Source organism: Rhodospirillum centenum SW (genome assembly GCF_000016185.1).
Lineage (GTDB): Bacteria > Pseudomonadota > Alphaproteobacteria > Azospirillales > Azospirillaceae > Rhodocista > Rhodocista centena.
Map to the genome: position 1 here is coordinate 392,501 of NC_011420.2, position 57,671 is coordinate 450,171.

The window sequence follows — 57,671 nt, forward strand, 5'->3', positions numbered from 1 at the left end:
GGAGTCGAGGCTGTCGGCGCCGACGGCGAGGCGCAGCAGGTGGATGGTCATCGCAGGCCCTGTTCCGGAACGGAAATCCAAAGGCCGCTCGTTAGCCCGGCGGCCGTTCCGGGTCCAGTTCCCGGAAGGGATGGAGACTCAGGCGGCCGCCGCGTTGAGGGACCGGCAGGCCTCGCCGTAGCCGTCGGAGAGGAACTCCGGCCGCTTGAACAGGCCCTTCAGCCAGGCGGCGAGCATGCAGAGCTCTTCCAGCTTCACGACCTCGTCCAGCGTTCCCGCGGGGAAGCGGATGTCGAAGCTCTCGGCGATGATGTCCAGGACCTCCTCCACCTGTTCGATGGAAAGGCCGCAGTCGGTTTCCAGGATGGCGGTGCGGACCAGGATCTTCTCGTCCACGCCGTATTCGTCGCGGATCAGTTTCACGATCCAGCGGAACAGGTGCATCCAGTTGGCAACGCCCTCGACGGACCGGCTCACGGCATCCGCCTCCTTCGCCTCGCAGACCGTGCGGCCTTCCGACTCGCCCAAGCAGTTAAGCGAATTCGGGTTAAGCCGATAGCTCTGCGAAAGGTCAGGCCTGCCGTGCCATCCATGCATGGCCGGCCTTGCTGCCGTTCGGGCGTGTCAGCGCGGCCGATATCCATTCCCCCGTCCGGGCGACGGAATCGAGGTCGACGCCGGTCTCCAGCCCCAGCCCGTGCAGCAGGTAGAGCACGTCCTCCGTCGCCACGTTGCCGCTGGCCCCCCGGGCATAGGGGCACCCGCCCAGCCCCGCCACGGCGCTGTCCACCACCGTCACGCCCGTCTCCAGACAGGCAAGGATGTTGGCGACCGCCTGCCCCCAGGTGTCGTGGAAGTGCAGGGCCAGCCGCTCCACCGGCACCGCCCCGGCGACACGGCGGACCAGGGCGCGGGCACGGGCCGGCGTGCCGACGCCGATCGTGTCACCCAGACTGACCTCGTAGCAGCCGAGGTCGATCAGCCGCGCCGCCACCTCGGCCACGCGGCCGGGATCGACCTCGCCCTCGTAGGGGCAGCCGAGCACGCAGGAGACATAGCCCCGGACCCGGACCCCGGCCGCCAGGGCCTGCGCCGCGACCGGACGGAACCGCTCCAGGCTCTCCGCGATCGAGCAGTTGATGTTCCGCTGCGAGAACGATTCGGAGGCGGCGCCGAACACGGCGATCTCCTCCACCCCGGCGGCAAGCGCCGCCTCCAGCCCCTTCGCGTTCGGCACGAGCACGGGATAGGAGACGCCGGGCCGGCGCCGGAGGCGGGCCAGCAGCGCGGCCGTGTCCGCCATCTGCGGCACCCATTTCGGCGAGACGAAGGCCCCCGCCTCCACCGCCGGCAACCCGGCTCCGGCCAGTCGCTCGACCAGCTCGACCTTGGTGTCCAGCGGCACCGTCCGCGGCTCGTTCTGGAGCCCGTCACGCGGCCCGACCTCGACGATCCGGATTCGGGTCATGCGCTGCGTTCCCTTCCCCTGCGGCCTTCCCCTGCGGCAGTCCGACGGGGCGGAGTTTAGGGACGCCCCCGCCGCCTGACCAGGGGGCCGTCACAGGGTCCGGCCGATCAGCTCCTTCATGATCTCGTTGGTGCCGCCGTAGATCTTGCCGACGCGGGCATCGGCCCAGAGCCGGGCGATCGGGTATTCGTTCATGTAGCCGTAGCCGCCGTGGAGCTGCAGGCAGTCGTCGAGGATGGCGCACTGCCGCTCCGTCAGCCACAGCTTCGCCATGGCGGCCGTGGCCGCATCCAGCTCACCCTTCAGGTGGCGTTCCGTGCAGTCGTCGCAGAAGGCGCGGGCGACCCGCATCTCGGTCACCGCCTGGGCCAGGGTGAAGCGGGTGTTCTGGAAGTCGATGATGCGCTGGCCGAAGGCCTTGCGCTGCTTCACGTAGTCCAGCGTCGCGGCGATGCCCGCCTCGATCCCCGCCAGGGCCTCCAGCGCGATGATGAGCCGCTCCTGCGGCAACTGCTGCATGAGCTGGACGAACCCCAGGCCGGGCTGCGGCCCCAGCAGGCTGGAGGTGGGCACGCGCACGTCGTCGAAGAACAGCTCCGACGTGTCCTGGCCCTTGAGGCCGATCTTGTCCAGGTTCCGGCCGCGGCGGAAGCCGTCCACCGCGTCGGTCTCCACCACGATCAGGCTGGTCCCCTTGGCCCCCGCGGCCGGGTCGGTCTTGGCGACGACGATGATCAGGTTGGCGGTCTGGCCGTTGGTGATGAAGGTCTTGGAGCCGTTCAGCACATACTGGTTGCCGTCCAGCCGGGCCGAGGTGCGCACGCCCTGGAGATCGGAGCCGGTGCCCGGCTCCGTCATGGCGATGGCGCCGACCAGCTCGCCCGAGGCGAGGCGCGGCAGCCAGCGGCGCTTCTGCTCCTCCGATCCGTAATGCAGGATGTAGGGGGCGACGATGCCGTTGTGCAGCGAGATGCCGAAATGCCCGGCCCCGGCCTTCATGCGGGCGTCGATCAGCACGGCCTCGTGCGCGAAATCGCCACCCGCACCGCCATATTCCTCCGGCATGGAGGCGCAGAGCAGGCCGGCCTCTCCCGCCCTGGTCCAGACCTCGCGGTCCACCACGCCCTGCTCATCCCAGCGCTTCGCGTGCGGAGCGCACTCGCGCTCGAAGAACTTGAGCGCGGCATCATGGAAGATGCGCAGATCCTCCGTCATCCAGCGGGGATTGAAATCATGGCCCATGGCCGTCACCTTCCAGGTCCGTTTCCTCCCGGTGCGGACTGTCGTCCGGGGTTCGTCCCCGGTCCGCGGCGCACCGTTCCGGCCACACTGTAGGAGCAGGTCCGCCCGGCCCGCCAGGACATGGGGAGCCGGATGACCGCACGATCGCGGGAGCGCCCGCGCAGCGGTCGACGGCCGGGGCCGGGGTGCGGAAAGAGGAGGAGCGATGACCGCCGTTGCGGCTCTGCTGGCCGACCCTGTGCTCTGGAGTCTGTTCGGGGCCGCCTTCGCCGCAGCCACTCTCGTTCCCGCCCAGTCGGAGATCCTGCTGGTCACGCTGCTGCTGCAGTCGGACCGCGATCCCTGGCTGCTGGTGACGGTCGCCACCGTGGGCAACACACTGGGATCCTGCGTGAACTGGGCGCTGGGCCGCTTCCTGCGGCACATGGCCGACAAGCCGTGGTTCCCGGCGCCGCACAAGGCGCTGGCGCGGGCGGAACGGGTCTACAACCGCTGGGGGCTGCCGTCACTGCTGCTGGCCTGGGTCCCCGTCCTGGGCGATCCGCTGACGGTGGTGGCCGGCAGCCTGCGGGTGCCCTTCCTGCCCTTCGTGGTCCTGGTCGGCCTGGGTAAGGGCGCGCGCTACGGCGTGCTCGCGCTGGGCACGCTGGGCTGGTTCTGAAGGATGCGGGCAGCCTGCTGAGATGCGACGATGGCGGAAACGCCGGAGCGCCCCCGCCATCGCCGCATACCGGATGACACCCCGGGCCGGTCAGGCCGCGCGGACCGTCTCCAGGAAGCCGTCCACCTGCCGACGCAGCGTGTCCGCCTGGGAGGACAGCAGCCGCGCCGCATCCAGCAGGTCGGCGGAGGCGCGGCCGGTGCGGTCGGCGGCCGAGCGGACATCGCCGATGGAGCGGTCGATCTCCTCCGTGCCGCTGGCGGCCTGCTGAACGCTGCGGCTGATCTCGCCGGTGGCGGCGGCCTGCTGCTGCACGGCGGCGGCGATGCCGGCGGCGATCTCGTTCATCTCCGTGATCATGCCGGCGATCCCGCGGATGGCGCTGACGGTGCCGTGGCTCGCCTGCTGCATGCGGGCGATCTGGCGGCCGATATCCTCGGTCGCCCGGGCCGTCTGGCTGGCCAGCGACTTCACCTCTCCGGCCACGACGGCGAAGCCCTTGCCCGCTTCCCCGGCCCGCGCCGCCTCGATCGTCGCGTTCAAGGCCAGCAGGTTGGTCTGGGCCGCGATCTCCGAGATGAGCTGGACAACGGAACCGATGGCATCGGCCTGAGCGGCCAGCGCCTCGACCTGCTCGTTGGCCCCCTGGGCCATGCCGGTGGCAGCCTGTGCCCGCTCGGAGGAGCGCTGCACCTGGCGGCCGATCTCGGCGATGGAAGCGGACAGCTCCTCAGCCGAGGCGGCGACCGTCTGCACGTTGTTTGACGCCTGACCGCTGGCAGCCGCGACGACTTCCGCCTGGCTGGAGGTCTGGCGGGCAGCCGCCGACAGTTCGCCCGCATTGTCCTGGATATGGTGCGCCATCCCGGACACCTCGGTGACGACGCCGCGCACGCCAGCCTCGAAGGAATCGGCGAGCCGGGTCAGGGCGGCCTTGCGCTCCTCCTCCGCCCGCTGCTTGGCGCGGTCCTGTTCGATGCGCAGGCGCTGCCGCTCGATCAGCCCGTCGCGGAAGACGGCGACGGCGCGGCCCATCTCACCGATCTCGTCCTTGCGCTTCTGGCCGCTGATATCGACGTTGGTATCGCCGGTGGCCAGCCGGCGCATGGTCGCCGTCAGGCCCACGATGGGCGTCGAGATGATCCGGCCGAGCAGGAGGCCGAGCAGCGTGGAGAGGACGAGGCAGAGCACCGCCGCCGCGGCGATCATGGTGATGCCGCCCTCGATGGTGGACTCGGCCTTCGGATCGATGGCGGTCTGCTTCGCCACGACGGAACCGACGGCCGCGGCAAGGTCGCTGAGCACGGTGGCACCCAGCCGGTCCATACCGTCGGTGATGCGGCTGTCGCGCTCCTCCGTCGCCGTCACGAGAAGACGGAACTGTTCCCCCAGGCCGGCGAGCATGGCGAGCTGCCCCTGGGCGATGGCGCGGACCTTCTCAGGCGCCTCCGTTTCCTCGGCCAGCATGCCGAGCTGGCCCTCGACGGCCATCAGCTCGGTCAGCATGTTGTCGCGGCTCTTGGGCGACCCGTCGGCGAGGAAACGGCTGAGATAGATCTCACCCTGCATCAGCGAGAGGGCGGCGGCATTCGCCGTCTCCATCAGGCCGTTGCCGGCGTCGAAGGTCTCCATCACCAGGCCGTTCAGTCCGGCGGAGAGGGCCTCCGCCATGTTCAGGACCTCGGGCTCCAGCTCTTCGCGGCGGTTCTCGAACTCCACCGCCTGCTCGAAGGCAGCGATGTAGTCGGTCGTCGTCTTCCGTATCTGGGCGAGGCGCTGCCGCATCGCCGGGTCGGCGACGATCTCATCCGCCTTGCGCAGTCCGTCCAGCACCTCGTCGATGTTGAGGCGGACGACGGCTGCCTTTTCCGTGGTGGGGGTCCGGTGCCATTCGCGCGAGGCGAGCTGCGCCTCGAACATGTTGGACTGGATATCGGCGAACTGGAGGTTCTGCCGGGCGGCGATCCGATACTCGGTGAAGAGATCGCCCATGCGCAACGCGCCGACGATCGCGACACCGCCCAGGATGACCAGCAAAGCGGCCATCAGCCCGAAGCCGATGTTGATCCGTACCGCGATCCTCAGGTCGTCCAGCCACTTCAACATGACCGCTCCTCCAAAATCATCCGGGCATCGTGTCTGCCCGGCGGTCGACTCGGCCACGCTCAGGGGCCGGCACGACCGGCCCCTGCCATCCGTCCGGGCCGATCGCCCGGGCAGGTGCTGTGCGGGCCGGTTCTGATACACTGAACCGGCCATAGAGCCGGAACAGTGCGATATCTCACCCTGCCCCGCAGCGTGTCCGAGTGCCGCTTTAGCCCGCCGGCCCTTGCCACGCAAAGGAGATTCAAGCCCGGAATTGCAGAAACATACCCTTAAGATCTGACGCAGGGGGCTGAACACCATGAAGGCCAGAACACAATCCCTGCAAAACCCGCGTCACCACCTCTCAACGTCCCGATGTCAAAGGGACCTGAGCACGGAAACGGAACCGGGGCCACCTGTCATCCGAAGGCAGATGAATGGGGAAATATTAAAAACAACTTAAGGGATCCGTCGCCGGGATTGGAGACGATCGCCGGGCGGGTCAATGAATTGTATGAAATTGTATTCAATTTTGTCAGATAGAGGGCAGCACACTCCGGCATTTATTCATGGATGCGACCTTATGGCCCGCCGGACAGAACCCTGCCGACGGACCGGGGTTCAGGCCCCCTCCTCGAACTCCATCAGTTCCGTCCCTTCGGGGACCTGATCGCCGACGCGGAACCGGTGCCGGCGCACGGTGCCCGCCACCGGGGCTTTGAGGGTGTGCTCCATCTTCATGGCCTCCAGCACGACCAGCGGCTGGCCGGCAGCCACGGCCGCCCCCTCCTCGGCCAGAAGCGCGATCACCTTCCCCGGCATGGGGGCGGTCAGCCGGCCGCCGGTGCCGGACTCCGCCGCAGCGCTCGCCAGCGGCTCGACCAGATGGAAGCGCTGGGTGCCCCCGCGATGGAACAGGGTGATCCCGCCGTCGCGGCGCACCCAGGAAGCGATGCACCGGATACCGCCCAGTTCCGCCGTCAGCCGGCCATCCTCGGCCAGTTCGCCCCGGGCGGCGAGGTCCCCGCCCGACAGATGGAAGCGGTAGCCGTCCCGCCCGTAGGTCAGGCGCAGAACATGCTCGGGACCCGTTGCCCCGGGATCGCGGGGCGGTTCGCGCAGGGTGATGGTATCGTGCGCCTCGTCGTTCAGACGCCAGCCGTCCGCCCGGGCCCAGGGGCTCCGGGGATCGGCACCGGCCGCCGCCTGTCGCTCCGTGCGGGCGGCGCGGTCCAGCAGCAGGCCGAGAGCCGCCAGCACCTGCGCCTCCTCCGGCGCCGGGGCGGCGGCGGGCAGCAGGTCGGCCTGATGGCGCTCGATGAAGCGGGTATCGAGGTCGGCGGCCAGGAACGCCGGATGCGCCGCCAGCGTCGAGAGGAAGCCGACATTGGCGGTGAGACCCGCGATCTCCGTCTCCGCCAGGGCCGCGCGCAGCCGGCGCACGGCGGCGGGCCGGTCGCGGTCCCAGACGATCAGCTTGGCGATCATCGGATCGTAATGGATGGAGATGGCGTCTCCCGTCCGGACCCCCGCATCGACGCGGACATGCGGTCCCTCTGCCGGGAAACGCAGATGTTCCAGCGTGCCGGTCTGGGGCAGGAACCCGCGGGCGGGGTCCTCGGCATAGAGGCGCACCTCGATGGCATGCCCGTCGATGGCGAGATCATCCTGCGCCAGCGGCAGCCGCTCCCCGGCCGCGACACGCACCTGCCACTCCACCAGATCCTGCCCGGTGATCATCTCGGTGACGGGATGCTCCACCTGGAGCCGGGTGTTCATCTCCATGAAATAGAAGCGGCCGTCCTGGTCCAGCAGGAATTCGACCGTCCCCGCCCCGACATAGCCGATGGCGCGGGCGGCCGCGACCGCCGCCTCGCCCATCCGGCGGCGCAGCGCGGGATCAAGGCCGGGGGCCGGTGCCTCCTCCACCACCTTCTGGTGCCGTCGCTGGATGGAGCAGTCGCGCTCGAACAGGTAGACGCAGCCGCCATGGGCATCCGCGAAGACCTGGATCTCCACATGCCGGGGACGGGCGAGATACTTCTCGATCAGCACGCGGTCGTCGCCGAAGGCGGCCAGCGCCTCCCGTTTCGCCGAAGCGAGCTGGTCGGTGAAATCCTCCGGCCCGGTGGCGACCTTCATGCCCTTGCCGCCGCCTCCGGCGCTGGCCTTGATCAGCACGGGCCAGCCGATCCGCTCGGCCTCGGCCCGCAGCAGCGCCCCGTCCTGCGCCTCCCCATGATAGCCGGGGACGAGCGGCACGCCGGCCGCCGCCATCAGGGCCTTGGCCTCGCTCTTGCCGCCCATGGCGCGGATCGCCGCCGCCGGCGGGCCGACGAAGACCAGACCGGCGCCCGCGCAGGCCTCGGCGAAGGCCGCATTCTCGGACAGGAACCCATAGCCGGGATGCACGGCGTCGGCGCCGGTGCGGCGTGCAGCGTCCAGGATGGCGTCGATCCGGAGATAGCTGTCGCGCGCCGGGGCCGGGCCGATGCGGACGGCAGCATCGGCCAGGGCGACGTGCCGGGCGCCGGCATCGGCGTCGGAGTGGACGGCCACGGTGGCCAGCCCCAGGCGCCGCGCCGTGCGGATGATACGGCAGGCGATCTCGCCGCGGTTGGCGATCAACAGCGTGCGGAACATGGGGCTTTCCTCCGGGCCTCGTTCTTATCGGCCGCGGGCTTGTTCCGCCCCTCCGGCCGTCAGTCCGCGGTGGTACCCGATTCCCGGTGCCGCGTCACCAGTTCCTCGACAGCCTGGGTCGGCACCCCCAGCGCCTGGAGCGCCCCCTTCGCCAACGACAGGCTGGACTCGAAGGTCTCGGGCACCACGCCCTCGACGCCCAGCTTCGCCAGTTCCGCCGCCCGGGCGCGGTCGCGGGCGCGGGCGAAGACCTGCAGCTTCGGCCAGTGGTGGCGCACGGCCCCCACCGCGCGCTCGGTGGCCGCGGGCTGGTCCAGGGTGACGATGACCGCGGCAGCATTGTCCGCGCCCAGCTTCTGCAGCAGCTCCGGCCGGCTGCCGTCGCCGTAATGGATGGGATAGCCCTTCTCGCGCATGGCGCGGACCAGTTCGGGGTTCATGTCCAGCGCGACATAGGGCACCTGCTGCTCGGACAGCAGCGCCGCGACCGTCTGACCGACACGACCGAAGCCGTTCACGATCACATGCCCGCTCATCTCTGCCACGTCCGGCTCCGGCCCGGCAGGCTCCGCCTTCTGTGGACCGAGAACGCTCACGATGCGGTCGGCCAGCGTGGGCAGGAACGGGGTCAGCAGCATCGACAGGCCGACGACGGCGAACATGAACTGGCCGATCTCCGGCGGCAGCATGTGCGCGCTGAGCGCCGCACCGACCACCACGAAGGCGAACTCTCCGCCCTCGCCCAGCAGCAGGCCGCTGCGGATCGCCACGTCGCGCGGCGCCCCGAAGGCCAGGGCCAGTCCCGTCGTCAGGCCCGCCTTGATGGCGATGAGCCCGAACACGCTCACCAGGGCCCAGGCAACGTTCTCCATCACCAGGTCAAGGTCGATGCCCATGCCGACGGTGAGGAAGAACAGCCCCAGCAGCAGGCCCTTGAAGGGCTGGATGTCGCTCTCGATCTGGTGGCGGAATTCGCTGCCGGCCAGCACGAGGCCGGCGAGGAAGGCGCCCAGCGCGGCGGACAGGCCGCCCAGGCTGGTGGCCCAGCCCATGGCAAGGACGATCAGCAGCGCGGTGGCCGTGAATATCTCCGTGCTGCGCGTGGCCGCGACACGCCGCAGCAGCGGCCCCAGGGTGAAGCGGCCGATCACCAGGATCACCGTCACCGCCACGACGGCCTTCAGCAGCGACAGTCCCAGGGCCAGCAGCAGCGGCTGGTCGCCCGGATTGCTGAGCACGGACACCAGGACCAGCACGGGCACCACGGCCAGATCCTGGAACAGCAGCACGGCGAAGGTGACGCGGCCTGTGGCCGACGCGACCTCGCCGCGCTCCACCAGCAACTGGACGACCACGGCGGTGGAGGAAAGGGCGAGACAGGCGCCCAGGACCATGGAGGCTTCCGGGGAATTGCCCCAGAACCAGGCGATGCCGCCGATCAGTCCCGCCGTCAGCCCCACCTGCGCCGCCCCCAGCCCGAACACCCAGCGGCGCAGCGCCTGCAGGCGTTCGACCGACAGTTCCAGACCGATGATGAACAGCAGGAAGACGACGCCCAGTTCGGCGAAGGAGCGGATCTTGTCCACATCGCCGATCAGCGCCAGGCCGGAGGGGCCGATCAGGAGACCGGCCAGAAGATAGCCGAGCACCGGACTGATGCGCAGGCGCGACAGCACCAGCACGACGACGATCGATGCGGCAAGGAAAAGGATGGCTTCCTGAACGAACGGAAGCGCGTGCTCGGCGGCGTTGGGCATGAATCGGGATCTTCGGCTCCGGGACTACCCCTTTCTTAGCCGATGCCGGACCCCAGGCCGCAAGCTCAATATGCAAGGGGGACCGTGGTGCGCGCCGAATCTGCACCCGGTCCCCCGAAAGTGCCCCGGAATACCCCTGTCAGGCGGCGCGCACGCCCTTCAGAAACTGCTCGATCTCCCGTTGCAACAGGCCGCTCTGCTCCGCCAGGGTGCCGGCGGACTCCACCACGCGGGCGGCGGCGGTGCCGGTCCGGGTCGCCGCCTCGCTGACCATGGCGACGTTCTCGCTGACCTCCTGCGTGCCCTGGGCGGCGCGCTGCACGCTGCGGGTGATGTCGCCGGTGGTCGCGTTCTGCTCCTCGATGGCCGCGGCGATGGCCGCCGAGACCTCGCTGAGCGACGCGATGGTGCGCCCGATGCTCTGGATGGCGCCCACCGTATCGTGGGTGGCGGTCTGGATGCTGCCGATCTGCTGCGCGATCTCCTCGGTCGCCTTCGCGGTCTGGGTCGCCAGCGCCTTCACCTCACCGGCGACGACGGCGAAGCCCTTGCCCGCCTCCCCGGCCCGCGCCGCCTCGATCGTGGCATTGAGGGCGAGCAGGTTGGTCTGGCTGGCGATGGACTGGATCAGGTCCACGATCTCCCCGATCCGCTGCACGGCCTCGTTCAGCCCGTTGACGGTGGCGCCGGTCTGCCGGGCCTGGGCGACGGCCCCGGCGGTGAGCTGCGTGCTGCTGCTGACCTGCCGGCTGATCTCCTGGATCGAAGCGGCCATCTCCTCCGTCGCGGCGGCGACCGTCTGGACGTTGGCCGAGGTTTCCTCCGCGGCGGCGGCGGACGCCGTGGCCTGACCGTTCGTCTGGTCGGCCATCCGGGCCATCTCCTCGGCCGTGCCGCCCATCGCCTCGGCCGCCTGCGCCACGGTGCCCAGCACCCGGCTGGCGGTCGTGTCGAAGGTCTTCAGCAGTTCTTCCAGGGCGATGGCGCGGCGTTCCCGTTCCGCCCGCTCGGTGGCCTGCCGCTGCTCCAGCTCGCGGGCCTGCACCAGCCCGGTGCGGAAGACCTCCAGCGAGCGCGCCATCTCCCCGATCTCGTCCTTCTTGTCCTGCGACGGCACGGTGACGCCGAGATTGCCGCCGGCCATGGTCGCCATGCAGGCGGTGATGGAGCGGACGGGACCCGCGATCTCCTTGCGGGAGATCATCCAGGCGAGCGCCACACCCAGCCCGATGCCGGCCAGCGCGATGATGCCGATGGCCGTCAGGCCGAAGGTCAGGGCGGCATGCACCCGATCTGCCGACTGCTGCACGGCCTGCTGGTCGGCTTCGGCCAGCTTGGTGACCGCCTTGTTCAGATCCTGGCGGGACTTGCGGTTGGCGTCATTGTCGCCGAACTCGCGCGCGGCGGCGGGGCTCACCTCCCGGCCGAGCCGGATCAGCTCCAGGCGCTTGGCCCGGAAATCGGCGACACGGGCCAGCGCTTCCCCGAAGTCCCCGGCGGATTCGGGAGGCACCAGCGCCTTCCATTCCGCGACCAGGGCATCGAGGCGGTCGAGGGCCGCCGTCATGGGCTTGGCGAACTTCTCCACCTCTGCCCCGTCCCGGCTCATGTAGACGCCGCGGGAATCCATGACGACGGAGAGAATGGTGGCATTCACCCGTTCACCGATCTGCGCCCGGCTGGAGGTGGTCTGCATCTCCTGGACAGCCGTGTTGAACCCGATCAACTGGGTGGCGGCCGTGATCCCCAGGCCGAGGGCCGCAAGGGAGAGTATCGCAACGATACTGTAGACCTTGCCCGCGATCCTGAGCTTCGACACCAGTACCATGGCCCCCTCCAACTCCTTTCAGATATCCGCGCGGACGTTTACCTTCGATTTAACGAAGATACAGGCTGCCCCTTGGGAATTAACCTGTCCCGAAGGTTACCGGCGCCGGACAGGCCGGAGCATCCCCCCGGCTGCATGCACGGGTAGGCAGTCAAGGATCGGCATCGTCCCAGCGGCGCATGAAATCCAGGTAAAATCCGCCGCGGGGACATCAGGTCACAGCAGGGCCGGCGCCCCCGGACCGTTGCAGGGAGGGCCGCAGGAAACGCCGCAGGAAGCGCCCTGAAGGCCGGTCTCAGGGACGGTTCCGCCGCTGCTCACTGGAATAGGCGAAAATGGCGTTGAAGCCGAACAGCAGCAGCAATACGCCGCAGACCACTTCGACCGACACCAGGATGCGGATCAGGTCGCTGAACGGCAGCATGTCGCCGTAGCCAACCGTCGAGAGGGTGATGACAGAGAAATACAGGGCCTCCGCGAACTGGATGTCGCGGGCCTGGCCGTTGATGATGAACTGGGGCTGGACCGAGAAACGGTCGATGACCGTGTAGACGGACGCGAAGACGATCACCAGCAGCGAATAGAAGGTGAAGAAGGCCAGCGCCGGCTCCACCAGCCGCGCGATGCCCTCGAAGAACTCTTCGAACAGCAGCCCCGTATGCAGCAGCAGGATGGCGATGGCCCGGGCCGCGACCAGCACGACGCCGGCGATCAGCCCCATCGCCCCCAGATAGGCCAGGGTCAGGGCATCCGGGTCCATGCCGGACGGAATCAGGAAGGTGCCCACCCCGACCCCGGCAACCGGCAGCAGCCAGACGATCGCCCGGCCCAGCCGGTGGCGCAGCACCGGCCCCTCTTCCAGCACCACGGCCCGGATCGCCTCCCGCTGCCAGACGGCCCCGGCCAGGAAGGTCAGCAGCGGCAGGGTGAACCCCACCGACAGGGAGACCTGGGACACCAGGGTGAAGTGCAGTTCCACGAAGAAGAGGAAGATGCAGGCGTAGATGCCGATGAAGTTTGCCAGGGCGATCGTGAAGAAGCGGCTGCCCGGAAACAGATAGTGGAACGCCCCCACCACGGCGGATACCGACACCAGCACCCCCAGCGAGACCCAGCCGGCGACGGCGCTGACCGACAGCAGCATCAGCGACAGCAGCCCGACCGTGAAGCCGACCGCCACCACGGGATGCCGGGAGCGCGACGGGGTCGGATGCGCGAGGGTGCGCGGGGACGGGGTATCCTGGGGCATCTCGGACCAGCGTGGGGACCTTACCGGAAGCGGCAGGCGGCGCCCCCGGTGGCCGCCTTGACGTGGGTCAGTCGCAGCAGCGCCTCAGCCCGGCTTCCAGGCCGGGGGCCGCTTCTCCAGGAAGCCGGCGACACCCTCCCGGCCCTCCTCGCTGGCGCGGGCAGCGGCGATGCGTTCGGCCGTGTCGGCCATCAGGGCGTCGTCCACCGGCCGGCCGGCCACCTCACGGATCAGCCGCTTGCTCTCGGCCAGCGCCCGCGGCCCGCCCTCCAGCAGGCGGGAGACCAGCTTCTCCACGGCCGCGTCCAGGATGTGCGCCGGCACCACCTCATGCACCAGCCCCAGCCGGTGCGCCTCCAGCGCGCTGAACCGTTCGGCCGTCAGGAAGTAGCGGCGGCAGGCGCGCGCGCCCAGGGCGGCGATCACATAGGGGGCGATGGTGGCCGGGATCAGCCCCAGCCGCACTTCGGTCAGGGCGAACTGGACGCTGTCCGCCGCGAGTGCCACATCGCAGCAGGAGACGAGCCCGACGGCCCCGGCAAAGGCGTTGCCGTGGACGACGGCCACGGTGGGCTTCGGCAGTTCGTTCAGGGTGCGCAGCATCTCCGCCAGCGCCAGCGCGTCGCGGCGGTTCTCCTCCGGCCCGTAGCCGGCCATGCGGCGCATCCAGGCAAGGTCGCCCCCGGCGGAAAAGCTGGGGCCGTTGCCCCGCAGCAGCACCGCCCGCACGGCCGGATCGCCCCCCAGCCGCCGGAACACGGCCGTCAGCTCGCCGATCACCGCGTCGTTGAAGGCGTTGTGCACCTCCGGCCGGTTGAGCGTCACGGTGGCGACGCCGTCCGCGCGGGTATGGCTCAGCACGTCGGGCATGGGGGCTCCTCGGGGTCTGGGGGCACCCCTTCCTACACGTCCCGCGGTCTCCGGGAAAGTCGGGCGGGAAAGTCGGGCGGGGAAGCCCGTGGGGGAGCCGGGCGGCGCAACCGATCCGGGCGCCGGCTGTTCTCCGGGCAGCCGGTCCTGCACCGGCCCCCCCGATCCAGGAGCCCCCGATGCGCCCGCCGATCTCCAGCCACACCCACGGCCTCATCGACTACGCGGCGGCCGCCGCGTTCGCCGCCGTCCCCCGCCTGTTCGGCTGGGACCGGATGATGACGCGGACGATGGACGCGGCGGCGCTCGGCACCGTCGCCTACGCCCACCTGACGGACTACGAGGCCGGCGCCGTGCCCGTGCTCAGCATGCGCCAGCATCTGGCGGTGGATGCGCTGGAGGGCGCCACCTTCCTGGCCGCCGCCTGGATGCTGGACGAAGAACCGCCGGCGGTCCGCTGGACGCTGGCCGGCTTCGGCGCCTTCGCCCTGCTGGCCAGCGGCCTGACCCGGCGGCAGGCCGGCGGGCATCCGGGGGACTTCCTCTCCTCGCCGGGCGCCGCGCGGGGCGGCCACCGGACCCGGGCCGGCGCCTGGGTGATGGATGCGGACGGTGAGGACCGCACCATGCACCTGCCGTCCGGCCGCGGGCGGCGGCCCGAGACGGCGGGACGCCAGCCCCGCGGCCCCGAGTTCCGCCGCCACATCGCGGCGGACCGGGGCAGCGTCGGCCCGGCGGACCGCGACCCCTCCCTGGTCACCGGCCCCGGCCAGGGGATCTGACCGGCCGGGTCGCTCAGGGGGTGACGGTGCAGGACACGCCCTTGACGAGGGCGGAGGCGCCGGTCGCCCGCGTCGCCAGTTCGGTCCAGTTGGACAGGGGCGGCTTGGTCGCCTGGATCTGGAAGGTGCAGGAGCAGCCTGAGCCCGCCTGACCGGGATTGTAGGCGAAGGAGAAGACCTGGTCCTTCAAGGACACGGTCTTGGCAAGATCGCTGTTGTCGAAATAGATGGACGGAAGGTCGGACCAGATGACGGTGTTGCCGCTCATCTGGATGGTCTCCGACCCGTTCGGATCGCCGATGGCTGAGTAGTTGTCGGCGCCGTAGGAATCGACGGAGCTGGTCTGTGTCCCGACCTGCGGGTAGTTCTTCCGCCGGTCGTTATCCACATACCCGCTGTAGCTGACGCTCCCGTTGGAGATCGTATAGGTCGCCTTGGCAGGGGTCGTGTATCCGACCTTGCCGTTGGACAGCGTCGTCACCGTGGTCCCGGACTGCTCCGTCAGGGTGCGTTGCAGGCCCTGCCCGTGGGTGCACTGGCTGGCCGTGCCGCTGAGCGCCGCGTGGATCTCGAACCCGAAACCCATCCAGCTTCCGTTGGTATCGCTCCCGGTGGCGAGGCCCAGGGGGCACTGGATCTGCTTCTTGCCGGTGCCGCAGGCGGTCGTGCTGACCGTCGCGCACTCGCTGAAGGTGGATGCGCTGTTGACGCAGAAGCTGGTCGGGGTGCCCCCGACCTTCAGCGTCATGCCCGTGCAGGAACAGGCCGCAGCCACAGGACCCGCGGCGGCGAGGGTGAGGAGGAACAGAAGTCCGGCGATGCGCGGCATGGGTCGGCTCCTTGGTATCCCGGTCCAAGGCGGCCCCGGACAGGGAGCCGCCATGAAGGTGGGACGCGGCGGCGGGCCGGTTGTGACAGCCGGCGCGGGGAAGGCCGGCGCGGGAAAGACCGGCGCGGCAAGGCCCCTCAAGGGACGTGTCGGGGCGGATCAGGGCGGACCGGGGGGTGACGGACCGCCGGGGGACGGCCCCCCGGGTGAGGAATCACCGGACGGGTCCTTGCGGAGGGTCCGGCGGATCGTCTTCGCCCCTTCCCGCGTGTGGCGGGCCGCCTCCGCCGCCTTCGGCAGTGTCAGCAGAAGCTGCTGGATGCCGAACAGAAGCATGCCGTGCTCGCCCTGGAGGTCGGCGAGGTCCGTCACCAGGACCTCCTTCAGCTCCATCAGGGAGGCCAGCACCATGGCGGCGGCGACCAGGATGTGCGCCCAGGTATTGTCCGCCAGCCTGCCGATGCGGTGCAGAATCGCCATCCCCGTCCCCGTCCGCTTCCCCGCCCGCCGTCGGGCCGGGCGCCTGCGGGAATGACGGCCGGACGGCCGCGGCGTGAAGGGACACGACCGGCGATGCCCGCGTCAGGGGCGGACCGATGCGCGCAGGAACTCCCCCCGGCACCCGTGCGCAGCATCCAGGGCGACCGCCTTGCCACCCAAGGTCGGCCCTCGCATACTTCGGACGCCTGCCCTTCCGGAGTACCCCCGTGCCCGCCGCCCGCCCCATGCCGACCGACCTGCCGGAAAATGACCGCGCCCTGGTGGAGGCCGCGCAGCGCGGGGTGCCATGGGCGCCGGCGGGAGAGGGTCAGCCGAACTTCGACGGGGAGATGCCGACCGTCCAGGCCAGCACCATCCGCGCCCTGTGCCTTGGGCTGTGGGACGATGTGCGCCTGGACCCGCGCGGTATTCATATTGTCGGCGTCAGGATCGACGGGGACCTGGACCTGTCAGAGGGAACGTGTATCGGACCTTTGAAGCTTAGGGCCTGCCACCTGACAGCACCCCTCAGACTTTGGGGTGCGACGCTTCCGAGTCTGTACCTGTCCGCCAGCCGGCTGGATGCGGGCCTTCTCGCGGACAGCGTCCGTATCACAGGCGATCTGGTCTGCGATCACGGATTTCGGGCGACGGGCGACCTCCGTCTGCTTGGCGCTCGCGTTGGTGGCGACATGAGCTTTCGCACTGCCACCCTTGCTGGAGGCGCGATGGGGGCCCTCAGTGCCGACGGGGTAACGGTCGAAGGAAGCCTCTTCTGTGACGAGGGATTCAACGCCAGAGGAACCGTCCGCCTTCCCTTCGCCCAGATAGGCCGGGATGCTTATTTTAGAAAGGCAGTACTGAATGGTGGCGAAACAATAGCCCTCTTCGCCGATGGATCTGCAATCAAAGGAAACCTGTTCTGCGACCAGTCATTCATCACAATGGGAGCCGTTCGCATCGCAACTGCGCACGTCGGCGGCGGCGCCTTCTTCCATGGCGCAATCCTGAACGGTGGCGGGGAATCGGCCCTCATTGGAGACAGAGCAGAGATAAGAGGCAACCTTTTCTGTAAAGACGGCTTCACCGCCAGGGGGAGCATCAAAATCATTGCCGCCCGTATAGGTGGAAGCGCTGATTTCAATGGAGCACATCTGGACGGTGGCGGAAATGCAGCCCTGTTTGCCGACGGGGCGGACATCAGAGGCGAATTATCCTTTGGAAGTGGGTTCACTGCCAAGGGAACCGTTTGTCTTCCCTCCGCACACATAGGCGTAACCGTTTCATTCATTGACGCCGTGCTGGATGGCGGAAGCGGACAGGCCCTCAACGCCGAAAACCTGAAAGTTCAGGGAGGGCTGCTCTGCCGGGACAAAACCAGGATCAATGGCGGCGTCTCCGTCGCCGGCATTTCGATTCAGGGGCTTCTTGATTGGCGACCGGCATCCTGGACGGGGATGCTGGATTTATCCCATGCCCGGGCAGTTGTCTGGGCGGACAACTGGTCCGGGCGCAAATGGGACTGCGACGGGGCACCGCGCATAATCCTGCGTGACTTCAGGTTCGACAGCTTCCTGGTTGCCGACTTTGTGAAGTCAGACGCGGTGTCCCGCCTGAACTGGCTCAAGGCGGCGCTGGGCGATGACTTCGTGCCCGGTCCCTATGAGAATCTCGCCCGTGTGTTGCGGGCAGCCGGGGATGATGCCGGTGCGAAGCGGGTGGGGCTGGAGAAGGAGCGCGCCCGCACCCGGCATGAAGTGAAATCCTCCAATGGAAGGCTGCCGAGGTCGGCCCGCTGGCTCTGGGGCGCCTTCCTGGACCTCACCATCGGCTATGGCTATCAGTGGTGGCGTGGCGGCGCCTTTGGCCTGCTGTTCCTGCTGCTGGTCGGCTGGGGAGTGTTCAACTCGTCCGGGCCGCTGGACACCGGCGGGTCCGGCATCATCAAGCCGGCCCTGCCCGTGGCGTTCATCGAGGATCTGGGGCGGCGGATCGACGACAGGCCGCTCTGGCCGGGGGAGACCCCGTCCCACCACGGGATCGGGTACAGGCTGCCGCCGGAATATCCGCCGTTCAGCGGCTTCTGCTACTCGCTGGACACCCTGCTGCCCCTGATCGATCTCGGCCAGTCGGGGGCCTGGTCCCCCAGCCCGATCGCCCCGTCCTTCTGGGACGACAAGAGGGGCTGGGCCGTCACGTTCTATCTCTATTTCCACATCTTTGCCGGCTGGGGTCTATCCACGCTGATCGCCGTTGACCTGACGGGCGTGATCCAGCGGGGGACTGGCCGTCCGTCGGAGTAGCGCCGTCCCTCACATCCGGAACACGCCGAAGCGGGTGCGCTCGACGGGGGCGTTGAGGGCGGCGCTGAGGGAGAGGGCGACCACGGTGCGGGTTTCGGCCGGGTCGATGATGCCGTCGTCCCAGAGCCGGGCGCTGGCGTAGTAGGGGTGGCCCTGGCGTTCGTACTGCTCCCGGATCGGGGCCTTGAAGGCGTCCTCCTCTTCCGGGCTCCAGGTGCCGCCGCGGGCCTCGATGCCGTCGCGGCGGACGGTGGCCAGCACGGTGGCCGCCTGCTCCCCGCCCATGACGCTGATCCGGGCGTTCGGCCACATCCAGAGGAAGCGCGGGCTGTAGGCGCGGCCGCACATGCCGTAGTTGCCGGCCCCGAAGCTGCCGCCGATGATGACGGTGACCTTCGGCACGGACGCGCAGGCCACGGCCGTCACCAGCTTGGCACCGTCCTTGGCGATGCCCGCGTTCTCGTACTTCCGGCCGACCATGAAGCCGGTGATGTTCTGGAGGAACAGCAGCGGGATGCCCCGCTGGCAGCACAGCTCGATGAAATGGGCGCCCTTCAGCGCGCTCTCGCTGAACAGGATGCCGTTGTTGGCGATGATGCCCACGGGGCAGCCCCAGATGTGGGCGAAGCCGCAGACCAGCGTCGTGCCGTACAGCGCCTTGAACTCGTCGAACTCGCTGGCGTCCACGATGCGGGCGATCACCTCGCGCACGTCATAGGGCTTGCGCGTGTCGGTGGGGATGACGCCGTACAGTTCCTCCGCGGCGAAGCGCGGCTCCACGGGCGCGCGCAGGGCCACCTGCGGCTGCTTTCGCCTGTTCAGGTTGGCAACGATGCGCCGGGCGATGGCAAGGGCGTGGCGGTCGTCGGCGGCATGGTGGTCGGTGACGCCGCTGACGCGCGAATGCACGTCCGCCCCGCCCAGATCCTCGGCGCTGACCACCTCGCCCGTGGCGGCCTTCACCAGCGGCGGGCCGCCCAGGAAGATGGTTCCCTGCCCCTTCACGATGACGCTTTCGTCCGCCATGGCGGGAACATAGGCGCCGCCGGCCGTGCAGCTTCCCATCACCACGGCGATCTGCGGGATGCCGGCGGCGCTCATGGTGGCCTGGTTGTAGAAGATGCGGCCGAAATGGTCGCGGTCGGGGAAGACCTCGTCCTGGTTCGGCAGGTTGGCCCCGCCGCTGTCCACCAGATAGAGGCAGGGCAGGTTGTTCTGCGCCGCGATCTCCTGCGCCCGCAGGTGCTTCTTCACGGTCAGCGGATAATAGGTGCCGCCCTTCACCGTGGCGTCGTTGGCGACGATGACGCACTCCTGCCCCTCGACCCGGCCGATGCCGGTCAGGATGCCGGCGGCCGGCACGTCGTCGGCATAGACGCCATGGGCGGCAAGCTGGCTCAGTTCCAGATAGGGGCTGCCGGGGTCCAGCAGGTGGCGCACGCGGTCGCGTGGCAGCAGCTTGCCGCGGGACAGGTGCTTCTCCCGCGCCGCCTCCCCGCCGCCCAGCTTGATCCGCGCCACCGTGACCTTGAGGTCGGCGACCAGCGCGCGCATGGCCGCGTCGTTCTCGGCGAAGGCCGGGCTGCGGGTGTCGATGGTGCTGCTCAGCACGGGCATGGGCGTCCCTCCTGGCGCCGGCCCTGGGCTGGGATCAGCCGGCCGGTCTCTTGTCCGCCTGGGAATATCCGACCCTGCGGGAGCGGCGCAAGCGGCTCCCGCCGCCGGTGGCGGAACGGGGGCCGGGCGGATCGCGCCTGCGGATTGTTGGTCGGGCATGGCCACGCCGACGGAGACCCGATGACCGACCAGGACGCCCCCTTCCGCCGCGACCTCTATACCCGGGAGAACGCGGTTCCGGAGCCCGAGCCTTCCCCCCGCCTGCGCCAGACGGAGAAGAAGGACGTCCGCCGGATGTCCGCACCCCGTGCCGCCGTGATCCACGAGGCGATCCGCAAGGAGGGGGAGGAACAGCTCGGCCGCCCCACCTCGGCCCTTGTCTGGTCCGCGCTGGCCGCCGGCCTCTCCATGGGCTTCTCCATGGTGGGGCTGGGCGTGATGCGGGCCGGCATGCCCGACGGGGCGGAGTGGGCGGGGCTGGTGGCGAGCTTCGGTTACGCCTTCGGGTTCCTGATCGTGATCCTGGGGCGGCAGCAGCTTTTCACCGAGAACACGCTGACGGTGATGCTGCCGCTGCTGCACCATCGGTCGTGGCGGACGCTGCGGGCGCTGTTGCGCCTGTGGGGGATCGTCTTCGCCTTCAACGTGGTCGGCACCCTGGCCTTCGCCTTCGTCGCCCACCGGACGGCGATCTTCGAGCCGCCCCTGAAGGAGGCGTTCGTCGATCTCGGCACGCATGTCGCCGGGTTCCCCTGGTGGACGACCTTCGGCAAGGCGGTGGTGGCGGGGTGGCTGATCGCGTTGCTGGTCTGGCTGCAACCCCTGTCGGGCGCCGCCCGGCCCTTCGTCATCATCCTCATCACCTACCTGATCGCGCTCCTGGATCTGGCGCACGTCATCGCCGGATCGGCGGAGGTGTCCTATGCGGCGTTTGCCGGCGCCATCACCTGGTCCGACTATGCCGCGGGCTTCCTGCTGCCGACGCTGCTGGGCAACGTCACGGGCGGGGTGGTGCTGGTCGCCCTGGTCCACCATGCCCAGATCCGGGCGGAAATGTACGAGGATTAGGCCCGGCCGGACAGGACAAGGGGGCGGGACCCGTCCGGCCCCGCCCCCTTCCCGTTCGTGCCCGACCTTCCGGTCAGACGCGTTTCCGGCCAGCCACCCTTCCGGTCAGCCGGCGTTGCCGTTCCCGGCGAACACCTTGCGGAAGAACATGGCCTGGGCCATGCCGGCGTAGAACTGGTTGGTGCGCTTGCGGAAGCCGTGCCCTTCGTCCATCGCCAGCACGTACCAGACATCGCCGCCGTTCTTGCGGATCTGCGCCACCATCTGCTCGGACTCGCCGCGCGGCACGCGGGGGTCGTTCGCGCCCTGGATGATCAGCATGGGCTTGGTGATCTTCCCGGCGTTGGTCAGCGGCGAGATGGCGACCAGATGCTCCCGCATCCTGGCGTCACGCTCGTCGCCGTACTCGACGCGGCGCAGGTCCCGGCGGTAGTCGGCCGTGCTCTCCAGGAAGGTGACGAAGTTGGAGATGCCGACCGAGGAGGAGCCGCCGGCCAGCCGGTCGTTGAAGTGCGTCATGCTGGCAAGCGTCATGTAGCCGCCATAGGAGCCGCCGACCACGACGACCCGCTTGGGGTCCAGGTCCGGCTGGGTGGCGATCCAGTCCAGCAGCGCCCCGATGTCCTTGACGGAATCCTCACGCTTGAAGCCGTTGTCCAGGCCGACATAGGTCTTGCCGTAGCCGGTGGAGCCGCGGACGTTCGGCCGTACCACGGCCGCCCCCAGCTCGTTCACCCAGAACTGCACGCCGGAGCTGAAGCTGGGCCGGGTCTGGCCCTCCGGCCCGCCATGGATGTCGATGATGACCGGCAGCTTCCCGCTGGCGCCCTGCGGCTTGTAGACGAAGGCCGGGATCTGCCTCGGCTTGCCGTCCACCTTGTCGAAGGTCGGGTACTGGACCAGCGTCGCATCGGCGAAGCTGTCCGTGTTCAGCCCGCCGACCTCGCTCCGGGTCCACTGCGTCACCGTGCGGCCGGCGATGTCGACCACGAAGACATCCGACGGCGCCGTCGGGCGCGAGACGGAGACGGCGAGCCGGGTCCCGTCCGGGCTGAAGCGCAGCCCGCCGACGGTGCCCTTGGGCAGGTCCGCCGCCGGCAGCGGCTTCAGGCTGGTCATGTCCAGCAGGTGCAGAGTGGAATAGCCGGCCTCGTTGACCGTGTAGGCGAGCAGCCGGCCGTCATGGCTCAGCTCCGCCTCCTCCACGTCCCAGGGCTGCTCTTCCGAGATCCAGCGGGTCTTGCCGCCGGCAAGGTCGTAGATGCCCAGCCGCTTGAACTCACCCGCCTCGTCGGAGACGAGGACGACACCCTTCCCGTCCGGCGTGAAACCGACGCCGGAGAGGTGGACATCGTCCATCTCCGGCTTCACGCGGGTCTTCTCCCCGGTCTTCACGTCCACGACCCAGAGCTGCGACCGCGCCACGGAGATGGACTTGCCGACCAGCAGCCGGCCGTCGTCGGCCGACCAGGCGACCGGCCCCCAGCTCCCGGTCTCCGCCACCAGCGGCTGGACGGTCGCCGCCTGTTCCGGCGTGGCGACATAGACGTCGGTGTTCCTGCCGTCGCGGCGGGTGCTGGCGAAGGCGATGCGGTCCCCCTTGGACGACCACAGCAGGCCCTGGTTGCGCGACTTCCCGTCGGTCAGCATGGCGACCGCGCCGGTCTTCAGGTCCTGGCGGAAGAGCTGGAACTGCTCGCTGCCGCCGCGGTCCCAGCTGTAGATCAGATCCGCGCTCCCCGCCCGGGGGGAGAGCCGGCCGCTGGTGATCGGCTCCTCCTTGAAGGTGAGCTGCTGCCGCGCCCCCAGGGGCTGCATGACGAGGTGGAGCTGGTTCGTCTCCCCGAAGCGGGTGGAGATCAGCAGGCCCGCGCCGTCCGCCGTCCAGTCCAGCACGCCGGCGGAACGGGCGTTCAGATAGGCGCGGTAGCGCTCGGCCAGCGCCTCGTCCACCGCCGGCACGTCCTCCGTCACCAGCGTGCCGCGCTCGACCCGCTGCACGTCGCGCGCGTCCGCCGGCAGGGCGGCCAGGGCCAGCGGCAGCGCCGCCGTCAGGGCCAGAGCCAGGGTTCCGGCGCGCAGCCGCTTGTTCCACTCGATCGTCATCATGCCCCCTTGGAAGCGTCCCGGTTTCGGTCTTGCCGGGCGGGAGGATAGCAGGATCGGTCCCGGGCGCGAGGGGTGGCCCGGCCGCCCATGCCCGAATTGGCCCCTTCCCCGGCCACCCGTCCGGACTCAGGCGGCGGCCCGCGTCTGGAGCACAAGCGGGTCCATCACCCGGAACCAGAGCGGCGGCACCATCGCCAGCAGCGCCATGCCGGGATAGCCGAACGGCATCCGCATGGCGTCCAGATCGTCCACCAGTTCGGGGAAGGCCTTGCCGGGCCAGCGGTGGTGCTCGGCATGGAGGCCCAGGTTGAAGGTGGTCCAGTTGGTCAGGCGGTGGGCGGAATTCCAGCTGTGCCGGGCGCCGATCCGTTCCCAGCCGCCGCGCCCGTCGGGCCGGCGTTGCAGCCCGTAATGCTCGATATAGCCGGTGGTCATCAGGAGCTGCACCGCGATCCAGGCCTGGATCAGGAAGAACAGCAGCCCCGGCAGCCCGGTCCACAGGGTGACGCCGACCAGCAGCGCCCCCTGGATCACGGCATAGTGCAGGTTGCGGTTCCGCCAGTGCCAGGGCCCCATGCCGCGGCGGTGCAGCCGCTCCCGCTCCAGCCGCCAGCTCTCCCGCAGGCCGCCCAGCACGGAGCGGGGAATGTAGGCGTAGAGGCTCTCGCCCAGCCGCGCCGTCGTCGGATCGTCGGGCGTGCCCACGGTGCGGTGATGGCCGTGGACATGCTCGATGCGGAAGACGGCCCAGAGCACGAGAGAGGAAATGGCGACGCCCAGCCCCCGCTCCCACGCCCGCGGGCGGTGGATCAGCTCGTGCGCGGCGGTCAGCCCGACGCTGCCCTGCACCAGTCCCACCGCCAGGGCGGCGCCCAGGAACTCCCAGACCGTGAAGGCACCCGCCGCGACCAGATGCAGGGCGTAGACCAGCAGCCCGGCCAGGAGCGGGAACATGGCCCACACCACCCAGGCCCCGCCGGTGCCGCCCGGCGGCACACGGAAGCGGGTCTGCTCCGGCAGCAGCAGGTCCAGCAGCGCCGCCAGACCGGCGAACCAGATGACCGGCAGCAGCACCCACCAGCCGCCCAGTCCCAGACCCAGGGCGGCCAGAACGGGGACGACGAAGGCGCCGAAGGCGTGCCCGAGCCCGCCCATGCCCGGCCTCACCAGCCGCCGGTTTCGAGCCAGCGTTCGAGCTGCCCCATCCGGTCCGCCCCCCAGAAGGGCTCCCCGTCCACGATGAAGAAGGGGGAGCCGAAGACACCCTTGGCCACCGCCTCCTCGTTCACGGCACGCAGGCGGTCCTTCACCGCGGGGTCCTGGATGCCCTCGGCCAGTGCCGCCGGGTCGATGCCGAGGTCGGCCGCGACCTCCGCCACCGCCTCCGCCGGGCCGAGGTCGCGCCCCTCCCCCCAGTGCGCGCGGTAGACGGCCTGCGCCAGCAGCCGGGCAAGCTCCGGCCGGTCGGGCTGCAACCACCAGAAGGCGCGGCAGGCGGCCAGGGCGGCGATGGGCATCCGCTCCGGAATGGTCAGCTTCACGCCCAAGAGGCGGGCGAAGCGGGGAACGTCGTGCAGCAGGTAGTCGCCGGCGAGCGGCCGCTCCATCAGGGGACGCTGGCCGGTGACCTTGAAGACCGCCCCCAGCAGGATCGGCTTCCAGTCCACGGTGCGGCCGGCCCGCGCGCCCAGCGCATCAATCTGGGTCGCGGCCAGATAGCCGTAGGGCGAGGCGAAGTCGAAATAGAACTCGATCGGTGCGGCCACGGCGTCCTTCCTTCCCGTCGGTCCCGGTCTCTTCGGTCCGGGTTTCGTCGGTGGAAGCGTAACGCCCGGGCGGCGGCGGGCGCAACGGCGCCCGCACGGCCGTCCTCAGGACGGATCCGCCCCGGGGGACGTCACCAGGGCAGTTCCTCCCCGCGGTAGCTGTAGAAGCGGCCGCTGTGCCCGATGCCGACGCCGGCCAGCACGCGGCGCAGCCCGGCCACGCTTTCCGCCGGCTTCACCGGGGCCTGATCTCCCCCCATGTCGGTCTGCACCCAGCCGGGATGCAGCACGACCACGGCGATGTTGCGGTCGCGCAGGTCCAGCGACAGGTTCTTCATGCCCATGTTCACGGCCGCCTTGGACATGCGGTAGGCGTAGTAGCCGCCGCTGCTGTTGTCGGCCATGGAGCCCATCTGGCTGCTGACGGTCGCCACCACCGGCCTGAGCGCCCGGGTCAGGTTGGGGGTCAGGGCCAGGGTCACCAGCACCGGGCCCAGGGCATTGACCCGCAGCGTCTCCTCCCAGCCGGCCGTATCCAGCGTGACCTGACTCTGCTGATGCGGATGCGGCCCCATGATGCCGGCATTGTTGATGAGAAGGTCCACGACCTCCCCCTCCAGGCCGGCGGCGAAGGCTTCGATACCGGCGGGGTCGGCGACATCCAGACGGCGGATCTCGACCCCGGACACGGCACGCAGCGCATCGGCCTGATCCGGGTTGCGGACGCCGGCGATGACGCGCCAGCCGTCGGCAGCGTACTGGCGGGCGAACTCCAGCCCGATGCCCCGGCTGGCGCCGGTGACGACGAGTGTGGGCATGTCCTGCTCCTCTCCGGTTGCGGATTCCCGCGGATTGCAGGCAGGCTAACGCCCCCGTCAGCCGCTGTCATGCCCGCCGCAGGGGTTATGCCCCCACGGCGGGCCGGAGACAGACGCTCTCCAGGACATGGGGCACGGCGACCCGGCCGGGGCGCCGTGCGGGATCAGGCGACAGCGGCCGTGGGCGACAGGGCCGCAGCCAGCGTGGCGCCCCAGCTTCCGGTCGGGTCGCTGGCCGCCTGCCAGCCCATGACACCGCCGATGTAGCGGTAGGTGGAGACCAGCGGGGTCACGATCTGCCCGACGATGTCCGACACGGGCATCCAGCCGCTGCCGGCATCGTTCTGCCCCACCGGCTTGCCGATGACGATCTTGGTGGCCGGAATACCGGCCGCGATCATCCCGGCGACGGAACCGGCGGAGGTGCCGAGGATGAAGGAGGGCTCCTGGAAGCCGGGGTTGTTGTAGTACTGCAGATTGAGAAAATCGATCTGCGTTCCCACGGCCTCCATGATCCGGATATAGGCGCTGGACCAGGTCGGGAAGAAGTAGGGGGCCTGCGGCGCGTGCGAGATCAGACGGGCGCTGGCCGGCAGCGCCCCGTAGAGCGCCTGAGTCAGGTTGATCATGAACTGCGTGCCGTCGTAACCCGCGCTGCCGGTGAAGGCCGCGCTGTCCTCGAAATCGATGTCGATCCCGTCCAGGCCGTAGGTCTGGACCATCGCAGCGATCTGGGCGGCGGAGAACTGCACATTGCCCGCCATCTGCTGCCACTGGGCGGACGAACAGGCACCGCCGCCGATCGCCATCATCACCTTCTTGCCGGCGCTCTTGAGGGCCGGGATCTGGGCCATGACGGTGCTGGTGAGGTTGCCATCCAGCACCATGGTTCCGCTGGGGTCGGGCCGGGCGAAGGACAGGATGACGTGGGTGTAGTCGGAAGAGGCGAAACTGGAGAGCGGAATCAAGTTGCTGTTGTAATAGATCACCAGACGGTTGGCGTTGGGCGTGGCGTTGTCGAGCATGTCATCCTCCCATGGATAGGTCGCCATGGAGGTACTCTACCATCAGTTGGTACAGGTACCATGCTTTTTTCGCTGCTTGCCGGACAGGCCACCGCCATACCCTGGACGCCGGAACCCGCCGGGCCGTGAACGGCCCGCACGCAAAAAAGCCGCCGGTCCCGTCGTGGGGCCGGCGGCCTTGCCTTGCTTCCGGGCCGGAATGTGCGGGGATGTCAGAGCCGCTCGACCGCCATGGCCGTCGCCTCGCCGCCGCCGATGCAGAGGCTGGCGACGCCGCGCTTCAGCCCGTACTGCTCCAGCGCGTTCAGCAGGGTGACCAGGATGCGGGCACCCGAAGCGCCGATCGGGTGGCCCAGCGCGCAGGCACCGCCATGCACGTTGACCTTGTCGCGCGGCAGGTCGAACTCCCGCATCGCCGCCATGGAGACGACGGCGAACGCCTCGTTGATCTCGAACAGATCCACGTCGCGGGCCTGCCAGCCGGTCTTCTCGAACAGGGTGCGCATCGCACCGACCGGGGCGGTGGTGAACCAGGCCGGTTCCTGGGCGTAGCTGGCATGCCCACGGATGGCCCCCAGCACCTTGAGCCCGCGCCGTTCAGCCTCGGACCGGCGCATCAGCACCAGGGCCGCGGCCCCGTCGCTGATCGAGCTGCTGTTGGCCGCGGTGACGGTGCCGTCCTTGCGGAAGGCCGGCTTCAGGGTCGGGATCTTCTCCGGCCGCGCCTTGGCCGGCTGCTCGTCCCGGTCCACCACCGTCTCGCCGGCGCGGGTCTTCACGCTGACGGGCACCAGTTCCGCGGCGAAGCGGCCGGTCTCCCCCGCTTCACGCGCGCGGCGCAGGCTTTCCAGCGCGTACCCGTCCTGCTGCTCGCGGGTGAACTGGTAGCGGGTGGCCGTGTCCTCGGCATAGGTGCCCATGGCGCGGCCGCGGTCATAGGCGTCCTCCAGCCCGTCCAGCGCCATGTGGTCGTAGACCGTGGCGTGGCCGTAGCGGTAGCCGCCGCGGGCGCGGTCCAGCAGATAGGGGGCGTTGGACATGCTCTCCATGCCGCCCGCCAGACCGATGCCGATGGAGCCGGCGACGATGGCGTCGTGGATCTGCATGGCGGCCTTCATGCCGCTGCCACACATCTTGTTGAGGGTCGTGCAGGGCACGCCCATGGGCAGGCCGGCGCCCAGCGCCGCCTGACGGCCGGGGGCCTGGCCCTGGCCGGCCTGGAGCACGTTGCCCATGACGACCTCGTCGATTTCCTCCGGCGCGACGCCGGAGCGTTCGACCGCGGCCCTGATGGCGGCGGCGCCGAGCTGCGCCGCCGGCAAGGGCGAGAGGTCGCCCATCATGCCGCCCATGGCGGTGCGGGCGGCGGAAACGATGACGACTGGATCATGCGACATGGCGTTCACTCCCGATGGTCCTTTCCCGATGGCTCGTGTCCAAGGGCGGGCGCGCGGCAGGCGCGCGGGTAAGATGGGCGCGCGGCAGGCACGCGGGGGGACCCTAGCCGAAGGCCGGGGTCCGGTCGATGCCCCGATGCCGCCCGCCCGACGGTGGAGGGATCCGGAGGGGATGGCGTCAGGTCGGGCGGGAACGGTCGAGCAGCGCGGCGAAGGCGGTGCGGGCCAGCCTCTCCGCCCCGGGATGCCGCATCATCCGGTGCATGTGGGAGAAGCCGAAGGCGATGCCCGTCATCTCGAAGGCGAACAGCTCCGCGTCCAGGTCGCGGCGCAGATGCCCCTCCGCCACCGCCCGGCGGGCCAGATCCGTGGCGAAGTCGATGAGCTGTCCGTGGGTGCGGGCGACAAGGTCGCGCAAGGGACCCGGCTTGTCGTCCAGTTCCTTGGCCGCCGTCTCCAGCGGACAGCCGCCGGGCGGCACCCCCTCCCGGATCCAGACGATCCAGCCGTCGAAGAAGGTCTCGACCCGCGGCAGGCCGCGCGGCCGGGCCACGGCGGGGCGCAGCACGCGCTCCGTGAACAGTGCCAGGGCATGTTCCAGCACCGCCTGCTGCAACAGCTCCTTGGAACCGAAATGGGCGAACAGCCCGCTCTTGGACATGCCCAGCCGGTCGGCCAGCGTGCCGATCGTCAGCCCGGTCACCCCCTCGGTGCTGGTAACGGCCAGCGCCTGATCCAGGATCGCGGCCCGCGTGCGTTCGCCCTTGCCCATGGAACCACTGGACCGAACGACCGTTCGCCTGTCAAGCAGGGGCACCGCACCACGCCCGCCGTACCGCGAACACAGGCGACAAGCGCTGGACGCGGGTGTATGCAGTCGGCGGGACAATTGCATCCAGGTCCGTCCATGTCCGCCGCTTTCCAGCGCCGCACCGTCGAACCCGGGGACATCATCTTCCGCGAGGGCGACCCCGGCGACAGTCTGTATGTCGTCGAATCCGGCCGTGTCGTCGTCTGGCGGGGCGATCCAGCGCATCCCACCCGGATCGGCACGGTGGAGAAGGGCGGTGTGTTCGGGGAGATGGCCATCTTCGACCGCAAGCCGCGCATGGCCAACGCCAGTGCTGAAGAGCGCTCGACCGTGATGCGGATGCCGGCCAGCGTGCTGCGGGAGAGCCTGTACGGCGCCGACCCGCTGCTGCATCAGCTCGTGCAGATCCTGATCGACAACATCCGCCACATGGCCCGCCGCCTGGACGAGCTTGAGGGCCGCATCGCCCCGCCCGACGGACCGATGGGCTGAGGCGCCGGGACCGGCGGCCGCGACCGACCGCACCCGTTGTCCGCATTTCCCGCTGCCGCCGGGGAACATGGTCCACCCGGGCCGGTTCCCCTGTGTGCAACAGCGAAGCGGGGAGATGCGGAATGGATGCCGCCGCCGGCACGGGTGCGGGAAGCACGGGCGCAGGGAGAACGGGTGCCCCAGGCCCCTGGAGCGGTGACCGGACCTACGTCCGCCGGGTCCTGATCGCGTTGCTGCTGGTCGGGCTGGCCGCGACCCTGTGGCTCGCGTCGCATGCCCTGCTGCTGCTGTTCGGCGCCATCCTGTTCGCCGTCGCCATCCGGGGGCTGGCCGGACTTCTCCGCCGGGTCCTGCCTGTCGGGGAGGAAACGTCCGTCGTCATCGTGCTGCTGATCCTGCTGGCGCTCGCGGGCGGTGTCGGCTTCCTGTTCGGGTCGCAGATCTCCCAGCAGTTCAGCAAGGTCGCCCAGCAGGTGCCCGACAGCCTCCAGAAGCTGGAGGACACCCTGCGGTCCACCGGCTGGGGCCAGCAGCTTCTGGCCCTGACCGGCGGGGTTCCGCTGACCGGCGACGGCGGCCAGGGCGGTGGTCAGGGCGGCGGTCAGGGGGGTGCGGGCGCCGCGCCCGACGGCGGCAGCGGCGGCGCCGGCCTGGGCTGGCTGGTGCGGCAGGCCGGATCCGTCGCCGTCGCCATCACCGGAGCCCTGGGCGATCTGCTTCTCGTGCTGTTCGGCGCGGTCTACCTCGCCTTCCAGCCGGGGCTGTACCGGGCCGGGATCGAGAAGCTGGTGCCCAAGGACCGGACGGACCAGATCGTCCGTGCCCTGGATGCGACGGGCGGCGCCCTGTGGAAATGGTCGGCGGGCATGCTGGTGGAGATGGTGCTGGTCGGTGCCCTGACCATGGTCGGGCTCTGGCTGCTGGGCGTGCCCGCCCCGCTGGCGCTGGGGCTGATCGCCGGAACGCTGGAGTTCATCCCCATCGTCGGGCCGATTCTGGCCGCGATCCCGGCGATCCTGCTGGCCTTCACCGTCAGCCCGGACCTGGCCCTCTGGACGGCGCTGTTCTACGTGGCCCTGCAACAGGTGGAGGGCAACCTGATCCTGCCGCTGATCCAGCGCAGGGCGGTCGCCCTTCCCCCGGTCGTCTCGTTGTTCGCACTCCTGGTCTTCGGGTCCCTGTTCGGCGCCATCGGGGTGCTGCTCGCCGTGCCGCTGGCGGTCACGGCGATGACGCTCGTCCAGGTGCTCTATGTCCGCGACACGCTGGGCAAGCCGGTGACGGTGGAAGGCGGCTGACCGTGGCCGGTCACGCCGTTTCCCGGAACAGCTCGCGGCCGATCAGCATGCGGCGGATCTCCGAGGTGCCGGCCCCGATCTCGTAGAGCTTGGCGTCGCGCAGCAGGCGCCCGGTGGGGAACTCGTTGATGTAGCCGTTCCCGCCCAGAACCTGGATCGCGTCCAGCGCCACCTTCGTGGCGTTCTCCGCCGCCATCAGGATGACGCCGGCGGCGTCCTTGCGGGTGATGCGGCCCAGGTCGGCCGCCTTGCCGACGGCATAGGCATAGGCGCGGGTCGAGTTCAGCGCCACGTACATGTCCGCCAGCTTGCCCTGGATGAACTGGAACTCGCCGATGGGCTGGCCGAACTGCTCGCGCTGGTGGACATAGGGGACGACCACGTCCAGCGCCGCCTGCATGATGCCGATGGGGCCGGCGGACAGCAGCGCGCGCTCGTAGTCCAGACCCGACATCAGCACCCGCACGCCGCCGTTCATCCGGCCCAGCACGTTCTCCTCCGGGACCTCGCAGTCCTGGAAGACCAGCTCGCCCGTGTGGCTGCCGCGCATGCCGAGCTTGTCCAGCTTCTGCGCGCAGGAAAAGCCCTTGAAGCCCTTCTCGATCAGGAAGGCCGTGATGCCCTTCGGCCCGGCGGTGGGGTCGGTCTTGGCGTAGACCACCAGCACGTCGGCATCGGGGCCGTTGGTGATCCACATCTTGCTGCCGTTCAGGACGAAGCGGTCGCCCCGCCGTTCCGCCCGCAGCTTCATGGAGACGACATCGGAACCGGCGCCGGTCTCGCTCATCGCCAGCGCACCGACATGCTCGCCGCTGATGAGCTTCGGCAGGTAGCGCCGCTTCTGCTCGGGGCTGCCGTTCAGCCGGATCTGGTTGACGCACAGGTTGGAGTGGGCGCCGTAGGAGAGCCCGACCGAGGCGGAGGCGCGGCTGATCTCCTCCATGGCGACCATGTGCTCGACATAGCCCAGCCCGGCACCGCCCCACTCCTCCTCCACCGTCACGCCCAGCAGGCCCAGGTCGCCGAACTTGCGCCAGAGGTCCATGGGGAACTGGTCGGTGCGGTCGATCTCGGCGGCGCGCGGCGCGATCTCGTCGGAGGAGAAGCTGCGCACCGTGTCGCGCAGCATGTCCGCGGTCTCGCCCAGACCGAAATCCATCAGGGGCAGGCTGTTGGGGATCATGGGTCGTCTCTCCCGGAACTGGTTTTGCCGGGGAGACTAGCGGGGGGCGGGCCGGGATGAAAGTGGCCATGGAAAAGGGCCGCGGTGTCGCCACCGCGGCCCTTGTACAGAGCACTGACCTGCCGGGATCAGAACTTCGCGTTCAGACCGACGGAGTAGTAACGGCCGATCAGGTCATAGACGCCGGCGCCGGTCACGTACTTCGGCGGCTCGACATCGAACAGGTTGTTGATCGCCAGACGCACTTCGACGTTATCCGCAAGCATGTACGTCGCCGTGGTGTCGAAGCGCCAGTAATCATCGACCTCAAGGATATCACGGCTCTCAACCGTGAAGTCGTTGTTGAACTTCGCGCTGGAGAGATAGTTGGCCTGAACCAGCAAACCGATCTTGTCATAGGTGTAGTCGGCCTGGATCTGGAACTGGTGCTTGGACTGGCCGACCTCGCCGGCATCGCTGCCCAGATCGAAGCCCAGACCGGTAACCGACGTCTCCAACTGATGGATGTAGTAGTAGGAGCCGCCCAGGGCCAACTGACCGTAGTCGCCGAAATCGAAGTCGTAGTTCGCAGTGGCGGTCAGGCCGCTGAAGTTGGTGTAGCCCGCGTTGACGTAGCCGGTCCGGATGAAGGTGATCTGGCCGATATCGTCCTCGTTGATGAGGCCCGCGGAACGCGGGGTGCGGACGAAGCGGTCGCAGGCCGCCGACGGATAGCCCGGATTGTCATAGCAGACCTGCAACAGCGCGGACGCCGACAGGTTCGTGATCGCCTCGCTGATCTCGATGTCGACCCAGTCGACCGCAATCGTCAGATCTTCCAGGAAGCGCGGGTTGACGACCACGCCGACCGACCAGGACTTCGCCTGCTCGTTGGTCAGCGACGGGTTGCCGGCCGTCTCACCCTGGATCGTGGCGGTCTCGATCCGCGACACGAACGGAGCGTTCGGATCGCGGCCGAGCGCCTCCAGCGCCGCGCGGCAGTTCGCCTGACGGACAGCCGGGTTCGGACCACCGCTCACATTGCGGGTGGCGCAGGGGTCGGTCGCCGTCGTGAACAGATCGGACTTCGGCAGGAACAGTTCCGTGATCGCCGGCGACCGGATCGATTCGGTCCAGTTGCCGCGGAAGGTGATGTCCCGGATCGGCGAGTAACGGCCGCCGATGGTCCAGGTGTCATCCCCGCCCGACAGGCTGTTATCGACATAGCGGATGGAGCCTTCGGCCTCCAGCCGGTGGACGAGCGGGATGCCCATGCTGTCGTCCAGCAGCGGGATCAGCACCTCGCCATACACCTCCTTGGAGGTGTAGTCGCCCGAAACCGGGGAGATGGCGACCGTGCGACCGGCACCTGCGAGCGTGATCTCACCCGGGTTGAAGTCACCCTTCTCCTTGCGCCAGAGGGCACCGACACCGACCTGGAGATCGCCCGCCGGCAGGGTGATGATCGAGGTGTCGGCGTTGAACTCGACGACTTCCTGCGTGATGGCCGAGCTGGAGACGTCCCTGCCCGTGACATAGGCGATCGCCTCGGGGCTGGGCGAGCCGTTGCCGAAGATGTTCAGCGGCACGCAGCCGGCAGCCCGCGAACGGCAGACGATCTGGTTCGTGGCCGGATCAACGACCGCGTCGATGGCGAGCGGGAAGGTCGCGTCCAGCACCTGCGTGGTGGTGAACTCGCCCTCGGTCTTGCCGTAGTTGTAGGACAGCGACCAGTTGACCGCGCGATCGGCAACGTCGAAGTCGCCGCTGAAGCCGGTCACGATGCGCTTCAGTTCGTTCTCGCTGCGGTTCTCGTTGCCATCGACGAGATCGAGATGGCCGCGGGAGAGGACGAAGGTCGTGCGGCCGCCGGCCGACAGAACGGCACGGTCAGCAGGGGAGAGGAACGCATTGTCGGTCCGCATCGTCAGACCGCTACCCTCACCGCTGAACAGGGGAGAGTTGTACACGGGCTGATTGACGTTCTCGTAACCGATCGTCTTGGAGTAGTTGCCTTCGACGAAGAAGCGCAGATTGTCCAGGATGTCGTAGTGGCCCATGATGGCGCCGAGCTTGCGCTCGACCGGGGCCTGCAAGGACGTCACGGACGACAGGCGGAGGCCATCGCCACCGATGGCGACCGAGCCGGAGAAGATCTGGCCGGGATCGAACGGGACCAGTCGGCCATCCACGAACTGGGCCGGCACGGTCTGGCCCGGATTGTTCGGGTCGGGAATCCGGAAGAAGCGGCTGGTGATCGCGGCCGCCGAACCACCGCCCGAGTTGACGGTGAGCGGGATGCCGCCGGCCGTGACCAGCGGGATCGTGCGGCCTTCGCGGTAGAGCTGCCCGGGAATGCCGTCAGCGGCACCCGTATCCGCCGGGTTCGGAACGAAGGTGATGTCCTTGGCCGTCCGCTTGCGGTCGGTGTACAGCAGGCCCTGGGTGTCGTTGTACTCGACCGCCAGGGCGATGTTGCCGCGATCGTTGTCGAAGTTCACACCGTAGGCGGCACGGACGCGCTTGTTCTTCGCGTCATCATCGTCCGAGTTGCCGAACAGCAGGTCGACCTCGCCGCCCTCGTAATCGTCGCGCAGGATCACGTTCACGGTACCGGCGATGGCATCGGCGCCGTAGATCGGCGCGCCACCCACCGCGATCCGGTCGATCCGCTCGATGAAAGCGGTCGGGATCACGTTCATGTCCACCTGAAGACCCGGCCCGGCATCGCCGAACAGCGACGGGGCGCGGCCTGCCACGAAGCGGCGGCCGTTCACCAGGGTCAGCGTGCGGGCGGAGCCCAGGCTGAACAGGTTGACGAAGTTCTGACCGACGTTGAACGTGCTCTGGTCGCCGATCGGCGACACGGCCGTACCGAAACCAGGGACATCGTTCAGCGCATCGGCGATGTTGGTGAAACCGCGGCGGTCGATGTAGCCGATGTTGACCTCAACGGTCGGCTGAAGCACGTCGAACTGGGTACGGCGCAGACGCGACCCGGTGATGACGATTTCTTCGACCTTCGAGCCATCATTCGCAGCAGCCGTGCCCGTCGCCTGGGCGACCTGAGCCTGCGCCACCTGGGTCGTCGGCTCGGCCATGGCGTCCGACCGGCCCTTCACAACGGCGTCCTGCGCGGCGGCATAGCCGGTCGTCATCAGGAATGCGGCAACGCCGGTCAGCAGCGCGGTCTTCAGTCCGCGCGTGTCAACTCCCTGCTGAATGCTCATTGATGCCCCTTCATATTCAGTTGTGCCTGCGGCTCCCCACCTCCCGAGCGGGTATCGCAGACCAGTTCGAAGGAGTTAGCCGTCGCCTTCCGCGGGTTGCAACGGCACCTGAGCGCGCAGAGTTACGATTTCATGTCGTGTTGCAATTTTGCAAACAGTCGGCCTGCCGACAGGAAATTTCCCACCCGTCGGCAGGGGGCATCGGAAATCAAGCGCAAGCCCGCCGATGCCGCGTTGCTGCGGCGCAACATGAAGGGCGCCGCGGTCTCCCGCGGCGCCCCCGGAAAATGCCAGAAATGGTTGCCGCCCCACCGGGGCCGCGCAAGGCGGCAGAAATCCCGGGCGTTTTTTCACGCGGGCAGCCCCGGGACGTGGGAAAGCCTCAGAATTCGGCGCGCACCCCCACATAGAAGAAGCGTCCGACCGGGTCGTACACGTCGGCCGCCGTTTCGGTGCCGGTGACGTTCGCATCGAAGGGCGAAGCGATCAGCGGCGGCTTTTCGTCCAGCAGGTTGTCGATGCCGGCGAACACCGTGTAGCCCTCGGCGACCCGGTAGCGCGCCTGGATGTCGTTGTAGATGTGCGAGCCGATCCGGTTGGACGGGAACTCCGATTCGTTGTCGATGTTCGCCGCCCCGATGTAGCGCAGGAGCCAACTGAAGGTCAGCGGTCCCTGGTCGTAGGTGGTCCGCAGGTTGAAGCGGTACTTGGAGAGCCCGACAGAGCCGGCCGATTCGACCGGATCGGCGTCCTCGAAGGGCACGTTCTCGTTCTCGATCAGGTAGGTGCCGATCAGGTTCAGGTTCAGCGAGCCGTCGGCGAGGTCGAAGCGGTAGTCGAGTTCGACGTCCACGCCCTTGGCCGTCTGCGTCGCCACGTTCTCCTGCTGTGAGTTGATCTCCACGATCAGGCCGGTGGTCGGATCGCGCCGGATCAGATTGCAGAAGATGTTGTCGGGATAGGTCGGCTGCTGCACGCACTGGTCCACGGTGGTCTGCGTGCCGAAGCCCTGGATCGCATCCTCGATGTCGATGTCGAAATAGTCGACCGTCAGCGCGAGGCCGGGAATGAAGGACGGGGTGAAGACCACGCCCAGGGTCAGGGTGTCGGCCTTCTCCTCCTGGAGGGTGCTGTTGCCCGAGTTGAAGCCGGGGATGGAGGAGAGGTCGAGCTGCGTCGGGTTGAAGCCGCCAGCCGCTACCGCCTGCGCGATACCGGGGGTGGCAAGGCAGTTCGCGGACACCGTGTCCGTCGCCCCGGCAACGACGCCGGCGCAGGGATCGTTGACCGAAACGAAGGTCTGCCGCGGCGGGGTGAACAGCTCGCCGATGTTCGGCGCCCGCACCGAGCGGGACCAGACGCCGCGGAGCCGGACATCCGGCACCGGCTGGTATTCGGCCCCGGCCTTGTAGGCCCAGACATTGCCGATGGTGCTGTAGTCCGCGTAGCGGACGGCCCCTTCCACGCTCAGGCTCTCGACGAACGGCAGGCCGGAGAGAATCGGGATCACCGTCTCCGCATAGGCTTCCCAGACATCGTACTCGCCGGCCGTGAAGGCGCTCTGGTTGCCCGAGCTGATCCCGGCGATGGACAGGGCGTCGGGCCGGAACTCGCTCTCCTCCTTGCGCCATTCCAGGCCGACCGCAGCACCCAGGGGACCGGCCGGCAGTTCCACCACGTCACCGGACAGGAAGGCACCGGCCGTCTGCTGCTGGATCGTGCTGTCGAAGGTGGAATTGGCCGTCACATAGTCGAGCCCCGCCCCGGTCGCCGTGCCGGTTCCGAAGATGTCGATGGGCACGCAGCCCTGGGCCCGGGCCAGAGCATCGGAGCATTGCAGGGCGCCGCCCGGCCCGGCCTCGGCGTTCAGCGCCTCCTGCATGCGGACGACGTTGAACACGCCGGTAGAGATCTGGTCCTGGGTGACCTTGCCGAACTGGTAGTAGGTCTGCCAGTTCCAGCCGTTCGCCAGCTCGCCCTCGAAGCCGGTGGCGAACCGGAAGGTCTGGCGGGTGATGTCGGACTCGCGCGGGCCGATCTCGTTGAAGCGACGGGCGAACAGGATCTCGTCCGTACCGGCCGGGATCAGCGAGCGCAGCCCCGCCGGGATGAAGGGATTGGTCACCGGGATCGACAGCACCGGGGCGTCGATACCCACACCGATGGTCGTGTTGTCACCGAAGGCGATCGGCTCGGACCGCGAGCTGGTCTCGGTCCGGGCGTAGGTGCCCTCGAAGAAGAAGGTGACGTCCTCGACCAGATCGTAGCGGGTGATGGTCGAGAGCAGGTAACGCTCGATCGGCACCGCGATCAGGCGGTCCTGATTGCGGTTGTAGCCGTTCACGGCCGTGACGAAGGGCGTGCCGTCCGGGTTGCGGTTGCCGACGCCGGGGATGATGAAGCGCCCGCCGGGTCCATAGGAACTGAGCGCCGGGCGGGAGATCACGCCGTCGGCGGAAGAGAAGGCGTCCACCTCGGAGATCGCGCGGTCCTTCGACTCCACCTCGTTGGTCTTGTCGTAGGTGAAGTTGACGATGATGTTGCCGCGGTCCTCGGCGAAGTTCGACCCGAAGGTCGCCGAGGCATTGTAGTTCTCCCCGTCCCCCTCGTCGGTGACGCCGCTCTGGGCGCTGAAGGACGCGCCCTGGAAGTCACGCTTCAGGATGATGTTGACGACGCCGGCGATGGCTTCGGAGCCGTAGACGGCGGACGCGCCGCCTGTCACCACCTCGACCCGCTCGATGAAGTCCGAAGGGATGGAGTTGAGATCGACCGAGGTCGAGCCCTCGATCCCGCCCACATGCCGCCGGCCGTTCACCAGAACCAGGGTACGGTCGGTGCCCAGATTGCGCAGATCGACCAGGTTCAGGCCCGTGGCGCTGACCAGGAAGTTGGAATTTGTCGTCGACACGCCGGGCACGCCGGCCGCCGGCAGCTCGTTGATCAGATCGGCGGCATTGGTGCTGCCCTTCAACTGGATCGTCGCCGCGTCGATCACCTGCACCGGCGTCGGCGCCGTCAGGTTCGATCGCTGGATGCGGGAGCCGGTGACGACGATCTCCTCGATGCCGCCCTGGGTCCCCTCCTGGGCCAGGGCGGGCAGCGCGGTCAGCGGAACGACGAGGGCCACCAGGGCGGCGCCGGCCAGGCAGCGGCGGCGCAGAGCGCCCTCCAGGCCATTGTCGGTCGAGCGGGTGCGGATCTTCACTCTCGGTTCCTTTCCTTGCCCCACAGCGCGGGGCAAGGCCCCGCCGTTGCGAGGCCGGATAGCAGAGAGCTTAAAGAAACCGCAATGAACCTTTCCGGCTAAAAGTCCTCACCTTCCATCAGCGTGACAAATCCGCTTCACCCGAAATTGCGTGAAAGAAAGAATATATCCAACAGGACATATTTCTTCCATTCTATTGAATGACCTTATCGGCACCGGACAGGGCGCGTTCATCCGGAGCAGGTGGACCTCCCGTCCCCTTCACGGAACGGCCACGGAACGGGAGGCTGGCATCCCTTGCCGGAACGGATGCGTCACCGCCGCCCTGACAGACGGTCTAGGCGGGATGACCGATCCGGACGGGGATCAGAGCAGGATGAGACTGGCGAGCCCGAGGAAGGCCAGGAAGCCCACCACGTCGGTGACCGTCGTCAGAAAGACGCTGGAGGCGACCGCGGGGTCGATCTTCATCCGGTGCAGGGCGAAGGGGATCAGCGCCCCGAACAGCCCCGCGCACATCATGTTGACGATCATGGCAATGCCGATGACCAGCCCGATCAGCGGATCGCGGAACCAGAGACAGGCGATACCGCCGGCCAGCACGGCGAACAGCACCCCGTTGGCCGTGCCGACCAGCATCTCCTTGCCGATCACGCGGGCCGCGTTCGCCTCTGACAACTCGCGGGTCGCCAGCGCCCGCACCGCCACCGTCAGGGTCTGGGTGCCGGCATTGCCGCCCATGCTGGCGACGATCGGCATCAGGACGGCCAGCGCCACCACCTGCGCGATGGTGGTTTCGAAGAAGCCGATGACGACGGAGGCGACGATGGCCGTGACGAGATTGACCGCCAGCCAGGAGAAGCGGGACTTCGTCGTGTCCAGCACGGCGCGGTAGAGGTCGCCCTCGCCGACGCCGCCCAGGCGCAGCATGTCCTCCTCCGCCTCCTCCTCGATCACGTCCACCACGTCGTCCACGGTGACCACGCCGATCAGGCGGCCGGCCTTGTCCACGACGGGGGCGGAGACGAGACCGTAGCGACGGAAGCTGCGCGCCACCTCCTCCTGGTCGGCGGTGGCGGAGAAGCTGTGGATGTCCTTGGTCAGGATGTCCATCAGCCGCACCGTGCGCTTCGAGCGCATGACCCGGGACAGGGGTACCGCACCGATGACGCGGTGCATCGGGTCCACGACGAAGATGTCGTAGAACTGCTCCGGCAGGGCGCTCTCGTCGGTGCCCGCGGCGGCGCGCAGATAGTCCAGCAGCCTGCCCACCGTCCAGAACTGCGGGACGGAGACGAACTCGCGGCTCATCAGGCGGCCGGCGGAGGATTCCGGGAAGGTCAGGCCTTCCTCGACCAGCGCGCGGGTCTCCGCCGGCAGGTTCTCCAGGATCGCCTGCCGGGCCCCGTCGTCCAGATCCTGGATGACGTCCACGGCATCGTCGGTGTCCAGCTCCGCGACGGCGGCGGCCAGCTCCTTGGGGTTGAGCAGGGAGACGACCTCGTCGCGGAGGTCGAGCGGCAGATAGGCCAGGATCTCCGCGTCGAAGGACGGGCGCAGCAGGGCGACCAGCCGCTCGCGCTCCTCGGCATCCGACTGTTCCAGCAGGTGCGCCACGTCGCCGGCATGCCAGTCGGCCAGCAGGGCGGCGACAACGTCCGGCTCGTCCGCCTCCAGCCTGTCCCGGACCGCGCGGAACCGGGCCTCCTGCTCGTCGGCCTCCTGCCGGCGGTCCCGCTCAGGCTGGTCCTGCCGCTCCCCGGGCGGCCGCTCGTCCAGGCCCTGGCTGCTCGGCATGGGCGACCTCAGGCATCGGCGGCGGCGGACGGCGCAGCGGCCCCCTCGCCGGCGGCATGCATCTGGGCGTCCACGACGGCCAGCGCCGACATGTTGACGATGCCGCGCACGGTGACGCTGGGCGTCAGGATATGGACCGGCCTGCTGGCCCCCAGCAGCACCGGGCCGACGGCCAGCCCCTCCCCCAGCACCTTCACCAGGTTGAAGGCGATGTTGGCGGCGTCGCGGCTCGGCATGATCAGCAGGTTCGCCTGCCCCTTGAGCCGCGAATTGGGGAAGATGCGCAGCCGGATCTCCTCGGACAGGGCGGCATCGGCGTGCATCTCGCCCTCGACCTCCAGGCCGGGGCAGCGCTGTTCGATCTCGCGCAGCGCCTCGCGCATCTTCACGGCCGAGGCGTCGTTGTGGCTGCCGAAGTTGGAATGCGACAGCAACGCCACCTTCGGCGCCAGCCCGAAGCGCCGGACCTCCTCGGCGGCCAGCGCCGTCATCTCGGCGATCTCGTCCGGATCGGGGTCCGGGGTGATGTAGGTGTCGGCCAGGAAGAAGGTGCCGCGGCTGAGGATCAGCACGCTGAGCGCGGCCGGCACCCGCACGCCGGGCTTCAGGCCGATCACGTCCAGCACATGCTTCAGGTGCCAGTCGTAGAGGCCGAAGGTGCCGCAGATCAGGGCGTCGGCATCGCCCTTGCGCACCATCAGCGAGCCGATCACGGTGGTGTTCGTGCGCAGCACCTGCCGCGCCCGGTCGGGACTGACGCCGCGCCGCTCCATCAGGGCGTGGTAGGTCTGCCAGTAGTCGGTGAAGGCGGGATCGGAGGTCGGATCGACCAGATCCACGTCCTGGTCCACGCGGATGCGCAGGCCCAGCCGTTGCAGCCGGCGGACCACCACGTCGCGCCGGCCGATCAGGATCGGCCGGGCCAGCCCTTCGTCCACGAGCTGCTGCGCCGCCCGCAGCACCCGCTCCTCCTCCCCTTCCGCGTAGACGATGCGGCGGGGATCGGCCTTGGCGCGGGCGAACACCGGCTTCATCAGCAGACCGGAGCGGAAGACGAACTGGCCGAGTTGCTCGCGGTAGGCCGCGAAATCCTCCACCGGCCGGGTCGCAACACCGCTGTCCATGGCGGCCTTCGCCACCGCAGGCGCGATCTCGATGATCAGGCGCGGGTCGAACGGGCGGGGGATCAGGTAGTCCGGCCCGAAGGCAGGCGGCTGTTCGCCATAGGCCATGGCCACCACGTCATGCGCCTCCGCCTTGGCGAGACGGGCGATGGCATGCACGGCGGCGATCTTCATCGCCTCGTTGATGACGGTGGCGCCGACGTCCAGCGCCCCGCGGAAGATGAAGGGGAAGCAGAGGACGTTGTTGACCTGGTTCGGATAGTCGCTGCGGCCGGTGGCGATGATGGCGTCGGGACGGACGGCGCGCACCTCCTCCGGCATGATCTCGGGCGTGGGGTTGGCGAGCGCCATCACGATCGGCCGGTCGGCCATGCGGGCCACCATCTCGGCCGCCAGCACCCGCGGCGCCGACAGGCCCAGGAAGATGTCCGCCCCGTCGATGATCTCGCCCAGCCGGCGCGCCTCGGTCCGCTTCGCGTAGCGGGCCTTGCGCTCGTCCATCAACTCGCGCCGCCCCTCATGGACGACGCCGGCGATGTCGCTGACCCAGATGTTCTCCACCGGCATGCCGAGATCGACCAGCAGGTCCAGGCAGGCGAGCGCCGCGGCCCCGGCGCCGCTGGCGACCAGCTTGACCGTGCGGATGTCGCGCCCGGTCAGGTCGAGCGCGTTCAGGATGGCGGCGGCGACGATGATGGCGGTGCCGTGCTGGTCGTCGTGGAAGACGGGGATCTTCAGCCGCTCGCGCAGCCGGCGTTCGACCAGGAAGCACTCAGGCGCCTTGATGTCCTCCAGGTTGATGCCGCCGAAGGTCGGCTCCAGCGCCGCGATGATGTCGACCAGCCGGTCGGGGTCGGTCTCGTTGATCTCGATGTCGAAGACGTCGATGCCGGCGAACTTCTTGAAGAGGACGCCCTTGCCTTCCATCACCGGCTTGGCCGCCAGCGGGCCGATGGGACCCAGGCCCAGCACGGCGGTGCCGTTGGTGATGACGGCCACCAGATTGCCCCGGGCCGTGACACGGCTGGCCTCCGCCGGGTCGGTGACGATGGCCTCGCAGGCCGCCGCGACTCCGGGCGAATAGGCCAGTGCCAGATCGCGCTGGGTGGCGAGCGGTTTGGTGGCGGTGACGCTGATCTTCCCCGGAGTCGGCAGCCGGTGGTAGTCGAGCGCCGCGTCGCGGAACGTGTCGGACATGCCGGGGACCCCATGGTTCGGGCGGAATTCTGCCCCCGCGCCACCACGTGCGGAGGTGTTCCTGCTTAGGCCGGGGAAGGCGGGAATGTCCAGCGGGGATGCGCCCCCGGGCGGCAGCAACGGCCTTGCGGTGCAGCCGGCTCCAGCCGGCGCGATCGGGCGTCGCGCGGGTTGCCGGCAGGCGGGGCAGAGGGTCTGGGGGTGTGCGGCAGCCGGTCGGAAAAGATCCCCGGGCGAGGGCCGCCCCGCCGGAGAGGACACCGCCGCGGATCGCGGGGGAGCCTCTGATACCGGCCATGCGGGACGTATTCGTCAGGACCTGAGAAGGAATGGTGCGGTCGAGAAGACTCGAACTTCCACGGGTTGCCCCACAGCGACCTCAACGCTGCGCGTCTACCAGTTCCGCCACGACCGCACGCTGGTCCTGAAGCGAACGCCGGCAGGCTGGTAGGCCTTGCCGACGGGTGCCGGGGGAGATAGCAAATCCCGGACGGCTGATCAAGCTATTCCCTCACCCCTTCCTTTTCGCCGCAGCGGAGGTCACATCCCTGCCCGCGGCATGGCTCGAAACGGACCCAGAATGGACCCCGACAGCGCGACGACGGACAGGACCACGGCAGGCTGGACGCCCCAGGAGGGCGGGCCTGTCGAGTGGCGGATCAGCGAGGCGCCCGTCCCCTACCCCGAGGCCCTGGCCTTCATGGAGGAGCGTGTCGCCGCCATCCGGGCCGGCACGGCGCCGGAGACGGTCTGGCTGCTGGAGCATCCGCCCCTCTACACCGCCGGCACCAGCGCCAGGGCCGAGGACCTGCTGACCCCGTCCCGATTCCCGGTCTACCAGACAGGCCGCGGCGGCCAGTTCACCTATCACGGTCCCGGCCAGCGGATCGCCTATGTCATGCTGGACCTCCAGGCCCGCGGCGGCGACGTGCGCGACTTCGTCTGGCGGCTGGAGGAGTGGCTGATCCGCACGCTGGCACAGTTCGCCGTGCGCGGGGAGCGCCGCTGCGGCCGGGTCGGCGTCTGGGTCGATCTCTCCCCCTACGGCCGGCCGGGGCGGGAGGCGAAGATCGCCGCCCTCGGCGTCCGCGTCCGCCGCGGCGTCAGCTTCCACGGAGTCGCGCTGAACGTGGAGCCGGACCTGTCGCATTTCGACGGCATCGTGCCCTGCGGCATCCGGGAACACGGCGTCACCTCCCTGGCCGACCTGGGCCACATCCTCAGCCTGCCGGAGGTGGATGCCGCCCTGCGCGACGTCTTCCAGGCCCTGTTCATGGCCGGCGGCGATCCGCGCCCGTGCGGAGGGCCGTCGGCATGAGGGACGACCGTTCCGTCACCGCCCTGGTGCTGTACGCCGTCGGCGGCGGCAGCGTCTTCGTCAGCCTGTTCCTGCTGACCAGCCCCACCGTGGACACCTTCGCCCCCGGCCTGATCGGGCTGCTGCTGGGATTCGTCCTGCTCGGCCTGGGCCGCGTCTGTGCCCATCTGGCCCGCATCCAGGGACTGCTGGAACGGCGCGGCTGAGCCTGCCGGAAGCGGAACGGACCGGCCCGCGAATCGGGCTGGCGGGATTAGGGCAATTGCTCTAATCTCGTTCCGGGATCAGGAGGGCGGCCTGTCGGCTCCGCACCGGAGCCGGCGACAAGGGGGAACAACCCCCGTCATGAGCCGCGCCCGGAACAATGGGAGGAGACATCCGATGGCCGCGACGCAGATCAACTACACCTTGCCCGTGGAGCAGACGAAGTGGTTCGTGCCGGGCGGTGCCGAGACCGCCTTCACCTGGGACTACGACGACATGCGCGGGTCGCTGCTGTCCCTGTACGACAAGGGCAAGCGGCAGCAGTGGGACGCTTCCGACCGCATCGACTGGTCCCAGGACCTGGATCCTGAGAACCCGATGCAGTTGCCGGACGAGTCGCTGCTGATCTTCGGAACCCCGATGTGGGACCGGATGACGGAGGCGGAGCGGCGGCGCTTCCGCCACCACGCCCAGGCCTGGCAGATCAGCCAGTTCCTGCACGGCGAACAGGGCGCCCTGATCTGCACCGCCAAGATCGTGCAGACCGTGCCGGACATCGACAGCAAGTTCTACGCCGCGACCCAGGTCGCGGACGAGGCGCGGCACGTCGAGGCCTATTCCCGCCTGCTGCGGGAGAAGTTCGAACTGGCCTATCCGATCAACCCGCACCTGAAGACCCTGCTGGACCAGGCCATCAGCGACCGGCGCTGGGACTTCACCTATCTGGCCATGCAGATCCTGATCGAGGGGCTGGCCCTGGCCGCGTTCCAGCGCATCCGCGACTATTCGCAGAACCCGCTGTCCGCGGCGATCAACGCCTATGTCATGCAGGACGAGGCGCGGCACGTCGCCTTCGGCCGGCTGGCGCTGCGCGACTACTACCCGCACCTGACCCAGAAGGAGCGCGACGAGCGCGAGGAGTTCGTGCAGGAAGCCTGCTGGCTGATGCGCGACCGCTTCACCGGCTTCGAAATCCTGGAGCATCTGGATCTGCCGGTAGCGGAGATCCGCGAGCATGCCGAGCATTCGGAGGCGATGCGGCTGTTCCGCACCTTCCTGTTCTCCCGCATCGTCCCGACGGTGCGCGACATCGGCCTGTGGGGTCCGCGGGTGCAGAAGACCTACACGGACATGGGCGTCATCATGTTCTCACAGATCGACAGCGCCGAGATGCTGGCCCAGGACCAGAAGGTGGCCGAGGAGTTCGACGCGGAGAAGCGGCTGCGCGACCTGGAGAAGGCGATCGCCCAGGGGGAGGCGGACTGAGCCGGAGAGAGTCGCAGGAGAGATGCGCGCGGAGGGGCTGCGGGAGCGGCCCCCCTAGCCGAGATGCGAGCCGGGCTTCTGCCGCTGGGCAAGCAGGCTCAGATGCAGCAGGTGGGCGGCCACGAAGGCGAAGCAGACGATGGCGAGCAACGGCACCGCCCCGAGCACGCTGTCGCCCACGGCACCCGTGATCCAGAGCAGGCTTGTCAGGATCAGGGCCGCCAGCGTGGGCGTGAAGAACAGGGCGACACGACGGGGAGCACTCCAGGTCGGCTGCCCGTCAAGGCCCCACTGCATGGGCAGCAGCTCCGCCGGGTCGAGCCGCCGGTCCGCCCTGAACGACAGCAGGCTCATGAGGCCGACGGCCGCCACACAGATCAGTACACAGGCCCACATCGGTCACGCCCCCGCGCTGCTTGTGACGGAAGCACATCCTAGGCCCGCAGAAAGGGGCTGACAATATCAATCCAGAGTTGGTTTTTCAGTGCAAGGCACGGACGTGTGCGTCAGGCTGTCGCGCGCTGTCCGAAGCCGGTAGAGCCTGGATCGTCCCCCGGCTCCGTCCGCACCTCGGCGACCAGCGATGCTGGTGGACCCTCCCGGCAGTCCGCCAGCATCGCCTCCACCGCCGCGGCGGGGCCGGCGAACAGCGCCTCGACACTGCCGTCGGCCCGGTTGCGGACCCAGCCGTCAAGCCCCGCCGCCCCCGCCCGCCGGACGGTCCAGGCGCGGTAACCCACGCCCTGGACCCGGCCGGTGATACGGGCGAGAACCGCGGTGCGCCCGCCGCTCATGGTGCTGCCCCCCGGCTCACTCGAACTCCATGATCTTCTCGTCCACGGAAAGGCTGGCACCCTTCTGGACATAGACCTTCTTCACGGTGCCGGCAGCGTCGGCGCGGAGGATGTTCTCCATCTTCATCGCCTCGACCACGGCCAGTTCCTGCCCGGCCTCGACCTTGTCGCCCTCCTTGACCGCGACCGTGACCAGCAGGCCCGGCATCGGCGACAGCAGGAACTTCGACATGTCGGGCGGCAGCTTCACCGGCATGCGGCCAGCGAGATCGGCCGTGCGCGCCGTCAGCACCTCCACGCTCAGGGCCGCGCCGGCATGGAACAGCTTCCAGCGGATGCCCTGGCGCTCCACCTGCACCACCATCGGCCGGCCCCCGACGGTGCCGGTCCAGAGCGTGTGGCCCAGTTCCCAGTCGCTGAGGACATCCAACGTCTCCCCGCCGATCTCCACCGTCGCCCCGTGGTCATGCGGATGCACGGCAGCCGCGTGGTTCTCCCCGTTGCAGCGGGCCATCCAGTTGTCGGTGGTGCGGCGGCCATGGCCGCAGACCTGGCCGCTGACCATGCCGTCGCGCTCGGCCAGACGGCGCTGGCAGAACAGGGCAACGGCCAGCACGCGGCGCAGCGTGTCCGGATCGGGCGTCAGACCGTGGAAGCCGTCGGGGAATTCCTCGGCGATGAAGTTGGTGGAGAGGCGGCCGTCGCGGAACCGCTCCTTCTGCATCACGGCGGCGAGGAAGCTGATGTTGTGGCCGACGCCGCGGATCTCGAACCCGTCCAGCGCCGTTCCCATGGCGCGGATGGCGGCGGCGCGGTCGGGGCCGTAGGTGATCAGCTTGGCGACCATCGGGTCGTAGAACATGCTGATCTCGCCACCCTCGTACACGCCGGTATCGACGCGGACGACGGTGCCGTCGGGGTGCGTCGCCTCCGCCGGCGGACGGTAGCGGATGACGCGGCCGGTGGAGGGCAGGAAGTTGCGCGTCGGCTCCTCGGCATAGACGCGGGCCTCCATCGACCAGCCGGTCAGCGTCACGTCCTGCTGGGTGAAGGGCAGCGTCTCCCCGGCCGCGACGCGGATCATCAGCTCCACCAGATCAAGGCCGGTGATCATCTCCGTCACCGGATGCTCCACCTGGAGGCGGGTGTTCATCTCCAGGAAGTAGAAGTTGCGGTCCTTGTCGACGATGAACTCCACCGTGCCGGCGCTGCGGTACTGAACGGCCTTGGCCAGCGCCACCGCCTGTTCACCCATGGCGCGGCGGGTCGCCGCGTCGAGGAAGGGCGACGGCGCCTCCTCGATCACCTTCTGGTGCCGGCGCTGGATCGAGCATTCCCGCTCGCCCAGATAGACACAGTTGCCGTGCGCGTCGGCCAGGACCTGAATCTCGATGTGGCGCGGATCGATGATGTACTTCTCGATGAACACCCGGTCGTCGGCGAAGCTGGACCGGGCCTCGTTCGTGGCGCTGCGGAACCCGTCGCGCGCCTCGGCGTCGTTCCAGGCGACGCGCATGCCCTTGCCGCCGCCGCCGGCGGACGCCTTGATCATCACCGGGTAGCCGATCTCCCGCGCGATGGCGACCGCCTCGGCATCGTCGGCGATCACGCCCAGATAGCCCGGGACGGTGGAGACACCGGCCGCCTTCGCCAGCTTCTTCGACTCGATCTTGTCGCCCATGGCGCCGATGGCATGGACATCGGGGCCGATGAAGACGATGCCGTCGGCCTTCAGCTTCTCGCAGAACTCCGCCTTTTCGGAGAGGAAACCGTAACCCGGATGGACCGCCTGGGCCCCGGTCCGGCGGCATGCCTCGATGATACGGTCCGCCACCAGATAGCTCTGGGCGCTGGGGGCCGGACCGATGGCGACCGCTTCGTCCGCCATCTCCACATGCAGCGCGCCGGCATCGGCCTCCGAATAGACCGCCACCGTCCTGATGCCCATCCGCCGTGCCGTCTTGATGACGCGGCAGGCGATCTCACCGCGGTTGGCGATCAGAATTTTGGAGAACATTTCGAGCCTGGCCTTTTTCATCTATTCCACCGGCTACCCGCCGGGTGCCCGGAAATGCACCCAATTCGGGTGCCAATGTCAATGTCGTGACCGTTCGGAACGGTCGGTGCCGCGTGCATCTTTTGCATGCCGTCACCGGCCGGACACCCCGGCCGGCGGCGCACTGTGGGCTGTGCGCCGGCTCAGCCCGAGTCGAAGCCGAACAGACGGCGCAGCTCGCGGCAGTCGTCGCTGCCCGCGGTGAACTCACGGCAGACCAGCGGCCGGTCGGCGTAGACCCGGCAGTGGACCGCCTCGCCCAGCGTGCCGGCCAGGGCGGAGCAGCGGTCGCCGTCGCAGCGCATGCGTCCGTCCTCGATGAAGTAGGCCGGGATGCCGGCACCGTCGCCCGGCCCCAGCAGCGCCGGCCATTCCCAGGAATAGGCGCAACAGGCGCCGCAGCCCTCGCAGTCGGGCACAGCCCCGTCCCCGTCGACGGTATCGGGACGGCTCACGACCGCGGCCGGTCGAACAGTCCCAGCACCCAGGCCACATGCACCCCGAGCGGAGCGAACCAGGCCACCAGCGGGAACAGGAACCAGGGATAGTCCGGCGTCGTCAGGAAATTCACCGGGACCAGCACCACCATCGTGCCGAAATAGGCAAGCAGGTGGTTCAGCAGGGTGCCGCGGCGGCGGCGGGCGCGGGCGTCCGGATCGGAACCAGGGTCGGCGTCGCGGGTCGGCATGGGGCTCGGAACCTGGTTGCGGGACGGATGCACGGAACGGCGGGCCGACTGTAGCGCCCCGCGCCGCCGGCCGCCATGCATCGCCGCCATCGCCCGCCCTTCCCTTGCGGCGTTTCCGCACAGCGGCATCGCGCCCGGGAACGAAGCCCCCCTTCCGGGGTGTTTCAGGCCCGACGACGACGCCTGCCCCGGGGCCACGGCTCCCCCGGAGCGCCGCCCAGATCCCGCGAGGTCTGCCGCCATGGAACTCGATCCGGTTCTTCTCGCCCGCATCCAGTTCGCCTTCACCATCTCCTTCCACATCCTGTTCCCCGCCTTCACGATCGGGCTCGCCACCTGGATCGCCGTGCTGGAGGGGCGCTGGATCTGGTCGGGACGGGACATCTACCGGCAGCTCTCCGAGTACTGGACGAAGATCTTTGCCGTGTCCTTCGGCATGGGCGTCGTCTCCGGCATCGTCATGTCCTACCAGTTCGGCACGAACTGGAGCCGCTATTCGGACATCGGCGGCAACATCCTGGGGCCGCTGATCAATTACGAGGTCGTGACCGCCTTCTTCCTGGAGGCGACCTTCCTGGGCATCCTTCTGTTCGGGCGGGACCGGGTGCCCCGGCGCGTGCATTTCTTCGCCGCCTGCATGGTGGCGCTGGGCACGCTGATCTCGGCCTTCTGGATTCTCTCGGCCAACAGCTTCATGCAGACGCCCGCCGGGTACGAGCTGCGCGACGGCCGCCTGTTTCCGGCGGACTGGTGGGCCATCGTGTTCAACCCGTCCTTCCCCACCCGCTACTTCCACATGGTGATCGCCTGCTTCCTGACGACGGCCTTCGTCGTGGCTGGGGTCAGCGCCTGGCACCTGCTGCGGCGCCGGCACCAGGAGTACGCCCGCATCGGCCTGTCGATGGCGCTGGGGCTGATCGCCGTGCTGGCGCCGGCGCAGGTGGTGGTGGGCGATCTCTCGGGCCTGAACACGCTGGAACACCAGCCGACGAAGCTGGCCGCCATCGAGGGGCACTGGGAGACCCGCGCCGGCGCCCCGCTGATCCTGTTCGCCCTGCCCGACCAGGAGGCGGAGACGAACCGTTTCAGCATAGAGGTGCCGAACCTCGGCAGCCTGATCCTGACCCATGACTGGAACGGCGTCGTCTCCGGCCTGAAGGAGGTGCCGCCGGCCGACCGGCCGCCGGTGCTGCCCGTCTTCTTCTCCTTCCGCGTCATGGTCGGGCTGGGCCTCGTCATGCTGGCGGTGGGGTTCTACGGCCTCTGGCTTCGCACCAGGGGACGGCTCTACGACACCCGCTGGTTCCTGCATACCCTGGTCTGGTGTACGCCCATCGGCTTCTTCGCCATCCTGGCCGGCTGGATCACGACGGAAGTGGGCCGCCAGCCCTGGACCGTCTACGGCCTGCTGCGCACGGCCGACAGCGTCTCCCCCGCCATCACGGGGCCGGGGGTGCTGGCCTCCCTGATCACCTTCTTCGTCGTCTACTGCATCGTCTTCAGCGCCGGGACCTACTACCTGGTGCGGCTGTTCCAGCGCGGCCCGGGCGGCCCGACGCAGCCCGCCGACCCGCCCACCGGTCGGCCGAAGCGCCCCCTCTCCAAGGCGGAAGAAGGGCTGGACGCCGCGCCCGACGAGGGACCCGCCCCGTTCCGGCACCGCCCCACCCCGGCCGAGTGAGGCCGGTCGGATGATCCTGCCGGCAATCCCGGCCCGACGGACCTGACGGAGACGACGGCATGAGCGGCATCGACGTGGACCTGACCCTGATCTTCGCCGGGATCGGCGCCTTCGCGGTCTTCATGTACGTCCTGCTGGACGGCTTCGACCTGGGCGTGGGCATCCTGTTCCCCTGGGCGCCGGGCGGCGATGCCGACCGCGACCTGATGATGAACTCCGTGGCGCCGATCTGGGACGGCAACGAGACCTGGCTGATCCTGGGCGGGGCCGCCCTGTTCGCCGGCTTCCCGCTGGCCTATGCGGTGCTGCTGCCGGCGCTCTACCTGCCGCTGCTGCTGATGCTGATCGCGCTGATCTTCCGCGGCGTGGCCTTCGAGTTCCGCTTCAAGGCCGACACCAGCCGGCGGCTGTGGGACTGGTCGTTCCACCTCGGCTCGCTGTTCGCCACCTTCGCGCAGGGCGTGATCCTGGGCGGCTTCATCCAGGGCTTCGAGGTCCAGGGCCGGGACTATGCCGGCGGGCTGTTCGACTGGCTGACGCCGTTCAGCATCATGACCGGCGTCGCGCTGGTGGCGGGGTATGCGCTGCTGGGCGCGGCGTGGCTGGTGATGAAGACGGACGGAGCGTTGCAGGACTGGAGCTACCGCGTGGCGGGGCTGGCGCTGCTGGCCGTTCTGGTCTTCATCGCCGTCGTCAGCCTGTGGACACCGCTGCACAGCGACGCCATCCGCGACCGCTGGTTCAGCCTGCCGAACCTCTACTATCTGTCGCCGGTGCCGCTGCTGACGGCCGCCGTGGCGGCAGCGCTCTTCGGCGCCCTGCGCCGGCGCCGGGAAACAGCGCCCTTCGTCCTGGCGATGGGGCTGTTCCTCCTGTCCTATCTGGGGCTGGCGATCAGCCTGTGGCCCTATCTGGTGCCGCCGGCCTTCACCCTCTGGGATGCGGCCTCCCCGCCGGAAAGCCAGGTCTTCCTGCTGGTCGGGCTGGCCTTCCTGATCCCGACCACCCTGCTCTACACCGCCTTCACCTACTGGGTCTTCCGCGGCAAGGTCCGTCCCGGGGCCGGCTACCAGCATTAGGGCCGTTCCGCCCCCCTCCCCCGGGCGCCGGAAACGGAAAGGGCGGCAGGCCGAGGCCGCCGCCCTTCATCCGCCGCGATGCGACGGCCGTTCCGCGAGGGAGATCAGTCGTCCAGCATCGTGGACAGCTTCATCGCCACGCCCATGTCGCCCTGCACCTTCAGCTTGCCCATGGTGAAGGCCATCATGGGGGAGAGCTGGCCGTGTTGCAGCTTCATGAAGTCCTCAAGGCTGATCTTCAGGACGCACTTGGCATCCTCGCCGCCCTCGGTGATCTCGGGCGGGGTCCTGGTGCCGTCGATGAAGATGCTGCCCTGGTCCCCGAAGTCGAACTTGACGGTCGAGTTCAGCCCGTTGAAGCGGCTGGAACTGGACTGCATCTCGGTCAGGATCTGTTGCAGCGACATGGACGTTTCTCCCTCCTGTTGGGCCCCCTGACAACGGTCAGAGCGGCAGGTTGTCGTGCTTCTTCCAGGGATTCTGGAGATTCTTGTTCTTGAGCATCGCCAGCGCCTTGCACAGGCGGCGGCGGGTGCCGTGGGGCCGGATGATGTCGTCGATGTAGCCGCGGCTGGCGGCCACGAACGGGTTGGCGAACTTCTGCCGGTATTCCTCGGTGCGCGCCTCGATCTTCGCCTGGTCGCCGATGTCCTGGCGGAAGATGATCTCCACCGCCCCCTTCGGCCCCATGACCGCGATCTCGGCGGACGGCCAGGCGTAGTTGACGTCGCCGCGCAGGTGCTTGGACGCCATCACGTCGTAGGCGCCGCCGTAGGCCTTGCGGGTGATGACGGTGACCTTCGGCACCGTCGCCTCGGCATAGGCGAACAGCAGCTTCGCCCCGTGCTTGATGATGCCGCCATACTCCTGCGCCGTGCCCGGCAGGAAGCCCGGCACGTCCACGAAGGTGACGATCGGGATGTTGAAGGCGTCGCAGAAGCGGACGAAGCGCGCCGCCTTGATGGAACTCTGGATGTCCAGGCAGCCGGCCAGAACCATCGGCTGGTTCGCCACGAAGCCGACCGTGGCCCCCTGCATACGGCCGAAGCCGGTGATGATGTTCTTGGCGTAGTCCGGTTGCAGCTCGAAGAAGTCGCCCTCGTCCACGACCTTCAGGATCAGCTCCTTCATGTCGTAGGGCTTGTTCGGGTTCGCCGGGATCAGCGTGTCGAGCGACATCTCCTCGCGGTTCGCCGGATCGGGCGTCGGGCGCACCGGCGGCTGTTCGCGGTTGGAGAGCGGCAGGAAATCGAACAGGCGGCGGGTCTGGAGCAGGGTCTCGATGTCGTTCTCGAACGCCATGTCCGCGACACCGGACTTGTGCGAGTGCGTCACTGCCCCGCCCAGTTCCTCGGCCGTCACCACCTCGTGCGTCACCGTCTTCACCACGTCGGGGCCGGTGACGAACATGTAGGAGCTGTCCTTCACCATGAAGATGAAGTCGGTCATCGCCGGGCTGTAGACGGCACCGCCGGCGCACGGCCCCATGATCAGGGAGATCTGCGGCACCACGCCCGAGGCCAGCACGTTGCGCTGGAACACCTCGGCATAGCCGCCGAGCGAGGCCACGCCTTCCTGGATGCGCGCGCCGCCGGAATCGTTCAGGCCGATGACGGGCGCCCCCACCTTCATCGCCTGGTCCATGACCTTGCAGATCTTCTCGGCGTGCGCCTCGGACAGCGAACCGCCGAAGACCGTGAAGTCCTGGCTGAAGACGAAGACCAGACGGCCGTTGATGGTGCCATGCCCGATGACCACGCCGTCGCCGGGCACCTTCTGCGCATCCATGCCGAAATCGATGCAGCGATGCTCGACGAACATGTCCCACTCCTCGAAGGAGCCTTCGTCGAGCAGGACATCGATGCGCTCACGGGCGGCCAGCTTGCCCTTGGAGTGCTGGGCCGCGATCCGACGTTCACCACCGCCCAGGCGCGCAGCCGCACGCTTCGCCTCGAGCTTGGCCAGAATCTCCTGCATGATCCCTTGATCTTCCTCTGAGACTGCGCCGGGCCAACCGTCACGACGCGACGGTTGGCATAGCATCCGAACGGTAGGTTGCCAACTGCGGTGCAATGAAAATTCCCGCAAGGCGGACGGCACGCACTGTCATTGCGGCGGAGCTAACCGGCAAGCAGGCGGAGGAACCGTTCCGTCGCCCCGAGGTCGGCCCGGATGCCGGCACGGCGGGCGGCGGCTTCGGCGTCCACGCCCCAGGTCTCGCTCTGCCAGGATTCGTCGAGCTGGGAGACGGCGAAGGCCTCCTCCGCGTCGATCCGCCCCTCCAGCAGCGCCAGCGCCACGACCAGAGAGCCGGAGAGGGCGACCGCGTTCTGCAGCCCCGACAGGCGCCAGTCGTCCTGCGCCTCCACCGCCCGCCGAAGGGCGGCCAGCGTCAGGTCCGACTGCGGCCGGTGGACGATGCCGGTGGTGGGCAGCAGCATCGCGTCGTAGCGGCTGGCCACCCAGTCCAGCAGCGGCTGCCACGCCTCCTCCTGCCGCGCCACCAGGGAGCGCGGATGGTCGGCCCGGTAGCAGAGCAGGTCCGTGCCGGCATAGGCGGCGACCCCGTCCACGATGGCGGCCCGCTGCGGCACGATGCGGTCCACGGTCGTGCTGGCGAGCTGCATCATCGGCATGGAGTGCGGCTCCACCGTCTCCGTCTGGGCGTCCCATTCGGCGGCGACGGCTTCCGCCAGGGCGCGTGTCGGCAGCACGAGCGGCGCGCGGGCGGGCGACTTCAGGCTGCGCCCGTCCAGCCGGACCTCCCAGCCGCCCTCTACGGCGGCCGTCCCGACCTCTCTGTAGACCCGCTTCATCCAGTGTATCTCCCGTTCCGGGACGTCAGTTCAGGGCCGCCGGGCCGGAGGGCGCCATCAGGGCGAGCACGGCTGCCGGCAGCGCCGCACAGTCGGTGACGATCCGGTCGGCCCCCGCGGCGGTCAGTTCCTCCACCTCATGGTAGCCCCAGGAGACGCCGACCACCGGCACGCGGGCGTTGCGGGCCATCAGCATGTCGAAGGTGGTGTCCCCGATCACCACCGTCTCCTCCCGCTCCGCCCCCGCCTCGGCCATCGCGTGGTGGACCATGTCGGGATGCGGCTTGCCGGGCAGCAGGTCGCTGGTCTGCAAGGTGACGAAACGCCCGCGCAGACCGTGATGGTCCAGCGTCGCCAGCAGGCCGCGGCGCGACTTGCCGGTGGCGACCCCCAGCAGGCAGCCCGCCGCCTCCAGCGCGTCCAGCGCCTCCACCACGCCGGGGAACAGCGGTTCGGGAACCCGTGCCAGCAGACGGTTCTCGTGGAAGGCGGCCTTGTAGGCCTCGGCGATCTCCACATGCAGGGCCGGCTCCAGCAGGGGCGCCAGCGTCGCCACGGCCCCGACCAGCGGCAGGCCGACGACCCGCCGCACCGCCTCGGCCGGCGGGGGTGGAAGATTGGCGGCGGCGAACCCGGCCGTCATGGCGGCGACGATGGCGTACTGGCTGTCCACCAGGGTTCCGTCGCAATCGAAAAGGGCAAGTTTCACGGTCGGGCCGCTCGGGCTGCGGGGACTGCCGCTCAGATAGCACCGCCCGGCCCGCGGCGGAAGCACCCGCGGGGCCGCGGCAGGGCAGGCCGGGACCGCACGGTCCGGTAACGGTGACGACGGTCACTGTCCGGTGCGGGGCGCGGGCCTAGAACCGCTCCAACCATCGCAACGACCTTTGCAGCACGGGCCGGCGCCGGGTCCCCCGCGGGAGGACAGGCGTGTCCGGCCGGGAGCACGAGCCATGAAGCGCGTGAACATGATCCGGGCGGAGACCCTGGCGGACCGGCTGACGGTCGCCGGCCTTGTCGGGGGCGTCCTGTTCTACCTGGGCTACGGCGTCTACCTGTTCGGCTGAAGCCCGCGGCCCGGGAGCCGGGGCGGACGCCGACGGATCGTGCCGTCGGCGTCCGGGCCTCAGAACTCCAGTTCCGCGAAGGGATCGTCCTTCCGCTTGTCCTCGAACCCGAAATAGTCCCAGGCCGGGCGCATGTGCTTCGGCAGGGGGGCCGTCACGTCGATGACGCCGCCGCGCGGATGCGGCAGGATGATCCGGCGGGCATGCAGATGGAGCTGCCGCGGCAGGTCCCCCGCCCCCTCCAGGAAGGCGCCCTGGCCGGCATACTTGCCGTCGCCCAGGATCGGCGTGCCGAGGGCGGCCATGTGGACGCGGAGCTGGTGGGTGCGCCCGGTGCGCGGCCACAGCGCCACGAAGGCAGCCTGTTTGTGGGCGTGCTCCAGCACCGTGTAGTAGGTGATGGCGTGAACGCCCTCATCCTCGTCCACGGTCATTCGTTCGCCGCGGGTGCCGGCCTCCTTGGCGACGGGCAGGTCGATGCGGCCCTTCATGGGCTTCGGCACCCCCACCGTCACCGCCCAGTAGATCTTGCGCGCCTCGCGGGAGCGGAAAGCGGCCGTCAGCTTGGCCGCCGCCGCGGCGCTGCGCGCCAGCACGAGGCAGCCCGAGGTGTCCTTGTCCAGCCGGTGGACCAGCTTGGGCCGCCCCTCCGCCTCGAACTTCAGGGCGTCCAGCATGGCGTCCAGATGCTTCACCTGGTTGGTGCCGCCCTGGGTGGCGAGCCCGGCGGGCTTGTCCAGCACGATGACGTCGTGGTCGCGGAACAGGACGCGGGCGCGCAGCTCCTTCGCCGCGCGCTCGTCCACCTCCGGCCGCGCCTTGGGCCGGACCGCATCGGGCGGCGGCGCGTCGGGCAAGGGCGGAATGCGGACGGACTGGCCGGGCAGCAGGCGCGTGCTGGCCTCCGCCCGTTTGCCGTCCACCCGGACCTGACCCGTGCGCAGCAGCTTCTGGAGCTGGATGTGGGAGAGCAGCGGATAGTGCCGCTTGAACCAGCGGTCCAGCCGGACCTCGCCCTCGTCGTCCCCGACCAGCCGGGTCTCGACCTGCTTCTTCTCACTCTCGCTCATGCAACCGCCGTCCGGATCAGCGCCAGACCGGCGAACAGGCCGCCGACCGACAACAGGAAAGAGGCCGCAACATAGGCTGCCGCAGCGCCGATTGCACCCCGTTCGACCAGCAGGGCAACGTCGAGCGAAAAGCTGGAGAAGGTGGTGAAGCCGCCGAGCACGCCCACCATCAGGAAGGCCCGCAGTTCCGGCGCCGGCTGCCAGACATGGGCGCCGAGCCCGGCCAGCACGCCCATGGCGAAGCTGCCGGTCACGTTCACCGTCATCGTCGCCCAGGGATAGGCGGTGCCCAGCCAGTGGCCCAGGCCGACACCCGTCAGATAGCGGGCCACGGCCCCGAGACCGCCGCCCGCGGCCACGGCCAGGATCATCTTCATGCGTCCACCCCGAATATCCACCCTTCGCGCCGGGCCGTCTCCGCCTCCGGCGCCGTCCAGACCCGCGCCTCTCCCGCGAGTGCGAGAAGGCCGGCGGCCGAGATCATGGCATCGCCCGTATGGTCGTCAAAGCCCTCCGGAAAGCCGGGCGGCAATGCGCAGCCGAAGGCCGCGAGCGCCCGCTCCAGCTCCGCCAGCGTGCGCAGCTTGGCCGTGCCGTGCCCGGCCCGGCGGCGGAACAGGGTCGGGTAGATCTCGCACACGACCGAGCGCGCACCGACCGGCTCCGCCGGCCAGACGGCGAGACGGCCGCCGGCCTCCCGCCGCAGCCGGCGCAGCGAGCGCATGCCGGCGAGCGACGCCTTGCCCACCTGCTTGGAGGCAGCCGCGAGCTTGAACACGGACACCGGGGTGCCGAAGCCGCCCGCGGCGGCCGCCACCTCCACCCGCCGGCGCTTGGTGGAACCGTCGCCCCAGTGCGGCGGCGTCGGCCCGGCGATCCAGAAGCTGGGCGCGAAGCGCGGATCGTGGACGACGGCACCCGCGAAATCATCCGATGCCTCGCCGGCCGCCGCCTCCACCAGATCCCAGAGCGCGAACAGGTCCGCCACCCCCGGCACGCGGCCGTCCAGATAGCCGGCGCCGGGCACCCAGGGCAGGCTGAAGGCGCAGTCGATCCCGATCAGCAGGCGCCGGCCCTGCGCGAGCCGGTCCAGCAGCCAGTTCACCGCCTCCTCCCGCCGCCAGTGGCGGCCCGGCGGCGGCACCGGCCGGACGATACGGTCCAAGGGCGAAACGACGGCGATGGCGATGCCGCGGGCCGGCTGCGCGCCGGTCCAGTCGATGCCGACATGGAGGTCGAAGGCGGTCGGGAACGGATCGGGCAGCATGGCAGGCTCGGCGGCGGGTCGGCCGCGACCCTATCATGGTGCTAAATAC

48 protein-coding genes and 1 tRNA gene (1 of these 49 cut by a window edge) are annotated in these 57,671 nt (G+C 69.2%); 11 read left to right on the forward strand and 38 right to left on the reverse strand.

Translation table 11 applies throughout. The features are described from left to right. The 4 genes from RC1_RS01765 to RC1_RS01780 form a co-directional block, all read right to left on the reverse strand. Positions 1-51: the beginning of a DUF1489 family protein gene (locus RC1_RS01765; protein WP_012565607.1), read on the reverse strand. 372 nt of this gene lie to the left of the window's left edge; only the first 51 of its 423 coding nucleotides appear in the window; its start codon is at positions 49-51; the stop codon falls past the left edge of the window. Between the two features lie 87 nt (positions 52-138). Further along, positions 139-477 (reverse strand): hypothetical protein, encoded by a 339-nt coding sequence (locus tag RC1_RS01770; protein WP_041785828.1) that lies wholly within the window; start codon positions 475-477, stop codon positions 139-141. Positions 478-571: 94 nt separating this feature from the next. Next, entirely contained in the window at positions 572-1,468 is an 897-nt protein-coding gene (locus RC1_RS01775) for a hydroxymethylglutaryl-CoA lyase (protein ID WP_012565609.1), read from the reverse strand. A 90-nt stretch (positions 1,469-1,558) separates the two neighbouring features. Continuing rightward, positions 1,559-2,710, reverse strand: a complete 1,152-nt coding sequence (locus RC1_RS01780) for an acyl-CoA dehydrogenase family protein (RefSeq protein ID WP_012565610.1) — start codon at positions 2,708-2,710, stop codon at positions 1,559-1,561. Between the two features lie 205 nt (positions 2,711-2,915). On the opposite strand from RC1_RS01780, the gene RC1_RS01785 reads away from it, so the two are divergent. Continuing rightward, positions 2,916-3,371 carry a YqaA family protein gene (locus tag RC1_RS01785; protein WP_012565611.1) on the forward strand — a complete coding sequence of 152 codons (456 nt, stop codon included), beginning with the start codon at positions 2,916-2,918 and terminating at the stop codon, positions 3,369-3,371. A 90-nt stretch (positions 3,372-3,461) separates the two neighbouring features. On the opposite strand, the gene RC1_RS01790 is transcribed toward RC1_RS01785, so the two are convergent. The 6 genes from RC1_RS01790 to RC1_RS01815 all read right to left on the reverse strand — a co-directional run bounded on the left by RC1_RS01790 (position 3,462) and on the right by RC1_RS01815 (position 13,803). Continuing rightward, complete coding sequence (locus RC1_RS01790) at positions 3,462-5,477, reverse strand: HAMP domain-containing methyl-accepting chemotaxis protein (protein WP_012565612.1); 2,016 nt, start codon at positions 5,475-5,477, stop codon at positions 3,462-3,464. A gap of 600 nt (positions 5,478-6,077) precedes the next feature. Beyond that, positions 6,078-8,099 carry an acetyl/propionyl/methylcrotonyl-CoA carboxylase subunit alpha gene (locus RC1_RS01795; RefSeq protein ID WP_012565613.1) on the reverse strand — a complete coding sequence of 674 codons (2,022 nt, stop codon included), beginning with the start codon at positions 8,097-8,099 and terminating at the stop codon, positions 6,078-6,080. A gap of 59 nt (positions 8,100-8,158) precedes the next feature. Further along, the gene (locus RC1_RS01800; protein ID WP_012565614.1) at positions 8,159-9,856 is read right to left on the reverse strand and encodes a monovalent cation:proton antiporter-2 (CPA2) family protein; all 1,698 of its coding nucleotides are present in this window, start codon (positions 9,854-9,856) and stop codon (positions 8,159-8,161) included. A gap of 139 nt (positions 9,857-9,995) precedes the next feature. After that, positions 9,996-11,684 carry a methyl-accepting chemotaxis protein gene (locus RC1_RS01805; protein ID WP_012565615.1) on the reverse strand — a complete coding sequence of 563 codons (1,689 nt, stop codon included), beginning with the start codon at positions 11,682-11,684 and terminating at the stop codon, positions 9,996-9,998. 295 nt (positions 11,685-11,979) lie between these two features. After that, positions 11,980-12,933 (reverse strand): potassium channel family protein, encoded by a 954-nt coding sequence (locus RC1_RS01810; protein WP_012565616.1) that lies wholly within the window; start codon positions 12,931-12,933, stop codon positions 11,980-11,982. Between the two features lie 84 nt (positions 12,934-13,017). Further along, positions 13,018-13,803 (reverse strand): enoyl-CoA hydratase/isomerase family protein, encoded by a 786-nt coding sequence (locus RC1_RS01815; RefSeq protein WP_012565617.1) that lies wholly within the window; start codon positions 13,801-13,803, stop codon positions 13,018-13,020. A 179-nt stretch (positions 13,804-13,982) separates the two neighbouring features. Here RC1_RS01815 and RC1_RS01820 point away from each other — a divergent pair, with 179 nt between their 5' ends. Then, positions 13,983-14,585 (forward strand): hypothetical protein, encoded by a 603-nt coding sequence (locus RC1_RS01820; protein WP_012565618.1) that lies wholly within the window; start codon positions 13,983-13,985, stop codon positions 14,583-14,585. 13 nt (positions 14,586-14,598) lie between these two features. Here the strand turns inward: RC1_RS01820 and RC1_RS01825 are convergent, their stop codons facing one another. Further along, positions 14,599-15,414 carry a hypothetical protein gene (locus RC1_RS01825; RefSeq protein WP_012565619.1) on the reverse strand — a complete coding sequence of 272 codons (816 nt, stop codon included), beginning with the start codon at positions 15,412-15,414 and terminating at the stop codon, positions 14,599-14,601. Positions 15,415-15,573: 159 nt separating this feature from the next. Further along, positions 15,574-15,894: a hypothetical protein gene (locus RC1_RS01830; RefSeq protein ID WP_012565620.1), complete on the reverse strand. Its 321-nt coding sequence runs from the start codon at positions 15,892-15,894 to the stop codon at positions 15,574-15,576. Between the two features lie 227 nt (positions 15,895-16,121). Here RC1_RS01830 and RC1_RS21300 point away from each other — a divergent pair, with 227 nt between their 5' ends. After that, positions 16,122-18,197 carry a hypothetical protein gene (locus tag RC1_RS21300; RefSeq protein WP_012565621.1) on the forward strand — a complete coding sequence of 692 codons (2,076 nt, stop codon included), beginning with the start codon at positions 16,122-16,124 and terminating at the stop codon, positions 18,195-18,197. 9 nt (positions 18,198-18,206) lie between these two features. Here the strand turns inward: RC1_RS21300 and RC1_RS01840 are convergent, their stop codons facing one another. After that, on the reverse strand, positions 18,207-19,814 hold the full coding sequence (locus RC1_RS01840) for a carboxyl transferase domain-containing protein (RefSeq protein WP_012565622.1): 1,608 nt from the start codon (positions 19,812-19,814) through the stop codon (positions 18,207-18,209). A 180-nt stretch (positions 19,815-19,994) separates the two neighbouring features. Here RC1_RS01840 and RC1_RS01845 point away from each other — a divergent pair, with 180 nt between their 5' ends. After that, positions 19,995-20,882, forward strand: coding sequence for a formate/nitrite transporter family protein (locus RC1_RS01845; protein ID WP_012565623.1), 888 nt, complete (start codon positions 19,995-19,997; stop codon positions 20,880-20,882). A gap of 105 nt (positions 20,883-20,987) precedes the next feature. On the opposite strand, the gene RC1_RS01850 is transcribed toward RC1_RS01845, so the two are convergent. The 7 genes from RC1_RS01850 to RC1_RS01880 form a co-directional block, all read right to left on the reverse strand. Further along, on the reverse strand, positions 20,988-22,991 hold the full coding sequence (locus RC1_RS01850; RefSeq protein ID WP_012565624.1) for a S9 family peptidase: 2,004 nt from the start codon (positions 22,989-22,991) through the stop codon (positions 20,988-20,990). A gap of 126 nt (positions 22,992-23,117) precedes the next feature. Next, entirely contained in the window at positions 23,118-24,146 is a 1,029-nt protein-coding gene (locus tag RC1_RS01855; protein ID WP_012565625.1) for an alkane 1-monooxygenase, read from the reverse strand. An 8-nt stretch (positions 24,147-24,154) separates the two neighbouring features. Further along, positions 24,155-24,757: a 2-hydroxychromene-2-carboxylate isomerase gene (locus tag RC1_RS01860; protein ID WP_012565626.1), complete on the reverse strand. Its 603-nt coding sequence runs from the start codon at positions 24,755-24,757 to the stop codon at positions 24,155-24,157. Positions 24,758-24,888: 131 nt separating this feature from the next. Continuing rightward, complete coding sequence (locus RC1_RS01865; protein ID WP_012565627.1) at positions 24,889-25,575, reverse strand: SDR family oxidoreductase; 687 nt, start codon at positions 25,573-25,575, stop codon at positions 24,889-24,891. Positions 25,576-25,739: 164 nt separating this feature from the next. Next, the gene (locus tag RC1_RS01870; RefSeq protein WP_012565628.1) at positions 25,740-26,627 is read right to left on the reverse strand and encodes a glycoside hydrolase family 18 protein; all 888 of its coding nucleotides are present in this window, start codon (positions 26,625-26,627) and stop codon (positions 25,740-25,742) included. 185 nt (positions 26,628-26,812) lie between these two features. Then, positions 26,813-27,997, reverse strand: coding sequence for an acetyl-CoA C-acyltransferase (locus tag RC1_RS01875; RefSeq protein ID WP_041785085.1), 1,185 nt, complete (start codon positions 27,995-27,997; stop codon positions 26,813-26,815). 178 nt (positions 27,998-28,175) lie between these two features. Then, on the reverse strand, positions 28,176-28,769 hold the full coding sequence (locus tag RC1_RS01880) for a TetR/AcrR family transcriptional regulator (protein ID WP_012565630.1): 594 nt from the start codon (positions 28,767-28,769) through the stop codon (positions 28,176-28,178). Positions 28,770-28,904: 135 nt separating this feature from the next. Here RC1_RS01880 and RC1_RS01885 point away from each other — a divergent pair, with 135 nt between their 5' ends. After that, a complete protein-coding gene (locus RC1_RS01885) occupies positions 28,905-29,300 on the forward strand; it encodes a Crp/Fnr family transcriptional regulator (protein ID WP_012565631.1) in 396 nt (131 codons plus the stop codon). A 122-nt stretch (positions 29,301-29,422) separates the two neighbouring features. Further along, positions 29,423-30,598 carry an AI-2E family transporter gene (locus tag RC1_RS01890; protein WP_012565632.1) on the forward strand — a complete coding sequence of 392 codons (1,176 nt, stop codon included), beginning with the start codon at positions 29,423-29,425 and terminating at the stop codon, positions 30,596-30,598. Between the two features lie 10 nt (positions 30,599-30,608). Here RC1_RS01890 and RC1_RS01895 read toward each other — a convergent pair whose 3' ends face one another. From RC1_RS01895 to RC1_RS01920, 6 genes are all read right to left on the reverse strand, one after another. Then, positions 30,609-31,781, reverse strand: a complete 1,173-nt coding sequence (locus RC1_RS01895; protein WP_012565633.1) for an isovaleryl-CoA dehydrogenase — start codon at positions 31,779-31,781, stop codon at positions 30,609-30,611. A 128-nt stretch (positions 31,782-31,909) separates the two neighbouring features. Next, on the reverse strand, positions 31,910-34,990 hold the full coding sequence (locus RC1_RS01900) for a TonB-dependent receptor domain-containing protein (RefSeq protein WP_012565634.1): 3,081 nt from the start codon (positions 34,988-34,990) through the stop codon (positions 31,910-31,912). 382 nt (positions 34,991-35,372) lie between these two features. Further along, positions 35,373-38,198: a TonB-dependent receptor plug domain-containing protein gene (locus RC1_RS01905; protein ID WP_012565635.1), complete on the reverse strand. Its 2,826-nt coding sequence runs from the start codon at positions 38,196-38,198 to the stop codon at positions 35,373-35,375. A gap of 366 nt (positions 38,199-38,564) precedes the next feature. Beyond that, a complete protein-coding gene (gene mgtE / locus RC1_RS01910) occupies positions 38,565-39,995 on the reverse strand; it encodes a magnesium transporter (RefSeq protein WP_012565636.1) in 1,431 nt (476 codons plus the stop codon). Between the two features lie 8 nt (positions 39,996-40,003). Next, entirely contained in the window at positions 40,004-42,316 is a 2,313-nt protein-coding gene (locus RC1_RS01915) for an NADP-dependent malic enzyme (RefSeq protein WP_012565637.1), read from the reverse strand. 330 nt (positions 42,317-42,646) lie between these two features. Continuing rightward, positions 42,647-42,731: transfer RNA gene (locus tag RC1_RS01920), tRNA-Leu, on the reverse strand. Between the two features lie 165 nt (positions 42,732-42,896). Here RC1_RS01920 and lipB point away from each other — a divergent pair. From lipB to RC1_RS01935, 3 genes are all read left to right on the forward strand, one after another. Continuing rightward, a complete protein-coding gene (gene lipB, locus RC1_RS01925) occupies positions 42,897-43,634 on the forward strand; it encodes a lipoyl(octanoyl) transferase LipB (protein WP_012565638.1) in 738 nt (245 codons plus the stop codon). After that, a complete protein-coding gene (locus RC1_RS01930) occupies positions 43,631-43,840 on the forward strand; it encodes a hypothetical protein (protein WP_012565639.1) in 210 nt (69 codons plus the stop codon). Before lipB ends, RC1_RS01930 begins: the two co-directional genes overlap by 4 nt. 175 nt (positions 43,841-44,015) lie before the next feature. After that, entirely contained in the window at positions 44,016-45,104 is a 1,089-nt protein-coding gene (locus tag RC1_RS01935; protein WP_012565640.1) for a ferritin-like domain-containing protein, read from the forward strand. Positions 45,105-45,158: 54 nt separating this feature from the next. Here the strand turns inward: RC1_RS01935 and RC1_RS01940 are convergent, their stop codons facing one another. From RC1_RS01940 to RC1_RS21645, 5 genes are all read right to left on the reverse strand, one after another. Continuing rightward, positions 45,159-45,458, reverse strand: a complete 300-nt coding sequence (locus RC1_RS01940; protein ID WP_148213357.1) for a hypothetical protein — start codon at positions 45,456-45,458, stop codon at positions 45,159-45,161. 152 nt (positions 45,459-45,610) lie between these two features. After that, positions 45,611-45,898, reverse strand: a complete 288-nt coding sequence (locus RC1_RS01945) for an acylphosphatase (protein ID WP_041785087.1) — start codon at positions 45,896-45,898, stop codon at positions 45,611-45,613. A 16-nt stretch (positions 45,899-45,914) separates the two neighbouring features. After that, positions 45,915-47,915 carry an acetyl-CoA carboxylase biotin carboxylase subunit gene (locus RC1_RS01950; protein ID WP_012565643.1) on the reverse strand — a complete coding sequence of 667 codons (2,001 nt, stop codon included), beginning with the start codon at positions 47,913-47,915 and terminating at the stop codon, positions 45,915-45,917. Positions 47,916-48,097: 182 nt separating this feature from the next. After that, positions 48,098-48,409 (reverse strand): YkgJ family cysteine cluster protein, encoded by a 312-nt coding sequence (locus RC1_RS01955; protein WP_184446386.1) that lies wholly within the window; start codon positions 48,407-48,409, stop codon positions 48,098-48,100. Next, on the reverse strand, positions 48,406-48,642 hold the full coding sequence (locus tag RC1_RS21645; RefSeq protein WP_184446384.1) for a 2TM domain-containing protein: 237 nt from the start codon (positions 48,640-48,642) through the stop codon (positions 48,406-48,408). The genes RC1_RS01955 and RC1_RS21645 overlap by 4 nt, the downstream gene beginning before the upstream one ends. Before the next feature lie 241 nt (positions 48,643-48,883). Between RC1_RS21645 and RC1_RS01965 the strand changes: the two genes are divergently transcribed. Together RC1_RS01965 and cydB are read left to right on the forward strand one after the other, a co-directional pair. Further along, complete coding sequence (locus RC1_RS01965; protein ID WP_012565646.1) at positions 48,884-50,323, forward strand: cytochrome ubiquinol oxidase subunit I; 1,440 nt, start codon at positions 48,884-48,886, stop codon at positions 50,321-50,323. A gap of 59 nt (positions 50,324-50,382) precedes the next feature. Further along, positions 50,383-51,402 (forward strand): cytochrome d ubiquinol oxidase subunit II, encoded by a 1,020-nt coding sequence (gene cydB / locus RC1_RS01970; protein WP_012565647.1) that lies wholly within the window; start codon positions 50,383-50,385, stop codon positions 51,400-51,402. Positions 51,403-51,506: 104 nt separating this feature from the next. On the opposite strand, the gene RC1_RS01975 is transcribed toward cydB, so the two are convergent. The 7 genes from RC1_RS01975 to RC1_RS02005 all read right to left on the reverse strand — a co-directional run bounded on the left by RC1_RS01975 (position 51,507) and on the right by RC1_RS02005 (position 57,622). Further along, complete coding sequence (locus RC1_RS01975; protein ID WP_012565648.1) at positions 51,507-51,809, reverse strand: SCP2 sterol-binding domain-containing protein; 303 nt, start codon at positions 51,807-51,809, stop codon at positions 51,507-51,509. 37 nt (positions 51,810-51,846) lie between these two features. Continuing rightward, positions 51,847-53,379: an acyl-CoA carboxylase subunit beta gene (locus RC1_RS01980; RefSeq protein WP_012565649.1), complete on the reverse strand. Its 1,533-nt coding sequence runs from the start codon at positions 53,377-53,379 to the stop codon at positions 51,847-51,849. Positions 53,380-53,522: 143 nt separating this feature from the next. After that, positions 53,523-54,218: an ATP12 family chaperone protein gene (locus RC1_RS01985; RefSeq protein ID WP_012565650.1), complete on the reverse strand. Its 696-nt coding sequence runs from the start codon at positions 54,216-54,218 to the stop codon at positions 53,523-53,525. A 25-nt stretch (positions 54,219-54,243) separates the two neighbouring features. Then, on the reverse strand, positions 54,244-54,927 hold the full coding sequence (locus tag RC1_RS01990) for an HAD-IA family hydrolase (protein ID WP_012565651.1): 684 nt from the start codon (positions 54,925-54,927) through the stop codon (positions 54,244-54,246). A 417-nt stretch (positions 54,928-55,344) separates the two neighbouring features. Then, entirely contained in the window at positions 55,345-56,355 is a 1,011-nt protein-coding gene (locus RC1_RS01995) for an RluA family pseudouridine synthase (RefSeq protein ID WP_012565653.1), read from the reverse strand. Continuing rightward, positions 56,352-56,732 carry a fluoride efflux transporter CrcB gene (gene crcB, locus RC1_RS02000; protein WP_012565654.1) on the reverse strand — a complete coding sequence of 127 codons (381 nt, stop codon included), beginning with the start codon at positions 56,730-56,732 and terminating at the stop codon, positions 56,352-56,354. Before crcB ends, RC1_RS01995 begins: the two co-directional genes overlap by 4 nt. After that, positions 56,729-57,622 (reverse strand): hypothetical protein, encoded by an 894-nt coding sequence (locus tag RC1_RS02005; protein ID WP_012565655.1) that lies wholly within the window; start codon positions 57,620-57,622, stop codon positions 56,729-56,731. The genes crcB and RC1_RS02005 overlap by 4 nt, the downstream gene beginning before the upstream one ends. Positions 57,623-57,671 lie beyond the last annotated feature (49 nt).

Coding starts and splice junctions, on each gene's coding strand:
- RC1_RS01775 (WP_012565609.1), bottom strand. CDS start 1,468: ATGACCCGAATCCGGATCGTCGAGGTCGGGCCGCGTGACGGGCTCCAG.
- RC1_RS01795 (WP_012565613.1), bottom strand. CDS start 8,099: ATGTTCCGCACGCTGTTGATCGCCAACCGCGGCGAGATCGCCTGCCGT.
- RC1_RS01865 (WP_012565627.1), bottom strand. CDS start 25,575: ATGCCCACACTCGTCGTCACCGGCGCCAGCCGGGGCATCGGGCTGGAG.
- crcB (WP_012565654.1), bottom strand. CDS start 56,732: ATGAAGATGATCCTGGCCGTGGCCGCGGGCGGCGGTCTCGGGGCCGTG.
- RC1_RS01785 (WP_012565611.1), top strand. CDS start 2,916: ATGACCGCCGTTGCGGCTCTGCTGGCCGACCCTGTGCTCTGGAGTCTG.
- RC1_RS01845 (WP_012565623.1), top strand. CDS start 19,995: ATGACCGACCAGGACGCCCCCTTCCGCCGCGACCTCTATACCCGGGAG.
- RC1_RS01900 (WP_012565634.1), bottom strand. CDS start 34,990: ATGAGCATTCAGCAGGGAGTTGACACGCGCGGACTGAAGACCGCGCTG.
- mgtE (WP_012565636.1), bottom strand. CDS start 39,995: ATGCCGAGCAGCCAGGGCCTGGACGAGCGGCCGCCCGGGGAGCGGCAG.
- cydB (WP_012565647.1), top strand. CDS start 50,383: ATGAGCGGCATCGACGTGGACCTGACCCTGATCTTCGCCGGGATCGGC.
- RC1_RS01815 (WP_012565617.1), bottom strand. CDS start 13,803: ATGCCCGACGTGCTGAGCCATACCCGCGCGGACGGCGTCGCCACCGTG.
- RC1_RS01975 (WP_012565648.1), bottom strand. CDS start 51,809: ATGTCGCTGCAACAGATCCTGACCGAGATGCAGTCCAGTTCCAGCCGC.
- RC1_RS02005 (WP_012565655.1), bottom strand. CDS start 57,622: ATGCTGCCCGATCCGTTCCCGACCGCCTTCGACCTCCATGTCGGCATC.
- RC1_RS01895 (WP_012565633.1), bottom strand. CDS start 31,781: ATGATCCCCAACAGCCTGCCCCTGATGGATTTCGGTCTGGGCGAGACC.
- RC1_RS01880 (WP_012565630.1), bottom strand. CDS start 28,769: ATGGGCAAGGGCGAACGCACGCGGGCCGCGATCCTGGATCAGGCGCTG.
- RC1_RS01985 (WP_012565650.1), bottom strand. CDS start 54,218: ATGAAGCGGGTCTACAGAGAGGTCGGGACGGCCGCCGTAGAGGGCGGC.
- RC1_RS01830 (WP_012565620.1), bottom strand. CDS start 15,894: ATGGCGATTCTGCACCGCATCGGCAGGCTGGCGGACAATACCTGGGCG.
- RC1_RS01930 (WP_012565639.1), top strand. CDS start 43,631: ATGAGGGACGACCGTTCCGTCACCGCCCTGGTGCTGTACGCCGTCGGC.
- RC1_RS01805 (WP_012565615.1), bottom strand. CDS start 11,684: ATGGTACTGGTGTCGAAGCTCAGGATCGCGGGCAAGGTCTACAGTATC.
- RC1_RS01855 (WP_012565625.1), bottom strand. CDS start 24,146: ATGGGCGGGCTCGGGCACGCCTTCGGCGCCTTCGTCGTCCCCGTTCTG.
- RC1_RS01840 (WP_012565622.1), bottom strand. CDS start 19,814: ATGCCCGTGCTGAGCAGCACCATCGACACCCGCAGCCCGGCCTTCGCC.
- RC1_RS01825 (WP_012565619.1), bottom strand. CDS start 15,414: ATGCCGCGCATCGCCGGACTTCTGTTCCTCCTCACCCTCGCCGCCGCG.
- RC1_RS01850 (WP_012565624.1), bottom strand. CDS start 22,991: ATGATGACGATCGAGTGGAACAAGCGGCTGCGCGCCGGAACCCTGGCT.
- RC1_RS01935 (WP_012565640.1), top strand. CDS start 44,016: ATGGCCGCGACGCAGATCAACTACACCTTGCCCGTGGAGCAGACGAAG.
- RC1_RS21645 (WP_184446384.1), bottom strand. CDS start 48,642: ATGCCGACCCGCGACGCCGACCCTGGTTCCGATCCGGACGCCCGCGCC.
- RC1_RS01980 (WP_012565649.1), bottom strand. CDS start 53,379: ATGCAGGAGATTCTGGCCAAGCTCGAGGCGAAGCGTGCGGCTGCGCGC.
- lipB (WP_012565638.1), top strand. CDS start 42,897: ATGGACCCCGACAGCGCGACGACGGACAGGACCACGGCAGGCTGGACG.
- RC1_RS01875 (WP_041785085.1), bottom strand. CDS start 27,997: ATGTCGCATGATCCAGTCGTCATCGTTTCCGCCGCCCGCACCGCCATG.
- RC1_RS01790 (WP_012565612.1), bottom strand. CDS start 5,477: ATGTTGAAGTGGCTGGACGACCTGAGGATCGCGGTACGGATCAACATC.
- RC1_RS01890 (WP_012565632.1), top strand. CDS start 29,423: ATGGATGCCGCCGCCGGCACGGGTGCGGGAAGCACGGGCGCAGGGAGA.
- RC1_RS01945 (WP_041785087.1), bottom strand. CDS start 45,898: ATGAGCGGCGGGCGCACCGCGGTTCTCGCCCGTATCACCGGCCGGGTC.
- RC1_RS01820 (WP_012565618.1), top strand. CDS start 13,983: ATGCGCCCGCCGATCTCCAGCCACACCCACGGCCTCATCGACTACGCG.
- RC1_RS01800 (WP_012565614.1), bottom strand. CDS start 9,856: ATGCCCAACGCCGCCGAGCACGCGCTTCCGTTCGTTCAGGAAGCCATC.
- RC1_RS01965 (WP_012565646.1), top strand. CDS start 48,884: ATGGAACTCGATCCGGTTCTTCTCGCCCGCATCCAGTTCGCCTTCACC.
- RC1_RS01915 (WP_012565637.1), bottom strand. CDS start 42,316: ATGTCCGACACGTTCCGCGACGCGGCGCTCGACTACCACCGGCTGCCG.
- RC1_RS01995 (WP_012565653.1), bottom strand. CDS start 56,355: ATGAGCGAGAGTGAGAAGAAGCAGGTCGAGACCCGGCTGGTCGGGGAC.
- RC1_RS01780 (WP_012565610.1), bottom strand. CDS start 2,710: ATGGGCCATGATTTCAATCCCCGCTGGATGACGGAGGATCTGCGCATC.
- RC1_RS01885 (WP_012565631.1), top strand. CDS start 28,905: ATGTCCGCCGCTTTCCAGCGCCGCACCGTCGAACCCGGGGACATCATC.
- RC1_RS01870 (WP_012565628.1), bottom strand. CDS start 26,627: ATGGCGACCTATCCATGGGAGGATGACATGCTCGACAACGCCACGCCC.
- RC1_RS01950 (WP_012565643.1), bottom strand. CDS start 47,915: ATGTTCTCCAAAATTCTGATCGCCAACCGCGGTGAGATCGCCTGCCGC.
- RC1_RS01810 (WP_012565616.1), bottom strand. CDS start 12,933: ATGCCCCAGGATACCCCGTCCCCGCGCACCCTCGCGCATCCGACCCCG.
- RC1_RS01940 (WP_148213357.1), bottom strand. CDS start 45,458: ATGAGCCTGCTGTCGTTCAGGGCGGACCGGCGGCTCGACCCGGCGGAG.